Origin of the sequence: Peptacetobacter sp. AB845 (genome assembly GCF_047528295.1) — a bacterium.
Classification (GTDB): Bacteria; Bacillota; Clostridia; order Peptostreptococcales; family Peptostreptococcaceae; genus Peptacetobacter.
The window spans coordinates 2479873-2537543 of record NZ_CP180001.1 but is presented as its reverse complement, the minus strand read 5'-3'; the positions used below and the strand labels follow the sequence as shown (position 1 = coordinate 2537543).

The 57671-nt window shown below is 30.3% G+C and carries 55 protein-coding genes and 2 other annotated features (2 of these 57 only partly in view); of the genes, 52 read left to right on the top strand and 3 right to left on the bottom strand.

Annotated elements, in window-relative coordinates; translation table 11 throughout:
• The 21 genes from ACK2WO_RS11905 to rbr form a co-directional block, all read left to right on the top strand.
• Window positions 1-612, top strand: the 3' portion of a protein-coding gene (locus ACK2WO_RS11905) for a methyltransferase domain-containing protein (protein WP_329982809.1). 261 nt of this gene lie to the left of the window's left edge; 612 of the gene's 873 nt are visible here — the last part of the coding sequence; its start codon lies off the left edge, out of view; the stop codon is at window positions 610-612.
• A 166-nt stretch (window positions 613-778) separates the two neighbouring features.
• Window positions 779-2023 carry a GTPase HflX gene (hflX, locus tag ACK2WO_RS11900; RefSeq protein ID WP_414697996.1) on the top strand — a complete coding sequence of 415 codons (1245 nt, stop codon included), beginning with the start codon at window positions 779-781 and terminating at the stop codon, window positions 2021-2023.
• 253 nt (window positions 2024-2276) lie between these two features.
• The gene (locus tag ACK2WO_RS11895; RefSeq protein ID WP_201416767.1) at window positions 2277-2762 is read left to right on the top strand and encodes a nucleotidyltransferase domain-containing protein; all 486 of its coding nucleotides are present in this window, start codon (window positions 2277-2279) and stop codon (window positions 2760-2762) included.
• A 164-nt stretch (window positions 2763-2926) separates the two neighbouring features.
• On the top strand, window positions 2927-4237 hold the full coding sequence (gene hflX / locus ACK2WO_RS11890; protein WP_414697995.1) for a GTPase HflX: 1311 nt from the start codon (window positions 2927-2929) through the stop codon (window positions 4235-4237).
• 78 nt (window positions 4238-4315) lie between these two features.
• Window positions 4316-5335, top strand: a complete 1020-nt coding sequence (locus ACK2WO_RS11885) for a HEAT repeat domain-containing protein (protein ID WP_414697994.1) — start codon at window positions 4316-4318, stop codon at window positions 5333-5335.
• Between the two features lie 62 nt (window positions 5336-5397).
• A complete protein-coding gene (locus tag ACK2WO_RS11880) occupies window positions 5398-5817 on the top strand; it encodes an NUDIX domain-containing protein (protein ID WP_414697993.1) in 420 nt (139 codons plus the stop codon).
• Window positions 5818-5971: 154 nt separating this feature from the next.
• On the top strand, window positions 5972-6400 hold the full coding sequence (locus ACK2WO_RS11875; protein ID WP_201416770.1) for a PPC domain-containing DNA-binding protein: 429 nt from the start codon (window positions 5972-5974) through the stop codon (window positions 6398-6400).
• A gap of 20 nt (window positions 6401-6420) precedes the next feature.
• A complete protein-coding gene (locus ACK2WO_RS11870) occupies window positions 6421-7068 on the top strand; it encodes a YigZ family protein (RefSeq protein WP_414697992.1) in 648 nt (215 codons plus the stop codon).
• Between the two features lie 11 nt (window positions 7069-7079).
• Window positions 7080-7835 carry an NAD(+) synthase gene (gene nadE / locus ACK2WO_RS11865; protein ID WP_414697991.1) on the top strand — a complete coding sequence of 252 codons (756 nt, stop codon included), beginning with the start codon at window positions 7080-7082 and terminating at the stop codon, window positions 7833-7835.
• Between the two features lie 63 nt (window positions 7836-7898).
• Entirely contained in the window at window positions 7899-8621 is a 723-nt protein-coding gene (locus ACK2WO_RS11860) for a YebC/PmpR family DNA-binding transcriptional regulator (RefSeq protein ID WP_178411200.1), read from the top strand.
• A gap of 315 nt (window positions 8622-8936) precedes the next feature.
• Window positions 8937-9788 (top strand): BglG family transcription antiterminator LicT, encoded by an 852-nt coding sequence (gene licT, locus ACK2WO_RS11855; RefSeq protein ID WP_414697990.1) that lies wholly within the window; start codon window positions 8937-8939, stop codon window positions 9786-9788.
• Window positions 9789-9889: 101 nt separating this feature from the next.
• Complete coding sequence (locus tag ACK2WO_RS11850) at window positions 9890-11776, top strand: beta-glucoside-specific PTS transporter subunit IIABC (protein ID WP_414697989.1); 1887 nt, start codon at window positions 9890-9892, stop codon at window positions 11774-11776.
• Between the two features lie 15 nt (window positions 11777-11791).
• The gene (locus ACK2WO_RS11845; RefSeq protein WP_414697988.1) at window positions 11792-13255 is read left to right on the top strand and encodes a glycoside hydrolase family 1 protein; all 1464 of its coding nucleotides are present in this window, start codon (window positions 11792-11794) and stop codon (window positions 13253-13255) included.
• A gap of 138 nt (window positions 13256-13393) precedes the next feature.
• The gene (locus tag ACK2WO_RS11840) at window positions 13394-13945 is read left to right on the top strand and encodes a DUF3592 domain-containing protein (protein ID WP_414697987.1); all 552 of its coding nucleotides are present in this window, start codon (window positions 13394-13396) and stop codon (window positions 13943-13945) included.
• Window positions 13946-14009: 64 nt separating this feature from the next.
• The gene (locus ACK2WO_RS11835; protein ID WP_414697986.1) at window positions 14010-15791 is read left to right on the top strand and encodes an Hsp70 family protein; all 1782 of its coding nucleotides are present in this window, start codon (window positions 14010-14012) and stop codon (window positions 15789-15791) included.
• Window positions 15788-17113 (top strand): J domain-containing protein, encoded by a 1326-nt coding sequence (locus ACK2WO_RS11830; RefSeq protein WP_414697985.1) that lies wholly within the window; start codon window positions 15788-15790, stop codon window positions 17111-17113. Before ACK2WO_RS11835 ends, ACK2WO_RS11830 begins: the two co-directional genes overlap by 4 nt.
• 152 nt (window positions 17114-17265) lie before the next feature.
• Window positions 17266-17568 carry a hypothetical protein gene (locus tag ACK2WO_RS11825; protein WP_178412159.1) on the top strand — a complete coding sequence of 101 codons (303 nt, stop codon included), beginning with the start codon at window positions 17266-17268 and terminating at the stop codon, window positions 17566-17568.
• 324 nt (window positions 17569-17892) lie between these two features.
• A complete protein-coding gene (locus tag ACK2WO_RS11820) occupies window positions 17893-18666 on the top strand; it encodes a hypothetical protein (protein WP_414697984.1) in 774 nt (257 codons plus the stop codon).
• Between the two features lie 21 nt (window positions 18667-18687).
• Window positions 18688-19155, top strand: a complete 468-nt coding sequence (locus tag ACK2WO_RS11815; RefSeq protein WP_414697983.1) for an HAD family hydrolase — start codon at window positions 18688-18690, stop codon at window positions 19153-19155.
• Between the two features lie 241 nt (window positions 19156-19396).
• Window positions 19397-19807 (top strand): universal stress protein, encoded by a 411-nt coding sequence (locus ACK2WO_RS11810; protein WP_414697982.1) that lies wholly within the window; start codon window positions 19397-19399, stop codon window positions 19805-19807.
• Between the two features lie 101 nt (window positions 19808-19908).
• Window positions 19909-20448 (top strand): rubrerythrin, encoded by a 540-nt coding sequence (gene rbr / locus ACK2WO_RS11805; protein ID WP_006440736.1) that lies wholly within the window; start codon window positions 19909-19911, stop codon window positions 20446-20448.
• Between the two features lie 53 nt (window positions 20449-20501).
• Here the strand turns inward: rbr and ACK2WO_RS11800 are convergent, their stop codons facing one another.
• Window positions 20502-21617 (bottom strand): DEAD/DEAH box helicase, encoded by a 1116-nt coding sequence (locus ACK2WO_RS11800; RefSeq protein WP_414697981.1) that lies wholly within the window; start codon window positions 21615-21617, stop codon window positions 20502-20504.
• 568 nt (window positions 21618-22185) lie between these two features.
• Here ACK2WO_RS11800 and nifV point away from each other — a divergent pair.
• From nifV to proC, 12 genes are all read left to right on the top strand, one after another.
• The gene (gene nifV / locus ACK2WO_RS11795; protein ID WP_414697980.1) at window positions 22186-23343 is read left to right on the top strand and encodes a homocitrate synthase; all 1158 of its coding nucleotides are present in this window, start codon (window positions 22186-22188) and stop codon (window positions 23341-23343) included.
• A gap of 121 nt (window positions 23344-23464) precedes the next feature.
• Window positions 23465-25390 (top strand): aconitate hydratase, encoded by a 1926-nt coding sequence (locus tag ACK2WO_RS11790; protein ID WP_414697979.1) that lies wholly within the window; start codon window positions 23465-23467, stop codon window positions 25388-25390.
• A gap of 28 nt (window positions 25391-25418) precedes the next feature.
• Window positions 25419-26411: an isocitrate/isopropylmalate dehydrogenase family protein gene (locus tag ACK2WO_RS11785; protein WP_414697978.1), complete on the top strand. Its 993-nt coding sequence runs from the start codon at window positions 25419-25421 to the stop codon at window positions 26409-26411.
• A 237-nt stretch (window positions 26412-26648) separates the two neighbouring features.
• Entirely contained in the window at window positions 26649-27170 is a 522-nt protein-coding gene (locus ACK2WO_RS11780) for a nitroreductase family protein (RefSeq protein WP_414697977.1), read from the top strand.
• 285 nt (window positions 27171-27455) lie between these two features.
• Window positions 27456-28313 (top strand): hypothetical protein, encoded by an 858-nt coding sequence (locus tag ACK2WO_RS11775; protein WP_414697976.1) that lies wholly within the window; start codon window positions 27456-27458, stop codon window positions 28311-28313.
• A 23-nt stretch (window positions 28314-28336) separates the two neighbouring features.
• Window positions 28337-29575, top strand: a complete 1239-nt coding sequence (locus ACK2WO_RS11770; RefSeq protein WP_414697975.1) for a glycosyltransferase family 4 protein — start codon at window positions 28337-28339, stop codon at window positions 29573-29575.
• Window positions 29576-29675: 100 nt separating this feature from the next.
• Window positions 29676-30530 (top strand): protein-ADP-ribose hydrolase, encoded by an 855-nt coding sequence (locus ACK2WO_RS11765; RefSeq protein ID WP_414697974.1) that lies wholly within the window; start codon window positions 29676-29678, stop codon window positions 30528-30530.
• A 180-nt stretch (window positions 30531-30710) separates the two neighbouring features.
• The gene (locus ACK2WO_RS11760; RefSeq protein WP_414697973.1) at window positions 30711-31469 is read left to right on the top strand and encodes a DUF6873 family GME fold protein; all 759 of its coding nucleotides are present in this window, start codon (window positions 30711-30713) and stop codon (window positions 31467-31469) included.
• Between the two features lie 144 nt (window positions 31470-31613).
• Entirely contained in the window at window positions 31614-32216 is a 603-nt protein-coding gene (locus ACK2WO_RS11755; protein WP_414697972.1) for a DUF445 domain-containing protein, read from the top strand.
• Between the two features lie 69 nt (window positions 32217-32285).
• Window positions 32286-32507 (top strand) — a binding site (T-box leader).
• 95 nt (window positions 32508-32602) lie between these two features.
• The gene (gene thrS / locus ACK2WO_RS11750; RefSeq protein WP_414697971.1) at window positions 32603-34519 is read left to right on the top strand and encodes a threonine--tRNA ligase; all 1917 of its coding nucleotides are present in this window, start codon (window positions 32603-32605) and stop codon (window positions 34517-34519) included.
• A gap of 728 nt (window positions 34520-35247) precedes the next feature.
• On the top strand, window positions 35248-35436 hold the full coding sequence (locus ACK2WO_RS11745; RefSeq protein ID WP_414697970.1) for a hypothetical protein: 189 nt from the start codon (window positions 35248-35250) through the stop codon (window positions 35434-35436).
• Between the two features lie 20 nt (window positions 35437-35456).
• Complete coding sequence (gene proC, locus ACK2WO_RS11740) at window positions 35457-36254, top strand: pyrroline-5-carboxylate reductase (RefSeq protein WP_414697969.1); 798 nt, start codon at window positions 35457-35459, stop codon at window positions 36252-36254.
• A gap of 128 nt (window positions 36255-36382) precedes the next feature.
• Here the strand turns inward: proC and ACK2WO_RS11735 are convergent, their stop codons facing one another.
• Window positions 36383-36943 (bottom strand): manganese efflux pump MntP family protein, encoded by a 561-nt coding sequence (locus ACK2WO_RS11735; RefSeq protein ID WP_414697968.1) that lies wholly within the window; start codon window positions 36941-36943, stop codon window positions 36383-36385.
• A 390-nt stretch (window positions 36944-37333) separates the two neighbouring features.
• Here ACK2WO_RS11735 and ACK2WO_RS11730 point away from each other — a divergent pair, with 390 nt between their 5' ends.
• The 12 genes from ACK2WO_RS11730 (at window position 37334) to ACK2WO_RS11675 (ending at window position 50369) form a co-directional block, all read left to right on the top strand.
• Window positions 37334-38203, top strand: a complete 870-nt coding sequence (locus ACK2WO_RS11730) for a methionyl aminopeptidase (protein ID WP_414697967.1) — start codon at window positions 37334-37336, stop codon at window positions 38201-38203.
• A gap of 303 nt (window positions 38204-38506) precedes the next feature.
• On the top strand, window positions 38507-39016 hold the full coding sequence (infC, locus tag ACK2WO_RS11725) for a translation initiation factor IF-3 (RefSeq protein ID WP_178411856.1): 510 nt from the start codon (window positions 38507-38509) through the stop codon (window positions 39014-39016).
• A 28-nt stretch (window positions 39017-39044) separates the two neighbouring features.
• Window positions 39045-39242 carry a 50S ribosomal protein L35 gene (gene rpmI, locus ACK2WO_RS11720; RefSeq protein ID WP_006440755.1) on the top strand — a complete coding sequence of 66 codons (198 nt, stop codon included), beginning with the start codon at window positions 39045-39047 and terminating at the stop codon, window positions 39240-39242.
• 67 nt (window positions 39243-39309) lie between these two features.
• Window positions 39310-39666: a 50S ribosomal protein L20 gene (gene rplT / locus ACK2WO_RS11715; RefSeq protein WP_006440756.1), complete on the top strand. Its 357-nt coding sequence runs from the start codon at window positions 39310-39312 to the stop codon at window positions 39664-39666.
• A gap of 276 nt (window positions 39667-39942) precedes the next feature.
• Window positions 39943-41310, top strand: a complete 1368-nt coding sequence (locus ACK2WO_RS11710) for a TrkH family potassium uptake protein (protein ID WP_414698755.1) — start codon at window positions 39943-39945, stop codon at window positions 41308-41310.
• A gap of 35 nt (window positions 41311-41345) precedes the next feature.
• Entirely contained in the window at window positions 41346-42017 is a 672-nt protein-coding gene (locus ACK2WO_RS11705) for a potassium channel family protein (RefSeq protein ID WP_414698754.1), read from the top strand.
• Between the two features lie 3 nt (window positions 42018-42020).
• The gene (locus tag ACK2WO_RS11700; protein ID WP_414697966.1) at window positions 42021-42815 is read left to right on the top strand and encodes a TrmH family RNA methyltransferase; all 795 of its coding nucleotides are present in this window, start codon (window positions 42021-42023) and stop codon (window positions 42813-42815) included.
• Window positions 42816-42874: 59 nt separating this feature from the next.
• Window positions 42875-43111 (top strand) — a binding site (T-box leader).
• A gap of 94 nt (window positions 43112-43205) precedes the next feature.
• Window positions 43206-44225 carry a phenylalanine--tRNA ligase subunit alpha gene (gene pheS, locus ACK2WO_RS11695; protein ID WP_414697965.1) on the top strand — a complete coding sequence of 340 codons (1020 nt, stop codon included), beginning with the start codon at window positions 43206-43208 and terminating at the stop codon, window positions 44223-44225.
• Window positions 44226-44252: 27 nt separating this feature from the next.
• The gene (gene pheT / locus ACK2WO_RS11690) at window positions 44253-46646 is read left to right on the top strand and encodes a phenylalanine--tRNA ligase subunit beta (protein WP_414697964.1); all 2394 of its coding nucleotides are present in this window, start codon (window positions 44253-44255) and stop codon (window positions 46644-46646) included.
• 30 nt (window positions 46647-46676) lie between these two features.
• Window positions 46677-47288 (top strand): cell division protein ZapA, encoded by a 612-nt coding sequence (gene zapA / locus ACK2WO_RS11685; protein WP_414697963.1) that lies wholly within the window; start codon window positions 46677-46679, stop codon window positions 47286-47288.
• Between the two features lie 167 nt (window positions 47289-47455).
• A complete protein-coding gene (locus ACK2WO_RS11680; protein ID WP_414697962.1) occupies window positions 47456-49885 on the top strand; it encodes a DUF3656 domain-containing U32 family peptidase in 2430 nt (809 codons plus the stop codon).
• 1 nt (window position 49886) lies between these two features.
• On the top strand, window positions 49887-50369 hold the full coding sequence (locus ACK2WO_RS11675; RefSeq protein WP_414697961.1) for an NUDIX hydrolase: 483 nt from the start codon (window positions 49887-49889) through the stop codon (window positions 50367-50369).
• A gap of 125 nt (window positions 50370-50494) precedes the next feature.
• On the opposite strand, the gene ACK2WO_RS11670 is transcribed toward ACK2WO_RS11675, so the two are convergent.
• The gene (locus ACK2WO_RS11670; protein WP_414697960.1) at window positions 50495-51367 is read right to left on the bottom strand and encodes a S1 RNA-binding domain-containing protein; all 873 of its coding nucleotides are present in this window, start codon (window positions 51365-51367) and stop codon (window positions 50495-50497) included.
• Between the two features lie 209 nt (window positions 51368-51576).
• Here ACK2WO_RS11670 and ACK2WO_RS11665 point away from each other — a divergent pair, with 209 nt between their 5' ends.
• From ACK2WO_RS11665 to potA, 7 genes are all read left to right on the top strand, one after another.
• Window positions 51577-52311 (top strand): GntR family transcriptional regulator, encoded by a 735-nt coding sequence (locus ACK2WO_RS11665; RefSeq protein ID WP_414697959.1) that lies wholly within the window; start codon window positions 51577-51579, stop codon window positions 52309-52311.
• A 110-nt stretch (window positions 52312-52421) separates the two neighbouring features.
• Complete coding sequence (nagA, locus tag ACK2WO_RS11660; RefSeq protein ID WP_414697958.1) at window positions 52422-53555, top strand: N-acetylglucosamine-6-phosphate deacetylase; 1134 nt, start codon at window positions 52422-52424, stop codon at window positions 53553-53555.
• A gap of 138 nt (window positions 53556-53693) precedes the next feature.
• Entirely contained in the window at window positions 53694-54440 is a 747-nt protein-coding gene (gene nagB, locus ACK2WO_RS11655; RefSeq protein ID WP_414697957.1) for a glucosamine-6-phosphate deaminase, read from the top strand.
• A 235-nt stretch (window positions 54441-54675) separates the two neighbouring features.
• On the top strand, window positions 54676-55062 hold the full coding sequence (gene cdd, locus ACK2WO_RS11650) for a cytidine deaminase (protein ID WP_414697956.1): 387 nt from the start codon (window positions 54676-54678) through the stop codon (window positions 55060-55062).
• A gap of 111 nt (window positions 55063-55173) precedes the next feature.
• Complete coding sequence (locus ACK2WO_RS11645) at window positions 55174-55857, top strand: YczE/YyaS/YitT family protein (protein WP_414697955.1); 684 nt, start codon at window positions 55174-55176, stop codon at window positions 55855-55857.
• Window positions 55858-56320: 463 nt separating this feature from the next.
• Window positions 56321-56860 (top strand): helix-turn-helix domain-containing protein, encoded by a 540-nt coding sequence (locus ACK2WO_RS11640; protein WP_040410633.1) that lies wholly within the window; start codon window positions 56321-56323, stop codon window positions 56858-56860.
• A gap of 91 nt (window positions 56861-56951) precedes the next feature.
• Window positions 56952-57671: the 5' portion of a spermidine/putrescine ABC transporter ATP-binding protein gene (gene potA, locus ACK2WO_RS11635; protein WP_006440773.1), read on the top strand. 351 nt of this gene lie beyond the right edge of the window; the window shows 720 of its 1071 coding nt (coding positions 1-720); it begins with the start codon at window positions 56952-56954; its stop codon lies beyond the right edge, outside the window.

The window sequence follows — 57671 nt, the reverse complement described above, 5'->3', positions numbered from 1 at the left end:
GAGATAATAGATATAGTGGATAAATATACGTCAAAAAAGAATGTTAATTTTGTACTAGATGTTGGTTGCGGAGAAGGGTATTATTTAAATCAACTATATTCAGATGAAAAAATAAATAGTAAGTGTAAATTATTTGGAATAGATATATCAAGAGAAGGAATTTCACTTGCTACAAGATACGAAAATAGCATACTATGGAGTGTCTCAGACTTATCAAATCTACCATTTGAAAATGGTAAATTTGATATAATAATAGATATACTTTCACCATCGAATTATAGTGAATTTACTAGAGTTTTAAACAAAGGTGGAGTTGTAATAAAAGTAATTCCAGATGAACACTATTTAAAAGAGATAAGGTCTGAAATAAAAGGTAAAATAAAAAAAGATACTTATTCTAATAAAAATGTTATAAATTCATTTAAAGATAACTTGGAAATCATCTATGATAAAAGAATCACTTATAAAACAAATATATATAATTTAGAAGATTTTATAAAAATGACACCATTAACATCTGGTTTGAGCAAAGAACAAATAAATGAATTAAATAAATGTGATATAGAAAAAATAACGGTTGATTTAAAAATTGTAGTCGGCAAAGTAAAGTAGATAAAGGTTAGGAGGTAATAAGATGAATATACGTGGATGTATACATTCAATAAGATTAAGAGGGTAAGTCACGGATTGTGGCTATTATCTTAATATAATTAAAAGTCATAATCCCGTGATATTTAAATATTAAAGTTTAAATATAAAATTATAGGAGATTATGAAAATGAGAAAAAGAGTAATAATTGTAGGAATTAATATAAATAACAAAAATAATTTTGAGGAATCTATAATAGAACTTAAGAATTTATGTATAGCCTGTGATATGGAAGTAGTTGGAAAAGTGGAGCAAAATTTAAAGAAGATAAATCCAACATTCTATATGGGTAGTGGTAAAATTGAAGAATTACAAGATTTAATCGAAAAAACGAACGCTGAAATAATAGTATTTAATAACGAACTATCTGCATCACAGATAAAAAATATTGAAGAAGAAGTAAAATGTAATGTCATAGATAGGACAGCTTTAATACTAGATATATTTGCAAATAGAGCAAAAACAAGAGAAGCTAAGTTGCAAGTAGAGGTTGCAAGACTTCAGTATGAACTTCCAAGGTTAATTGGTGCAAATGAAAACCTAGGTCGTCAAAGTGGTGGAGTTGGTACTAAAAATAGGGGAGCAGGAGAAACTAAGTTAGAACTAGACCGTAGACGTATAGAAGATAGAATAGCTAGTTTAAACAAGGAATTAGAAATACTGAAGTATCAAAGAAATACTCAAAAAAATAAAAGAAAAAAATCCAACATACCTAATGTAGCACTAGTAGGATATACTAATGCAGGTAAATCATCAGTTATGAATGTATTAGTTGAAAATTTTATCAATAAAGAAGATAAAAAAGTATTTGAAAAAAACATGCTATTTGCAACATTGGAGACTTATGTTAGAAATATTAAACTGCATAATAACAAATCTTTTTTACTGTATGATACAGTTGGATTTGTAGGCGATTTGCCTCATAACTTAGTTAAAGCTTTTAGATCGACACTGGAAGAGGTTTGCGATGCAGACTTATTAGTTCATATTATAGATATATCTAATCCTAATTATAAAAATCAGATAGATGTTACTAATGAAACATTAAGCCAAATAGGAGCTGATAATATTCCTATGATTTATGTATATAATAAGATTGATTTAATTGATTTAGATAAATTAGATAATAATAAAATATTAATTTCAGCTAAAAGAGATATAGGAATAGATAGATTAATAGAATCTATTTGTGAAAAAGTATTTGAAGATTATATAAGATTTAAGTTAAAAATTCCATATTCAGAAGGAAAGACGATATCTAATATAATGGAGAATGCAACTATCTTAGACTCTGAATATATAGAGGATGGAGTAATACTCAATATTGAATGTGGTGAAAAAGAGTATGTTCAATATAAACAATACATAATTTAGCATTAACTTAGATATATGATATAAAGTATATTACTATAGTTGAGAATTAATTAAATTATAAAATTAATATATTACGAACAATTTATAATAAGCTATAGAATTAACCACATCTTAGAATTCAATGTATTGAAAAGTCTAAGGTGTGGTTATTTTTATGATATACTTATCACGAAGAAAGCTAACATAGCCTAAAAAATAAAAGGATAAAATTACACAACTAATTGAAAAATTAGACCAAAGGAGGAGGTAAATAATGTCTAAAAAAGAAATTGTAACAAAAGAAGATTTATTAAACATTATAGATTTATTAGAGAGCACTAAAATTACATATTGGATTGATGGAGGATGGGGAGTTGATTTATTATTTGGAAAACAAACTAGAAACCATAGAGATATAGATATTAATTTTGATGCAAAATATACAGATGAATTAATAGAATTTCTTTTAAATAAAGGATATAAAATAGATACAGATTGGCTTCCAGTTAGAATGGAGTTATATAGTAATGAATATGGATATTTAGACATACATCCATTTATTTTAAATGAAGATGGAACATCAAAACAAGCTGATTTAGAAGGTGGATGGTATGAATTTGAAAAAGATTATTTTGGAAGTGTAAACTTTGAAAATAAAACAATTCCATGTATATCTTTAAAAGGACAACTTATTTTTCACTCAGGATATGAACTTAGAGAAAAAGATATACATGATATAGATATTCTTAAAAGTTTATAATAAATATTATATAAAGTTTAATAATATTATAGTTATAAGAGGACTATAAATATAGTAGTGATAATTTTTTTAGGATATAATATAATTAAATTTAATTATGGACTTAAAGAATAAATAAAATTTTAATGAAAATAATATAAATAAATATAATTAAGGAGGAAATTATGACGACTGAATTAGATATAAATTTACACGAACAGGTAGTTGAAAGAGCGCTTCTTGTAGGTATGAATATAACTACTGTATCAAAAAGAATAGATGATATAGATATAAACGACTCTATGGAGGAGTTAAAAGAATTAGCAAAGGCAGCAGGTGCAGAAGTTGTAGGGTCTGTAGTACAGAATAGACCTGCTGTAGATGCTGCATATTATATAGGAAAGGGTAAGGTTGAGGAAATAAAAGGATACTGCGAAGGTCTTGATGCAACTTTGATAATATTCAATGATGAATTATCTGGTGCTCAGTCTAGAAATATAGAAGACCTTACTGGAATAAAAACTATAGACAGAACAACTCTAATCCTTGATATATTTGCACAGAGAGCAAAAAGTAAAGAAGGTAAACTTCAGGTAGAATTAGCTCAGTTAAAATATAGACTACCAAGACTTTACGGAATGGGTGGAGCAATGAGTAGAACTGGTGCAGGTATAGGTACAAGAGGACCAGGGGAACAGAAACTTGAAATAGACAAAAGACACATATTAAATAGAGCTGCTGATATAAGAGCAGAATTAAAACTAGTTAAGAAAAATAGGGAAACTCAGAGAAATCAGAGAAAAAAATCTAATATACCTATAGTGGCATTAGTAGGATATACAAATGCTGGTAAATCAACTCTATTAAATGAATTGATAAAAACTCACAAGGACTATGAAAGTGAAAAAGAAGTATTTGTAAAAGATATGCTTTTCGCAACACTAGATGTAACTTTAAGAAAAGCAGTACTTCCAAATAAAAGAGACTTTTTAGTAGTTGATACTGTTGGGTTTGTAAGTAAGCTACCACATGATTTAGTAGATGCATTTAAATCTACACTAGAAGAAGTTAATTATGCAGATTTAATTCTACATGTAATCGATGCTACAAATGATAGCTACGAAATTCAGAAAAAGACTACAGAAAAAGTATTAAAAGAACTTGGAGCAGACGATAAAAAGACTATATTAGTATATAACAAGGTAGATAAACTAGAACTTGATATATATCCAAAGAATCAGGATGATGTTGTATATATATCTGCAAAACAGGGAATAAATATGGACAAACTGCTTAATATGATAGAAAAAGCGGTAATGGAAAATACTTATGATGTAGAGCTTTTAATTCCTTATGACAGAGGGGATATATTCAGCAGATGTAAGGATAAATACAATATAGATGAGTTTGAATATCTTGCAGAGGGAACTCAGTTTAGAGTTGCTCTTGATGAGGAAGACTTTGGAAAATATAAAGAATATATAGTTGAAAAATAATATATAGAAAAATGATATATTAAGTTATCTTATTATAGTTTTTTAGTATTAAAAATTATTTGAGATTGGGATGATAAGATGGAGATAAAATGGGAAAATATTGATGAGCTTGAGGATTATCAAATAACCTATCTTTTGTATAAAGAATCTTTAAATGTAAATCAAATAGCAAAAGTTAGAAATATGTCTCCTCAGGAGATTGCTGATCATCTAATAAAGGTTCAAATTGAAAAAAGAGAAGAGGAAAGAAAAAAGGACTCACTTGAGATATATCTTACATTCAATAAAGAAGAAAGACTAGAATTTTTGGAGGGAATGGATTCAGATGAAATTATGTACTTTACTCGAAAAATGCTCAGACTTATTCCTATTGAAAAAGATATAAGAAATATAATGATTCTTGCTTGGACGGCTGGAGAATTAGCTGATGATGAATTTTTAGAGTTTTTAGAAGAACTAATTAATCACGAAAATGACGATGTTAGAAAGGTAGCAAATTCAGCTATAAAAAAAATAAAAAATAAATCAAAAGAAGCTGATAAAAATAAAAAAGAAAAAAAACTTGAAGAAAATATTCCAATTAATCTAAATGAAAAAAATTTTGATAACAATAATGAAAAAAAAGATGAATTACAAATTTTTTTAGGCTTAGATAAAAATAAAAGACTTGATTTTTTAGATAGATTAAAACCGGAAAAAATGATATACTTTAAGAGAAAGGTGTACAAACGTATTCTTACAGAATACAACACAGATGATTTAATTGTTCTGATTTGGACAACTGGAGAATTAAAGGATGAAAATTTTTTAAATATCCTACATAATCTCACTGAACATAGAAATTCCGATGTCAGAAGAATTACCTATTCTGCAATCAGAAAGATTGGTTCACCAAAGAGTCGAGAAGTTTTAGAACTAGGGCTTTTAGATTCTAATCCACAGACTAGACAGTACTGTGCGAAAGCTCTTTTAAAAGTTGGTAATGAACACAGTCTAAATATATTGAGAAATCTATATAGAGCAAGACAAGGTGTCGAAAAAGATTATGTACTTCGTGCATACAGAGAAGCGATAATCGAGTTAGAAAAGTCAGTTTAAGTTCTGACAATTATATTTTTCAAATCATACGCAGGTGCGTATATTTATAGGAGGGATTCGATATGATAGTAAGACGTTGTGCAGGTGGTGTGGTATTCCACGCAAATCAGGTGTTATTAGTAAAAAATGACAGAGGCGAATGGACTCTTCCAAAAGGAAAAATATCTGGAGTTTACATGGCTCAGGAGAGCGCTATAGCAAGAGTAAAAGATGAAACTGGTATAGATGCTAAATTACTAGATATAGCTGGAGATACTATATATGAGTTCTTCTCAAGAAGTAGACAGCAGAGAGTTTGTAATGCTATAAACTGGTTTATAATGGACGCTCCTAATACAGAATGCAAAATAAGTTCTGAATTTATAGAAGGCGGATTCTACAAAGTTAAAGATGCTCTTGAAATGTTAAATCATAACAAAGAAAAATCTTTAGTTGAAATCTCATACAAAAAATATAAAGAAGCTAAAAAAATAGCAGACTAATCATATCTAACCGAAAGGCTGATATCAACTTTGAAGCGAAAAACTACCATGCAGTTGCGTGGTAGTTTTTTTGTGCTCTTTTACATTCACATATTCTTAAAACTAATATATAATAAAATATAGTAGTTAAAGATAAAAAAGGAGATGTTTTCAAATGGAATATAGAAGATCAGGAAACACAATAGCAGTTCGTATAGACTATGATGAAGAGGTAATGGAAAAGTTGACAGAACTTTGCAAAAGAGAAAATATTACTTCAGCATCAGTTTCAGGGATAGGTGCGACAAAATTAGCAGAACTTGGACTTTATAATATTGAAACAAAAGAATATAAAAAAACAACATATACAGGTCTTTATGAAGTTGGTTCATTTATAGGAAATATAACTCAGAAGGACGGAGAACCATATCTTCATATACATATAACTATAGGCGACCCAGAAAAAAATGAAGTACACTGTGGACATTTAAATAAAGCTGTCATAGGTGCTACTAGTGAAATATTTATAACTGTATTTGATGAAAAAATAGGTCGTCAGCTTGATGAAAAAACAGGAATAAATATTTTTGAATTTGAAAAATAAAAACTTGAAAGGGGATTCTTATGAATTCGTATAGAACTATCTACGAATATGGATGCGATGAATTCACAGAAGAGAGATCGAGATTTATAGGATATGCAAAGCCTATAAATAGTGAGGAAGAGGCTATTGAATTTGTCGACGAAATAAAGAAAAAGCATAAAGATGCAACTCATAATGTATGGGCTTATACAGTAGGACCTACTATGAATATTCAGAGATACAGCGATGACGGAGAACCACAGGGAACAGCTGGAATACCAGCACTTGAGGTTATTAAAAAAGAAGATTTAAGAGATGTTGTAGTTGTAATAACTAGATATTTTGGTGGAATCAAGCTAGGAGCAGGAGGACTTGTAAGAGCATATACAAGAGGAGCAAAAATTGGTTTAGAAGCAGGAAAAATAATTGATAGAATATGGTATCAAGAAGTTAAAATAAAAGTAGACTACAATCAGATAGGTAGAGTTCAGAATGAAATGATGAACTTAGGATATTTTGTAAAAGATACTATATATCTTGAAGATGTAGAATTTATAATATATTCTAAACCTGAAGATACACAAAAGCTTACAGATAGAATAACTGATATAACAAATGGTACAGCAAATATTTCATTTGGTGAGGAATTCTATTTAAGTGAAAATAATGGAGAAATAATACTTGATTAATGGGGGAAAAAATGAGTACTAGAGCAGAACAGATTGAAAAAACAGTAGAATGGTTACAGGACAAAGTAAAAGAAGCACATGCTAGAGGATTAATAGTTGGTGTATCTGGTGGTATAGACTCTGCAGTTGTGGCATACCTTATAAAAAAAGCATGCCCAGATAACTCTATGGGTGTAATAATGAGTATAAAATCAAACCCAGCAGATAGAGTAGATGCTATGAAGGTTATAGATGGATGTGGAATAGAGCATATAGACCTTGAATTAGCAGAACCTCACAAATTAATATTAGATACAGTTACTGATAATCTAAAAGCAAAAGGTCTATTTAAAGAAGATTATCTAAGAATGACTGATGCAAATCTTAGAGCTAGAATAAGAATGAGCACAATATACGCAATAGCAAATGATTTAGGATATTTAGTTGTAGGAACAGATAATGCAGCAGAACTTCACACTGGATACTTCACAAAACATGGAGATGGTGGGGTTGATATACTTCCACTTGCAAATTTAACAAAAGCAGAAGTATTTGAATGGGCTAAAGAACTAGGTATACATGAGGATCTAATAAACAAAGCTCCATCAGCAGGTTTATGGGAAGGACAGACTGATGAAAATGAAATGGGAACTACTTATAATTATATAGATGCTGTTTTAGAAGGTAGAAGAGATGATGTGCCAGCAGAACATCTTGAAATAATAGATAGATTACACAGAAATAGTGAACATAAAAGACATACTGCTGCAAAACCACCTAAATTCTAATTTACTATTGCAAGAATTTATGATAGAATTTTAAGGTGAGTAAATAACGTAAGGAGTGGAATTATGGGACGTATAGGAAACATAATAAATAGAAAAGGAAAACAGGATGCTCAGAGAGCAAAAGTATTTACAAAACATGCTAGAGCAATAGCAGTTGCTGCTAAAGATGGTGGAGGAGATCCAGAATACAATGCAGCTTTAAAAACAGCTATAGAAAAAGCTAAAGCTGACAACATGCCTAATGATAATATAGATAGAGCTATAGCAAAAGGTACAGGTGCTGGAAACTCTGAAAGCTACGAAACAATAGTATACGAAGGATATGGACCAGGTGGGGTTGCAGTAATAGTTAATGCACTTACTGACAACAAAAATAGAACTGCTGGTAATATAAGATACTACTTCGATAAAAATGGTGGTAACTTAGGTACTTCAGGATGCGTATCTTTCATGTTCGACAGAAAAGGACAGATACTAGTTGCAGCTGAAGACGGTGTAAGTGAAGAAGAATTAATGGATGCAGCTTTAGAAGCTGGAGCAGAAGACTTCATAGTTGAAGAAGATGGATTCGAAGTAATAACTGAACCTAACGACTTCGCAGCAGTTAGAGATGCTTTAAAAGAAGCTGGATATGAATTTATATCAGCTGACGTTAAAATGATACCTCAGACAACTACTGCATTAACAGAAGATGGTCAGTGCAATGCTATGGAAAAATTAATAGATATGCTTGAAGATGACGATGATGTTCAGGATATCTACCACAACTGGGAAATAACTGAATAAAAAAATGAAGATTATAAAGAGATGTTACAGAAACTCCTGTATACATCTCTTTTTTATTTTAAATGAAAAAAATGAATTATAGTAATAAAAAAAGAATATAATAATAAAATGAAAACGATTGACAAAATAAAAAACTTATATTATAATAAAAAAAGATTTAGTAGGATGGTAATTGTTAAATCAAGCTAGACCTATTTACATATATAGAAAATAATATTCTTTTTATCTCAAAAAGAAAAGCTAATTTTTCTACATATGTAAGTAGGTCTTTTTTGTTAAAAAAAAAGCAAAATCTTATCGAAAGGAGAGATTTAGATGATTATAGATAGAGTTTTAAATAATAATGTAGTTATTATAAAAGACGAGGATGGAATAGAACAGGTTGTCTGCGGAAAAGGAATAGCTTTTAAGAAAAAAAGTGGAGATTTTGTAGACGAAAAAGAAGTAAATAAAGTTTTTATTTTGAAAGATAAAGTTAAGAATAAAAGATTCCAGGAGATAGTATCTGATATACCTCTTCCTTATTTAGAGGTTGCAGATGAAATAATAGATATGATTAAGTTGGAATCTGGTAAAAAAATAAGTGATACAATATATATTTCTCTAAGCGACCATATTCACATGGCCGTAAATAGATTTTTAGATGGTATCACAATGAAAAATTATATGATTTGGGATATAAAGAGATTTTATCCACAGGAGTTTCAGCTTGCATTAAAGGCATTAGATATAATTAATGAAAAATTACATGTATCTTTACCAGAAGATGAAGCAGGTTTTATAACACTTCATATAGTCAATGCAGGTATGGAAAATGACGATATGCATCAGACTATTGAAATTACAAAGATAATGCAAGAAATATCTAATATAGTTAAATACCATTTTTCAGTAGAATTTGATACAGACTCTGTGTATTATTACAGATTTATAACACATTTAAAATTCTTTGCACAGAGATTGCTTTCAGACAAAATAATAAAAGACACAGATGAGGATGATTTATTAGATATTGTAAAAGTAAAATACGCATCTTCTTATGCATGTGTCGAAAGAATTACAGAGTTTATATCACGCAAATACAAATATGAATTATCAAAGGAAGAACAGTTATACCTTACAATTCATATAGAGCGTGTTATATATAAAAGTCAAAATGAAGAGTAAAAAATAAATTCAAACAGGTAACTTTATTTTGACAAAGGATGGTAACATTAAGTTGGCTAAACCTTCAGATAAGTTTTTATACTTAAGACGGAGGAGAAAAAATGAAAAACTACACAAAACTAGCAGCAGACATAATAGAAAATGTCGGCGGAAAAGAAAACATTGAGAGTTTAACACATTGTGTTACTCGTTTAAGATTCAAATTAAAGGATGAATCTAAGGCAAATGATGAAGTACTAAAAAATATGGACGGGGTTGTTACAGTTGTAAAATCAAAATCTATTGATCAGTACATGGTTGTAATAGGTGAACACGTAACAGATGTATACAACGAAGTTTTAAAACAGCTTGGAATGAGCCCAGATGCTATTGTTGATAATAGCAAATCAGAAAAAAAGAAACAGAGCTTATTAAACAGAGCTCTAAATGTTATATCTGGTGGGATTGGACCAGTTCTAAATCTTCTATGTGCTTGTGGGATTATAAAAGGTTTAACAGTTGTACTAACTATATTAGGTGTTAGTCCTGAATCTGGACCATATATGCTATTAAATGCAGCAGGAGATTGTTTCTTCTACTTCCTACCATTAATGTTAGGATACAACTTAGCTAAAAAATTCGAAATAGACCCATTCTTTGGATTAATATTAGCAGCAGCTATGTGTTATCCAACTATACAGAATGTAGATTTAAATTTCTGGGGGCATAATATAAACACTACTTATGCATCAACATTTATGCCAATTCTATTTGGTCTATTATTTGCAGCACCTTTATATAAATTTATAGATAAACATATGCCTAAAATGATAAAAGGGTTTATGACTCCTTTACTAACATTATTAATAAGTTTCCCAATAACTTTCATAATAATAGGGCCAGCAGCTAATTTAATAGGTACAGGATTAAATGTAACTCTTACTTCTATATGTGAATTCTCTCCATTACTAGCAGGAATAATAATGGGTGGATTATGGCAGGTATTTGTTATGTTTGGAATACATGGTGTTTTAACAGTTGTAGCTTTTATGGATTTAGTTGCAGGAAATCCAAGTCAGATGTTAGCACTTTCATACCCAGCAACATTTGCTACAGTAGGTACAGTATTAGCAGTTTATCTAAAAACTAAAAATATTAAATTAAAAGAAGTATCATTACCAGCATTTATATCTGCTATCTTTGGTGTAACTGAGCCAGCTACATATGCAGTAACACTGCCAAGAAAGAAAGTATTCGTAGCTAACTGTATAGGTGGTGCAGTAGGTGGTATAATCGTAGCTTTAATGGGAATAAAAATGTACTCTTACGCAGGTATGGGTGTTATAGGTTTATTAGGATTTATAAGTCCAACTGATGCAAATATAATCGGAATAGTTATGATGGTAATAATACCTCTTATAGTTTCATTAGTATTAACAATGGCAATATACAAAGATTCAGATTATGATTATTTAGAAGGAAATAACTCTGGTAACACAGATACAAATAAAACAGAAAAAACAAACGAAAAAAATGAAGAAAAAATAGTAAATGTTAGAGAAACAATATTAATGCCTATAGATGGAACTATAAAACCATTAGCTGAATCAGAAGACGATGCATTTGCTAGTGAAGCACTTGGAAAAGGATGTGTAATAGTTCCAGATAATGGAGAAGTTTGCTCTCCAGTTAATGGTGAGGTAAAAACTATTTTCCCAACTAAACATGCAATAGGAATATTAAGTGATGATGGATGCGAAATATTAATACATATAGGTATAAATACAGTATCACTAGAAGGAAAATATTTTGAATCTCATGTAAAAGCAGGAGATAAGGTAGAAGCAGGACAGCTATTAGTTTCTTTTGAAAAAGAAAATATAGAAAAAGAAGGATATTCTTGCGAAATACCTGTAATAATAACTAATACATTTGATTATTTAGACGTTTTAGAAATAGATAATGAGCATCATAAAAAAGGCGATGCTATGCTAAAAATAGTGAAATAAGGAGCGTGAATTAAAATGGCATTTCCAAAAAATTTCTTATGGGGTGGCGCAGTAGCTGCTAATCAGTGTGAAGGAGCATGGAATGTAGGCGGTAAAGGAATGACAGTTTCTGATGCTGTTACAGCAGGAACTGTATCTGAGCCTAGATACACAACATATATATCAAAAGATGGTAAACCTGGTAAGGCTTCAATGTTTGAACAGTTACCTGAAGGAGCACGCAGAACAGTATTTGAAGGTTATTACTATCCTTCTCATGAGGGAATAGATTTCTATAATAGATACAAAGAAGATATAGCTTTATTTGCAGAAATGGGATTCAAAGTATTCCGTATGTCTATATCTTGGTCTAGAATATTCCCAAAAGGAATAGAAGAAGAACCAAATAGAGAAGGATTAGATTTCTATAGAAGAGTATTTGAAGAATTAAAGAAATACGATATAGAGCCATTAGTAACTTTATTCCACTACGACATGCCTTTATACTTAGAGGAAGAATTAGGTGGATGGAGCAATAGAGAATTAATCGATTTATTTGAAAAATATACGAAAGTATTATTTAAAGAATATAAAGGATTAGTAAAATATTGGCTAACATTTAATGAAATAAACAGTCCAATATTAATGCGTACATTCATACCAAATTATCCAGATTCTAAAGTTCGTGAAGCTATGCAGACTTTACACAATCAGTTTGTAGCTAGTGCAAGAGCTGTTAGAGCAGCACATGAAGTAGATTCAGATATGGTAGTTGGAGCTATGTTAGGTGGAGTTTGTAACTACCCACTTACATGTAATCCAGAAGATGTAATATCTTGTCAGAAACACTGGCAGGAAGATTGCTACTACTGCTTAGATACAATGGCAAGAGGAGCATATCCATACTATGCACAGAGACTTTGGAAAGAATATGATTTTAAACTAGAAACCAAAGAACAGGACTTCATAGATTTAAAAGAAGGTACAGTTGATATGATTACTTTCTCTTATTATTCATCAGGATGTGTTACAGAAGATGAAAATGCTGAAAAAGCAAAAGGTAACTTCACAACTGGAGCTAAAAATCCTTATTTAAAATATAGTGAATGGGGATGGAGTATAGACGGACAGGGACTTAGATATTTCTTAAATGAAGTATATGGACGCTATCAGTTACCACTTATGGTAGTAGAAAATGGTCTTGGAGCTATAGATAAATTAGAAGAAGATGGAAGCATACACGATCAATATCGTATCGAGTACACAAAAGAGCATATAAAAGCAATGAGCGATGCTATTGAAGATGGTGTAGATTTAATAGGATACACATACTGGGGATGTATAGATTTAATAAGTGCATCTACTGGTGAAATGAAAAAGAGATATGGATTTATCTATGTAGATAAAAACAATGACGGAAGCGGAACATTAAAACGTTATAAAAAAGATTCTTTCCATTGGTATAAAAAAGTTATAGAGTCTAATGGAGAAGAATTATAAAAAATAATAAAAAGCTGCATGGTTTAAACTATGCAGCTTTTTTAATGAATTAAATATTTTAAAAATTCTAAAAAAACGTTTACCTAAATAAAAATAAATGAGATAATAAAAAAAAGAGATAAGTTCGGGGGAATTAATATGCTTAAGATAGGATTGCTTATAATAGGTCTAGGAATTTTTATAATAGCTATGTCTGGTAGTAAATACAGCAAAAATGAAGATGATTCTAAAAAAGTTGGAATTGCTATTACAATATTTGGGATAGCATTTCTTGCAACAGGACTAGGTAGTTCTGGAAGGGCAAGTTTTGCACTTATAGGAATAACATTTGGTGGATTTATGGTATATGTAGGCATAGAAGAAATAAAAACTATATTAAAATGCAATCAAGAGGTAGATGCAAAACTAGAAGGATTCTTAGAGAAAAAGGGCAGAAGTAGCATTTATTTTCTTATAATGAGCTTTAATTATAATGGTAGAAAATACAAGATAAAATCGGAAAATTCAATGTATGAGGGTGCTATGAAATCATATCAAGACACAGAAACTCATACTGTTTATATAAATCCAAGTGATCCAAGTCAGATGAGATATAATAGAAAGCCTTCTATATACATGTACACAGGATTTATATTAGGATGTTTATTTTTAATAGCGAGTATAAAAATTTTATTAATAGGTAGAATCTAGAATATAAAATAAAATTTTATAAATTAAGTAAAAATAAAATTTCAAGAAAAGGAGAGTTGATATTATGGCTGTGATAGGTATAGATTTAGGAACTACAAATAGTATAGCTGTTGTTTTTAGAAATGGAGAAGTAGAGATGATACCTAATTCATTTGGCGAATATCTTACTCCTAGTGTAGTTACAATAGAAAATAATGAACTTATAGTTGGAAAAATAGCAAGACAAAAGCTTGTTACTAGTCCAGAAAATACAACATCTCTGTTTAAAAGAGATATGGGAAATGACAAGAAAATAAAACTAGGTAAAAAAATGTATTTACCTCAAGAATTATCTGCATTGCTTTTAAAACAGCTTATAAATGATGCAGAAAAATATTTAAATGAAAAAGTAGAAGAAGTTGTTATAAGTGTACCTGCATACTTCAATGCAAAACAGAGAAGAGCTACAAAACTAGCAGGAGAAATAATAGGGGTTAAGGTTGATAGGCTTATAAACGAGCCATCAGCAGCTGCAATTGCATGTCATGAAGAAGAGTTTGAAACATTTATAATATTTGACTTTGGTGGAGGAACACTTGATGTTTCTGTTGTGGATTGCTTTGAAAATGTAGTTAGTATATGCTCAATAGCTGGAAATAATAGACTAGGTGGAATTGATTTTGATAGGGCAATTGCGATGTATTTCTGTCAACAAAATAAAATAGACTATAATTCTCTTATAAGAGCTGAAAAAGAAAGTCTATTTTTAGCATCAGAAAGAACTAAAATATCTCTACAAAATAAGGATGAAGCTGGTATGAGTATGTCTATAAGAGGAAAATCATACTCTACAAAAATTAGCAATGAAGTATTGGCATTAATTTCTAAGCCTATTTTAGACGAAATTAGAGAAGTTATAAGAAGGGCTGTAAAAGATAGTGGCTTTGAACCTTCTGAAATAGACAAGATGATAATGGTTGGTGGATCTAGCTATATGCCTGTAGTTAGAGATTATTTAGAAAAACTTTTAAAGATACCTGTATCATCAGCAGATGATATAGATTGTATGGTAGCAAAGGGCTTAGGAAAATATTTAGGAATTAAACAAAGATGTAGCGAGGTAAAGGACTTAGTTGTTACAGATATTTGTCCGTTTTCATTGAGTACACCTATAGTAAATGAGTCTGATAAAGGAAATCCTCTAGCAAAAGTTATAATACCTAAAAATACAGTACTTCCATCAAGCAAGACTGTAACACTTCAAGCGTATAAAAGAGGACAAAAGAATATATTAATATCAGTGTATCAAGGCGAAGAAATGTATGAAAGTGATAATATATTACTTGGGCGCACAGATATAAAAATTCCTAGAAACTTCAAGGAAAATGAACAGTTTAATATAACATATTCTTATGATATAAACAGTATATTATATGTAGAAATTGAAATAATATCTACTGGAGAAAAGAAAGTATTTATAGTAGGAGAAGATAAAAAATTAGAATCAATAAAAGAAAATAAACAGCTAAAGGCTATAAAAGAAATATCTATAAAATTAAACAGTAGCCCAGAGTATGATGCATGTAAAGAGAGAACAAAAAGGATATTTAAGGAATTATCTCCTGAGTATAAAGATATTTTACGGGAAAGAATGGAATCTTTAGATATTATGTATAATGACTGTGTAAATAATATACAGAAAAAAAGAGCAATTGTAGAAGAAATGGACAGAATACTGGATATATTTGATAGTTTTTCTAGATTTGATGAATCTGATATATTTTCTGATTTAGAAAATGAAGAAAAAAATAGTATATTGAAGGATGATATTAAGGTAGTTGATGGTACAGGAGGGAGAGTATCATGATAGAAAGTATTTGGGATATTTTGGGCATAGAGCCGACGAGTGATAGAAAGAAAATAAAAAAAGCCTATGCTGAAAAGACAAAGATATACCATCCTGAGGATTATCCAGAAGAATTTAAAATAGTCCAGGAGGCGTATCAATGGGCTATGAAATATGCAAGTAAATCCGTAGTAAATAATTCTATAGAATCTGAAAAAGTTGAACATTTATTTGATAATAATGTAGAAATTACTTCCAAGGATATAGAGCAGAATTATAGTACTGTAGAAAATATTTCGACTAAATCTCAAAATGAAAAAACACAGATAGAAGTAGATTATTCAGACTTAGAAGAAGAAAATTTAGAATTTAAAAATAAGAAAATAGAAGAAGTAGAAAAAATAGAGGAAAAAAATTCTGATAGCAAAACATTTACAGGCGGAGAAATTTTTAATGAATTATATGATGAAAGAACTAGGGATGATGAAATTGATCAAATGAACTATTTTCTAAATTATATAGAAAAGAAAATCCCTAAAAAGATAAATATGGAAATGTTTAGGCTAATTTTATCTAATTCGTATGTAAAATCGTATTTAGAACAACCAGATTTTAAAATTAGATTTGAAGAAATAATGGTAAATAAATCTTATGCGGATACTTTATATACAGAAAAGAAAATGTCTGAGATAGCAAGAAAATACAATTTATACAAGGTTGCTAGAGCTATAGATAAGGCGACTAAGCAGCGTTATATACTTGGAATGAGAACGCCTGTATTTATTTTAGGAGTTTTAGTAGTTATATCAGGATTATTCTTAAAAATAGAAAGTAAAAAGGCTGAAAAAGCGGAACAAATATCTAAAACTATTTCTCAAAGTATAGAAAAAAGTGGAGAAACTGTACATAAGATAAGAGAATCTATGCTAAATACATCTTTAATAATAAATAGAGATTTTATAAATGGATATGATGTAAAAGTTGAAAAGGATAATGGATATTACATTATATTAAATTCTGATGAAAAGCCTGTTATTGATAAGGTGAATAAGATAGAATTTACTATGTCTAATTTAATATTATTAAATAAAAGTGGAGTGTATAGCATATTAGATACTAAAAACGGAAATATAGTAAATACAGATTATAAGGATTTAAAAGTGGCAGATATTATTGAAGATGGAGAAAAAAGATACGGTATTTTGGGAATGGATCAAAATAAAAATTGGTACATAGTTGATGATAAAGGAAATAGTATAAAAAAGGTAAGTGGAGAGGAAACCATTGGAAAATTAAAAGTTGAGCTAAAAGATGGAAAAGCTAGCTTTACTAATGAAGAATAACAGAAGAATTTTAAGAGATAACTATAAATTGAAAAAAACTATAGTTATCTCTTTTTTTATAGAAAAATGTTTATCTAATATACTTGGGGGTATAAGGTAAATATACTCAAAATAGAGTATAATGGTAGGATTTCTTAAATAGGAGGGAAAAAATGATTCAGTTAATACTAGTTGTATTTGTTGTGATGCTTATTTATTCATTTATGAGATCTAAAAAAGAGATGGAAAGACAACAAGCTCAGAGAGATGAGATAAATGCTAAAAAAAATACTGCTATTGATAGATTAGGCTTAAATGAAAAAGCTTCAGCAAAAGATAAAGAGGATAGAGTATTTATACTTGCGGAAAATAATGAAGTATATGTATTCAATCCAAAAGATGATTCTATTGATAAAATAGAGGGTATAAAGAAAATAAGTTCTAAGAGAAGATATGCAACAGCTAAAGCTGGTTGAGCCACTTGTACTCAGCTGCAGGATGCAGTTTTAAAGATAGAATTAGAAGATGGAGAATATCTATCAGAATTTGATGTTTATGAGGTTAGGGCTGTTGAAAAATTTGAAGAATTAGTTTCAGAAGAATTAGGACTAATATAAAAGATTTAAAATGCAGGATAGCATTTAATAATATATAAAAATATCAAAAAAACTTATAAAAACCTTATTGTCAAACACATGTGATTTACATTCATATGTGTTTCTTTTTTTGAGATTGTTGTAATATTTTTTGAATGTTATAATAAAATAATGATAAAAAATTTATAGAAAGAGGCGTTATATATGAAAATAGCTTTAGATGAAGTGGAATCACTTTTAAATATGATAGAAAAAATAGAGTTGCATGAAAGTAGAAAATTATTAAGAGTAGGTGCTGGAATAAAAATACTTTATCGTGGGTACAAAGAAGGAAGCAATGATAGAACATTTTTAGATGATGCTAGAGTGGACTTATTTTTAATATATGAGGAAGATGGAGAGGAATATTTAACTAAGCTAACTCAAAAAGTTGGCTACAGCACAATAAATTATACAAATAGTGCATTTAAAGTAGATGATTTATACGATGCGACAATAACAATCGACGATACTGAAAAATGGCGGTTAAATAAACAAATTAAAGACTTTATTGAAGATTTTAAGGCCAATAATTTATTTAGCAAAGTTAGATATTTTACTGATAAAAATAGTGTAAATATGCTTGTAGAAGATATTTCTAAATTAAAAGAAATGACAATATTTAGTAGATACACTGGAAATGATATGACTAAAATAGAATATATGACTAATTTTATGTATTATATAGAAAAAGAGTTTAATGGTGTAAAAACTAGCGATATAGATAAATATAAAATGGAAGAATTTGAAAATATGGACTTCATAGGTTGGCTTATAAAATCTGGTGAAATGGGAGATTACTTAGAGTGGAGAAGTGAAAAAAGTGATCTAGGTGGATGTATAATTCAGGTTGATGAAGGTAAAGTTAATCCTAAAGTATTTGAAAAAATGTTAAAAAATGAAAATATAAGAGAGCTAAATATAAAATTTAGACGGTAGAAGTTTAAATAGGGGGAAATTATGATAAAAGTTGAAATTCCAGGAAGAGTAGAGTATGAAATAGAAAATGCTGTATTTGACTATAATGGAACAGTAGCTGTAAATGGTGATATGAGTGAAAATACTATGGAAAATTTAAAAAAACTTAGTGAATTTGTGAATATATACATTCTTACAGCAGATACATATGGTACTGTTAAGAAAAAATGTGAAAATCTTCCTGTATCGGTTGAAGTATTTCCAACTCATGATGCAGCAGACTATAAAGAAAAGATAGTAAATTCTCTTTTGGGACAGAGTATATGTTTTGGAAATGGATACAACGATATAAAAATGTTTGATGTAGCGGATTTATCTGTATGTGTGATAGAAGGAGAAGGATGTTCAGGAAAATTAATATCACATAGTGATATAATAGTTAACTCTATTGATGATGCATTTGGATTAGTATTTAATACAGATAGAATAAAAGCAACTTTAAGAGGTTAAATGATTAAAGTGAAATATATTGGGTATTAATATAATATACAAATAATTAACTTCAATATAATTAAGTTTTAGCGATAAAAAATGTATAGATAATTTGGAAACTAAACAAATATTAAAAAATATTTTTAAAAATTATTGATTATATTGCAAAAAAAGTTTTTTAGTGTTATCATAATATTAATAAAAGAATTTTTAGCAAATTTAGAAAACTTATTCTAGATTTTTGAAAGGAAGATGTGTTATGGCTAAAAAGAAAGTATTAGTACCAATAGACGGAACTGAAAGAAGTATGCATTCTCTAGAGTTTATAAAAGGAATATTTGACAAAGATTCTGTAGAAATCGAGATAATGAATGTCAAGGAGCTAGTATTTATAGATGGCATATCACTATCTGAAGAAATTAAAAATTCTGAAGCACTAGGTAGAAAAATTCTAGACAAGGCAGAAGAAATCATGGAAGGATACGATGTTAGTGTTTACTTCACATTTGGATATCCTGGTGATGAAATAATTAGAAAAGCAAAAGAAGACGATATAGACATAATTGTTATGACTAAATCAACTAAGAAGGGACTAACTAGAATGATAGGATCTGTTACAGCAAGTGTTGTAAAACAGGCTAAATGTATAGTTATGATAGTTCCAGAATAGGATATGAGAATATTAAATTAAGTGTAATATAGTAAATTTAACCCCATATTTTTAATATGGGGTTTCTATAAATTTAAAATAAAAAATAAGGGGGTTTTACAATGGAATTAAAAGGAAGTAGAACTGAACAGAACTTATTAACTGCATTTGCAGGGGAATCACAGGCAAGAAACAAATATGATTATTTTGCATCAAAAGCAAAAAAAGAAGGTTACAATGAAATAGGTGCAATATTTGCTGAAACTGCAGGCAATGAAAAAGAACATGCAAAAATATGGTTTAAATTATTAAATGGAATAAATTCAACTGAAGAAAACTTAAAAGCAGCTGCTGCAGGTGAAAACTATGAATGGACTGATATGTACGCAGGATTCGCTAAAGTAGCTAAAGAAGAAGGATTCGATCATATAGCATACTTATTTGAAGAAGTAGCTAAAATAGAAAAAGAACATGAAGAAAGATATCTTACTCTATTAAAGAATTGCGAAGAAGAAAAAATATTTGAAAAAGACGCAGAAGTAACAGCTTGGGTATGTACTAACTGTGGACATATACACTTTGGTAAAAAAGCTCCAGAACTATGTCCAGTATGTGAACATCCAAAAGGATACTTCAAAGTTAAAGATGAATCTTACAAATAAAAACTAATATAAAAAGCTGTTGCGATTTGCAACAGCTTTTTATATGAAATAAATTATTTTTCTGTATCGTCAAATCTTACTTTTATTTTAAATCCTAGTTTATTTTCCACATCTTCAAGTACTTTTGTATTTTTATCTGTTACAAATGCACAAGTATCTCCATTTTCTCCAGCACGTCCAGTTCTTCCTATTCTGTGGATGTAGTCCTCTGCAGTTTCTGGGAAGTCGTAGTTATATATATGTGTAACCCCAGTTATATCAAGTCCTCTAGATGCAACATCTGTTGCTATTAGATATTGAGTTTTCATATTTCTGAAGTTCTTCATAATTCTTTCTCTCTTTGCCTGAGAAATATCGCTATGTATTTTTTCGCAGTTATATCCTCTAGCACCCATATCTTCCTCTAGTTTATCAGCTCTTCTCTTAGTTCTACAGAAGATAATAGCCATAAAAGGATTGTCTTCATCTAAAACCTTGCATAAACTGTCGAATTTTCTTCTATCTGTAGTTTTTACAATAGATTGGTTTATTTTTTCTAATGTTACTTCCTGACTTTTTATTTCGATAAAAGCAGGGTCGTTTGTATATCTATAGGCAAGTTTTTTAACTTGTGAATCCATTGTAGCAGAGAAGAAAAGAGACTGTCTTTTCTTATTTGTTTCTTTAAGAATAGCATCTATTTCATTTTTAAATCCCATAAGAAGCATCTGATCTGCTTCATCTAATATAAATACATCTAGATTTTTTAAGCTTATTGTTTTTCTATCTAAATGATCTAAAAGTCTACCAGGAGTAGCTATTACTAAGTGTATGTTTCCTTTTAGTTTATTTACCTGAGATTTTATATCCTTTCCTCCATAAGCAGATAAGATGTTTAGTCCTAGTGGTTCTGCTAGTTTTTCAGCTTCATTAGAAATTTGAAGTGCGAGCTCTCTTGTAGGAGTTAGGATAAGTGCAGAAACGTCCTTTTTATTTTTATTTATTTTTTCAAGTGTAGGAATTAAGAAAGCAAGTGTTTTACCTGTTCCAGTCTGTGACTGAGCTATTACATCTCTACCTTCCTTTATAATACCTATACACTCTTCTTGAACTGGGGTAGGTTTTGTTATTCCAGATTTTTTTAAAATATCTATAATTTCTTCTTTTATGTTTAAATCTTTAAAATCCATAATCTATTTCCTTTCAAATTAATATTATTTATTGAACCTATCACAACTAAAGTCATGAGTATTTTTGTCTAGTTTTATAAAATTTTAATAAATTAAAAATTACTTACTAAGCATTATAAATTATTATAACACGAAATCTAATTATTTAATGGAAATGTATCAAAAAATGAATAATTGAGAGAAAATTATTTGATTGAATGTGAAATTAATGTTTGAATTAGGCATTAAATCTATGTAAATTATTTTAAAAAAAGTGAATAATTTTAAAAAAATTATAATAAATTGCAATATAGAATTATAAAATAGTCAAAAAAAGACATAAAAAATGATTTTTTTAGAAAAAAATGCAAGAATTTAAAAATAAAATTCAAAAAGGTGTTGATTTATTTTTGTTAAAGTACTATTATATACCCAAGAGATAAATGCAAGATTATAAAAATAAATTGCATAATTCAAAAAAGTTGTAAATTAGTGTAAAGTCTAAATAATATATTTTAAAACACTAAAAAGGGAATTTGTTAGGGAAAATAAAAAAGGAATTTAGTTTTAAATTTAGGAGGTATTTAAAATGTGTGTAGTTGATAAATTAAAAAATAGAGAGATAAAGATAGTAGATACAACACTTAGAGACGGTGAACAGACAGCAGGAGTTGTTTTTGCAAACAATGAAAAGATAACAATAGCACAGATGCTTAGTGATTTAGGCGTTGACCAGTTAGAAGTAGGAATACCTGCAATGGGTGGCGATGAAAAAGATGCAATTAAAAAAATTTGCAAGAGAAATTTAAAATCAAGCATAATGGCTTGGAACAGAGCAGTTATTGGCGATATTGAACAGTCTATTGATTGTGGTGTTGATGCTGTGGCAATCTCTATTTCAGTATCAGACATACACATTCAGAACAAACTTAGAACTTCAAGAGAATGGGTTATAGAAAATATGGTGAAATCTGTTGAATACGCTAAGAAAAACGGACTTTACGTATCTATAAATGGTGAAGATGCTTCTAGAGCAGATGATGATTTCTTAATACAGTTTATAGAAGCTGGTAAACGGGCTGGAGCAGATAGATTTAGATTCTGCGATACAGTTGGAGTTATGGACCCATTCACAATAAGAAATAAAATAGAAAAAATTCATAAAGCAACTAATTTTGATATAGAAATGCATACTCACAATGATTTCGGTATGGCTACAGCAAATGCAATAGCAGGTGCTATAGGAGGAGCAAATCATATAGGTGTTACAGTAAATGGACTTGGAGAAAGAGCTGGAAATGCTGCATTAGAAGAAGTACTAATGGCACTAAAACATGTTTTTAAATATGGTATGGACATAGATACTAAAAAATTCAAAGAGTTATCAGAATATGTATCAAATGCATCAGGAAGAGAATTACCAGCTTGGAAGGCAATAGTTGGAAGCAATATGTTCAAACATGAATCTGGAATACATGCAGATGGAGCCTTAAAAGATCCTAAAAACTATGAAGCTTTCGAACCAGAAGAAGTCGGACTACAGAGACAGATAGTTATAGGAAAACATTCAGGAAAAGCAGCTATAATAAATAAATTCCTTGAATACGATATAGAATTATCTCCAGAAATGGCTTCAAAAGTATTAGAAGAAATAAGATCAGTATCAGTTAGAATGAAGAGATCTTTATTCGACAAGGAAATAGTTGGAATATACTACGATTTATTAGCTGATGAAGAAAATGCTTAATAATAAGAAAATACTTAAAATAAAAATATAAAAGTTTTAATAAATAATAATAAATTGTCTAAAAAATAAGGTAGAAGATATAAATTAGACTAATTATGAATTAGATTAAGAGGGTGAGAAAATGGGAGAGAATCTCGTATATAAAATATTAAAAAAACATCTAGTAGATGGAGAAATTAAAGCAGGAAATACTATAAGTATTAAAATAGATAACACACTTACACAGGATTCAACAGGAACAATGGCATATCTTCAGCTTGAAGCAATGGGAATAAAGAAAGTTAAAACAGAAAAAAGTGTAGCATTTATAGACCATAATATGCTTCAGCAGGGATTTGAAAATGCAGATGACCATAGATATATACAGACCGCAGCAGATAAATACGGGATATATTTCTCAAGACCTGGAAATGGAATATGTCATCAGGTATATCTTGAAAGATTTTCTAAACCGGGAAATACTTTGCTAGGCTCAGATAGCCATACTCCAACAGCAGGTGGCGTTGGAATGATAGCTATAGGTGCTGGAGGTCTAGATGTAGCTCTTGCAATGGCAGGAAAAGCATATAGTATAAAAGCACCAGAAGTAGTAAAAGTAAACTTAATAGGGAAATTAAATAATATGGTAGCTTCAAAAGATATCATATTAGAAGTATTAAGACGTGAAACTGTAAAAGGTGGAGTTGGAAAAGTATATGAATACGGTGGAGAAGGACTGAAATATCTTTCTGTACCGCAGAGAGCTACAATAACAAATATGGGTGCAGAGCTTGGTGCTACAACATCTATATTCCCAAGTGATGAAAAAACTTTAGAATTTTTTAAAGCACAAGGAAGAGAAGATGAATGGATAGAATTAAAACCAGATGCAGATGCTATATACAATAGAGTAATAGACATAAACTTAGATGAATTAGTTCCAATGGCGGCAAAACCTCACAGCCCAGATAATGTAGATACAATAAAAAATATAGGAAATATAAAAATAAATCAGGTAGCTATAGGAAGTTGTACAAACTCTTCTTATGAAGATTTAATGAAAGTAGCTCAGATACTAAAAGGAAAGAAAGTTCATAAGGATGTAAGTTTAGTAATTGCACCAGGTTCAAGACAGGTTATGGAAATGATTTCAAGAAATGGAGCTTTAGCGGATATTATATCATCTGGAGCTAGAATACTTGAAAATTCATGTGGCCCATGTATAGGTATGGGACAGTCTCCAGGAACAGATGCAGTATCTTTAAGAACATTCAATAGAAACTTCTACGGAAGAAGTGGAACACTATCAGCTAAGGTATATTTAGTTAGCCCTGAAACAGCAGCTGTGAGTGCAATAACAGGTGTACTTACAGATCCTATGGAAATGCCTGTTGAATTTGAAAATTTATCTGTTGATGAATTTATAACTGATGATAGCATGATAATCAAACCAGCAGAGGATGGAGATAAAGTGGAAGTGGAAAGAGGGCCAAATATAAAACCATTCCCACTAAATACAGAGCTTGCTGAATCTGTATCTGGTAAGGCAGTTCTAAAAGTAGGAGATAATATAACTACAGACCACATAATGCCATCAAATGCAAAATTACTACCATATAGAAGTAATATTCCGTATCTTTCTGGATTCTGCTTCAGCACAATAGATGAAGATTTTCCAAAGAGAGCTGAGGAAAACGGCGGTGGATTTATAGTAGGTGGAGATAACTACGGACAGGGATCTAGTAGAGAACACGCAGCACTTGCACCACTTTATCTAGGAATAAAAGGTGTAATAGTTAAGAGTTTTGCTAGAATACATAAAGCAAATCTTATAAACAGTGGAATAATACCGATGGTATTTGAAAATCCAGACGATTACGACAGAATAGACCAGATGGATGAACTTTTAATAGAAGATGCTATAAATAAAGTAGAAAGTGGAAAAATAACAGTTAAGAATGTTACTAAAGGATTTGAATTTGATGTAATAGTTGAATTATCAGATTCAGATGTAGAAGTAATAAAAGCTGGTGGAAAATTAAATTACACAAAAAAGACAGCTAACTAAAATATATTATGATTGGGAAGTGAAGCTAATGTATAAAATAACACTTATACCTGGGGATGGAATAGGACCTGAGGGAACTGCAGCTATGAAAAAAGTAGTAGCAAAAGCAGGTGTAGAAATAGAATGGGAAGAAGTAAAAGCTGGTATGGAGGTAATAGATGAATACAATACTCCACTACCAGACTATGTAATAGATAGTATAAAGAAAAATAAAATTGCTATAAAAGGACCTATAACAACTCCTGTTGGAAAAGGATTCAGAAGTGTAAATGTTGCACTTAGAAAAACTTTAGACCTTTATGCAAATGTAAGACCTGTAAAAAGTTTTAAAGGAATAAAAAATAGATATGAAGACGTGGATTTAGTTATAGTAAGAGAAAATACAGAAGGTTGCTATACAGGAATAGAGCACAAAATAGGTGACTATGGTGCAGAAACAATAAAAATAATAACAAGACCAGCATGTGAAAGAATAGTAGACTTTGCTGTAGATTATGCTAAGAAAAACAACAGAAAAAAAATAACTGGTGTACATAAAGCAAATATAATGAAATTGACAGATGGATTATTCTTAGACGTATATAGAGAAAAAGTAGAGGGATTAGATATTGAAGCAGATGATTTAATAGTAGATGCAGCTGCTATGAATTTAGTATTAAATCCAGAAAAATACGACGTAATGGTTATGCCAAACCTTTATGGAGATATACTTTCAGACTTATGTTCAGGACTTGTTGGAGGACTTGGACTAATACCGAGTGCCAATATAGGTAAAGACTATGCTGTATTTGAGGCTGTACATGGAAGTGCACCTCAGATAGCAGGCCAGAACATAGCTAATCCAACAGCTATAATACAATCTGCAGTTATGATGCTTAGATACATAGGCGAAAATGATGCGGCAGATAGAATCACAAATGCTTTAGAAAAAGTATTTGAAGATGGAAAAATACTAACTGTTGATTTAGGCGGAGATGCAAGCACTGACAAATTCGCCGATGAAATTTGCAAATATCTTTAATAAACTAAATTCCCTATATTAAAGGAGTTGCTACAATTATTGTAGTAGCTTCTTTTTTGTCTTTATAATTACAACAATATTGAGTATAGCTATACAAAAGGTGGGAACCCCAGAGTAAAAAATAATTGTTATTTTTTTAATTAAAGCTATTTTTTATAAATATATATAAAAAATCTTTAATTAAAGTATAATGTAATTATAGGAATTAAATATTTCAAAAATGAAGGGGGTATTTTTGTGATAGATTTTGTTAAAACAAGAAGAAGTTGTAGAAAGTATTCTGACCTTCCAGTGCCAGAAGATAAACTTAAAAAAGTTCTAAAAGCCGGACTTTTAGCTCCATCAGGAAGATCTAAAAGACCATGGGAATTTGTAGTAACTACAGATTCAAAAAAATTAGAGCTTTTATCTAACTGTAGAACACGGGGTGGAGGATTCTTCCTAAAGGATGCACCAGTAGCGATTGTTATAGCTGCTGATCCAGAATTGACTGATGTTTGGACTGAAGACTGCTCAATAGCAGCATCATATATGCAGCTTGAAGCTCATAGCCTAGGTCTTGCAACTTGTTGGGTACAGGTTAGAGAAAGAGCACACGATGAAAATCAGACAGCTGAAGATTATATAAAAAATGTTATGGAAATACCAGAAAACTACAAAGTGCAGTGCATATTAGGTCTTGGATATTCAAATGAGGATAAAGAATCATACACAGATAAAGATGTAGTTTGGGAGAAAGTTCATTTAGAAAAATTCTAACAATAGAAATTTTAAAATTGAAAATAGTTATTAAAAAAGAGTCTAATAAGGGCTCTTTTTTATTGTAATTTTATGCAAAATTTTTACAAAATATAGCTTTATTGTAGTAGAATAGAAAAGTAAAGCTTTATATAGAAAAAAACTAATAATAAGAAAATTACAATAGAAAAAACAAATACTATCATAAAAAATATAGTGTTATACTGATTTGTATAGAAAATATAATTTAACATATTGATAAAAGAAATAATTATAAATATATAAATCCAAAAAGGAGGATTGTTTATGAGGCTAAAAATAAAAAACTGTAGCCTTTTATGTAATCAAGGAACAGCATCTTATAATGAAGATGCGGCTGGTATAACACCTTTTGGAATATGGGTACTTGATGGAGCAACAGGACTTAATGGTAAGAATATAGTGTCTGATGAGAGTGATGCTAGATGGTACTCTCAGTGGTGGAATAACTTTTTACATGAAAATATATACAGAAGTGATTCGTTAAAAGAAATTATGTTGGATGGAATAAGAAGTATAAAAGAAGAGTATAAAGAGCTTGTAGAAGGTAAAGATGTAAAAAAATTAGATTTACCGTCTAGCTCTATAGCGATAGTAAAATTCAGAGATGATATGATAGAGTATTTTCTTTTAGGCGATTGTTCTTTTTTCTATAATGATGGAGAAAGAAAAATTATAAAAGATAGAAGTATATGTCACCTTGATGATAAAGTATACGATGAAATGATGAGAATACCTAATTTAGATAAGCTATCATTTAATGAAATAAAAGCTAGGGTTATGAATACCATAATAGAAAATAGAATGAAAAAAAATACTAAAGATGGATATTGGATTTTAGATTTTAGTGAGGAAGCAATTGAAAATTCTATACATGGATATCTTCAGGTAGAGGATGAAATGAAGATAATGCTTGCTAGTGACGGATTTACATGTGCATCAGATAGATATGGGATTCTGAAAGAGGATGAATTAATATATATAGCTGAAAAAATGGGAATAGAGTATATTTTCAATCAGGTGAGAGAATTTGAGGAAGACGACTATAAGGCAATAAAAATGCCTAGATTTAAGGTTATGGACGACTCAACAGCTGTATATGTAGAGCTTTATAATAAAAAATAGTTTATAGAAGGAAAGGATTAGAAATGAGGATATTACACATAACTACCCAAAAACCTAATAGCACAGGAAGCGGAATATATATGTGTGGAATGATAAAGGGATTTGAAAAATTAGGATATGAGCAATCCGTTATAGCTGGAATTGATGTGGATGACAGCATAAAAGAATTGGAAGGACATTTTGGAGATACAAAATTCTATCCAGTTATATATAATACAGATGAGTTAGATTTTAATGTAGTTGGAATGAGTGACTCTATGCCATATAAGAGTACTAGATATAGAGATATGGATTCTGAAATGGTAGAAAAGTTAAAAAAAGCATTTGAAAAGCAGATAAATAAGGCGTTAGAAGAGTTTAAGCCTAATATTATAATCTGCCATCATTTATATCTGCTTACTGCATTTGTAAGAGAAATTGTAAAAGATAAGAATATAAAAATAGCTGCGGTATGTCATGGAACTTGCCTAAGACAGTTAAAAACAATACCTCTTGAAAGAGAGTATATAAAAGAAAATATAAGAAATTTAGATATGTTATTTGCACTTCATGAAGAACAGAGAAGAGATATAATGTCTGTATTCAATGTTGGAGAGGACAAGGTAAAGGTAATTGGAAGTGGATATAACGATAAAATATTTAAGGATAAAAATTACAACATAGAAAAAGATTATATAGAATTAGTATTTGCAGGAAAAATATGCAAATCAAAAGGACTTATACCATTTATAGATTGTTTAGATAGACTAGATTATAATGATGATTTTATCAAAGTTAGACTTGCGGGTACAGGAAGCGATAAAGAATCTTATGATGAAATTGTAGAAAAGGCAAATAATAGTAGATTTGATATAAAATTCCTTGGAAAATTAAATCAAAATGATTTAAGTGAGGAATTCAACAAAGCAGATATATTTGTTTTACCTTCATTCTATGAAGGACTACCTGTTGTTGTATTGGAAGCTATGGCATGCGGTACAGATGTAGTAGTAACTGATATACCGGGGGTTAAAGAGTGGATTGGAGAAAAAATAAATACATCTGGAAAAATAAAATACGTTGAACTTCCAAAAATGAAAGCTGTAGGTGTTCCTGCAGACGATGCAATAGAGCCATTTGAGGAAAGATTATCTGAAGCTTTAGATCAGATGATAAAAGAAAATTTAGATACTACAAATCACAAAAGGTTTATAGATATGTCAGAAAAAACTTGGGATGGACTTGCAAAAAGAATGGAAGAAATGATAATAAAAACAAATTAGTATAACGTTTACAAATAAAATTTTAAGTTTGACCAATATGTGTTACAATTAAGTTAAATAAAAAAGAAAACTGACTTAAAACAGATTGGAGTGATGAGTTATGAAATGGAAAGACTATGCTGAGGATATAAAACTGTTTGAAGAATTAGATAAAACAGTTAAGCCACTTACAGAGGAGCAGAAAAATAAGAATATAAAAACTTTAACTACTTATTTTGCATCTGATGTACCAGCAAAAGTGTATAGCTCAAAAGTTGAATTAGAACCTATAGAAAAATTAAAAGCATTATTAGCTGCTTATCCGGTTAAAAAAATTACTCCGGAAATACTAGCTATGCTTGAAAATATTCTTCTTATAGAAAATGATATAGAAAATGCAGTTGATGCAAATTCAATAGAAGAAAAAGAAGATAGAATAGCCGTTTGGAAAGGCGATATAACAAAAATAAAGGCTGATGCAATTGTAAATGATGCAAACAGTTCATTATTAGGAAATAGACAACCATTCCATAAAGGAGTAGATAGTAAAATTCATGCAGCAGCAGGGCCAAGACTTAGAGAAGACTGCAATACAATAATAGAAAAACAAGGACATATCGAATACGCGGGAGATGCTAAGATAACAAGAGCATACTGCCTACCTTCAAAATATGTTGTTCATACTGTAGGACCTGTTGTTTTAGGTGGAAACCCTAGTAAAGAGCATGAAAAACAGTTACTTCACTGTTATAAATCAGTTTTAAATACTGTAAAAGATATAGAAGATATAAAAACAATAGTATTCTGTGGTGTATCTACAGGATCTTCAGGTTATCCAAAAAAAGAAGCAGCACAACTTGCTGTAGATAGAGTTAGAATTTGGTTAAAAGAAAATCCTGAAAAAGACATAAAAGTTATATTTAATGTATATGACGATGAAGAAATGGAAAAATACTTAAAAGCTTTAGAAAGATAGTTTTCTTAAATTTTAAAAGTTATATCAAAGTGATATTATTTAAAGTTTTAGGATGCTAACTTTAAAGCCTTGTGATATTAACTTAAAATAATATTAAATAAAAACTAAAATATAATAGAATTAGATTAAACTTAGGGCAGTATGATTTTCGTACTGCCTTTTATTTTGAGGTGGTATATTATGAAATTTGTAGAAAGTCCATTTTGTTTTAATGGAAAATTAAAGACTTGCATAGTAGATGGAAGAATTACAGATGAATTAGAAAAAAATTTGTTAGATAGAGATATTAGAATAATGAAAACTCCAAAATGTGAAGATGTGTACAAAGCGATATCTCATCATCCAGATATACAATTTTTCAATTGTGGAAGGGGAAAAATAATAGTTTGTCCAAATCTTTATGAGGAGTATGTTGATATTTTAAGTGATTTTAATATAGATATTATAAAAGGTGAAAAAATTATTAGTAAAAAATATCCAAATGATATAGCGTATAATGTCTGTGTTGTAGGAAAATATGCAATACATAATTTCAATTATACTGATGAGGTAGTTTTAAAAGAGATTGATGATTGTGGGTATGAAAAAATAAATATAAAACAGGGGTATGCAAAGTGCTCTATATGTGTTGTTGACGATAAATCTATAATAACTTCGGATAGGGGAATTTTTGAGGAAATAAATAATAGTAGTGCGGATATAGATTGTCTACTTATACAAGAAGGAAATATAGATTTGTTTGACATGAATTATGGATTTATAGGGGGATGTAGTGGATTATTGTCTAAAAATGAGATAGGATTCTTAGGGGATATAGAAAAGCATCCTAATTTTGAAGAGATTAGAGATTTTTTAGCTAAAAGAGGAAAAAAAGTTGTATCTTTATCAAATAAAAAACTTATAGATTTGGGTTCAATAATTCCTATTTTGTTAGAATAGTAGATTTAAAATAAAATATAGATTAAAATAATTAAAGTGTTGAATAAAATAAACATAAAGGTATATAATTATATTCTGATATATATGTAGGAAATATTTATAGAAATTTAAATAAAAAATTTTAAAGAGGAAAGGAAGTCAGTTATGCATATCTTTTTAAGAATATTATTTATGGCGATTATAGGGGGAGTTATAGGGTATATTACAAACGTTGTTGCAATAAAAATGCTGTTTAAACCTTATGAGCCGATAAAAATACCACTTACTAACATAGAGATAATGGGGCTTATTCCAAAAAGAAGAGCTGAAATAGCAAAAAATGTAGCAGAAACAGTTAAAAGAGAATTACTTAGCGAAGATGATATATTCAATGGAATAATAAAGGATGAAGATAAAGAAGAAATAGCAAGTTATATAAATTCTAAAATAGGGAATATAATATCAGAAAAGGCGATATTTTTACCATCATCTTTAGTATCAAAAATCAACGGATATATATCAGATATAGTTGATAAAGAGGTTGGAAATGCGATAGATGAGCTTGGTAGTACTTTTGTAGAAAAGGCAAAAAATAGAGTAGATATAGAAAAAATTATAGAAGATAGAATAAATGAATTCGATATAGAATATATAGAAGAAATGACTGTTAGAATAGCTAAAAAAGAGTTAAAACATATAGAAGTTTTAGGTCTAATATTAGGATTTTTAATAGGTATAGTTCAGGGATTAATAACACTGATTATATAATATTTCAGAAAATTAAAAGCTTTATATTGAAATATGCAAAATGATGTGGTAGAATGAAATCAGAATTTTATATTAGCGATGAAAAGACCGAGTAGGATAAAGGTCGTCTTACAGAGAATTTGGGCCACCGGCTGAGAGCCTAAAAGAAATGAGTTATCTGAAAACTAGCTTGGAGCTGGATTTAGTAGCGAAAGTGAAAGTATCCGGGTGATTACCTTATAATCTTCAAGAGGGTGTTTTATATTTATAAATACCAACTTGGGTGGAACCGCGAGTATACTCGTCCCAGTTTTATGGGACGAGTTTTTTTATTTTCTATAAATTGCAAAATATAAAATCAATAAGTAAATTATTATTAATTAATATAAAGGGGAGGACAAAAGGAAATGATAAAAGTATCTTTAAAAAACGATGTAAGAGAATTTGAATCTGGCGTATCAGTTTTAGACGTTGCTAAATCAATAAGCGAAGGTCTTGCAAGAAGTATAGTTGCAGCTGAAGTAGACGGGGAAGTAGTTGGATTAGATACAGTATTAGACAAAGACTGTGCAGTTAATCTTTTAAAATTTGAAGATAAAGAAGGTAGAGAAGTATTTAGACATACTTCATCTCATATACTAGCTCAGGCTATAAAAAGATTATATCCAGAAGCTAAATTAGCTATAGGACCTGCTATAGATAATGGATTCTACTATGATATAGACTTAGAACATAGTTTAGTTCCAGAAGATCTTGAAGCTTTAGAAAAAGAAATGAAAAAAATAGCTAAAGAAGATTTAAAAATAGAAAGATTTGAACTTCCAAGAGAAGAAGCTATAAAATTAATGCAGGAAAAAGGTGAAGACTACAAAGTAGAATTAATAGAAGATTTACCTGAAGATGCAGTAATATCATTCTACAAACAGGGTGATTTCACAGATTTATGTGCTGGACCACACCTTCTTTCAACTAAGAAAGTAAAAGCAGTTAAACTTACAAGTGTAGCTGGTGCTTATTGGCGTGGAGACGAAAATAGAAAAATGCTTCAGAGAATATACGGTGTATCTTTCGAAAAAAATAAAGATCTTGAAGAACATTTACATATGTTAGAAGAAGCTAAGAAAAGAGACCACAGAAAATTAGGTAAAGAATTAGGATTATTCATGATACCTGAAGAAGGACCTGGATTCCCTCTAATGTTACCAAAAGGTATGGCTCTTAAAAATTCTTTATTAGAATACTGGAGAGAAGTACATAGAGCAGCTGAATACGTTGAAATAGAAACTCCAATAATATTAAATAGAAAATTATGGGAAACTTCAGGACATTGGTATCACTACAAAGAAAATATGTATACTGTAAAAATAGATGAAGAAGATTTCGCTATAAAACCAATGAACTGTCCAGGAGGAATGTTATACTACAAGAGCGAAATGCACTCTTACAGAGATTTCCCAATGAGAGTTGCTGAACTTGGTAGAGTTCATAGACACGAATTATCTGGAGCACTTCACGGATTAATGAGAGTTAGAGCATTCACTCAGGATGACGCTCATATATTCATGTTACCAGAACAGATAAGAGATGAAATAAAAGGTGTAATATCTTTAATAGATGGTATATATAAAACATTTGGATTTGAATATCACTTAGAATTATCTACTAGACCAGAAGATTCTATGGGTTCTGATGAAGAATGGGAAGCAGCAGAAAATGGTTTAAGAGGAGCTCTTGAAGAATTAAATCTTCCATTCGTTATAAATGAAGGAGATGGAGCATTCTACGGACCTAAGATAGACTTCCACTTAACTGACTGCATAGGAAGAACTTGGCAGTGTGGTACTATACAGCTAGATATGCAGCTTCCAAGACAGTTCGATGCTACTTACATAGGACAGGATGGAGAAAAACATAGACCAGTTATGATACACAGGGTTGCATTCGGAAGTATAGAAAGATTCATAGGAATACTTATAGAACAGTATGCTGGTAAATTCCCAGTTTGGTTAGCTCCAACTCAGGTTAAAATAATACCTATATCTGACAAATATGCTGATTATGCTGAAAAAGTTAGAAAAGAATTATTCAACAATGGATTAAGAGTTGAAGTTGACGGTAGAGTTGAAAAAGTTGGATTCAAGATAAGAGAAGCTCAGCTAGAAAAAGTTCCTTACATGATAATAGTAGGTGAAAAAGAAGAAGCTGAAAACAATGTTTCTGTAAGATCTAGAGATGAAGGTGAATTAGGTAATGTTGAATTAGCTAAATTCATAGAAGATGTACAGGCTAAAGTAAAATCAAGAGAAAATATAGTAATGGAATAAATTATTAAAGAGGCTGTTGCAATTAATGCAATGGCCTCTTTAAGTTAGTAATCACAATTATTTGCTCTCCAGTCCTCAGCGCCCTAATTATTATTTGAAAATATTTAAATGTATGGGGCGCTTGCGGAATTGTAGATGCAAATTAATTTGTGGTTACTAACTTAAATACCGATTGTAAAAACTTGCAACAGCAATCATTTATAACAGATATACTATTATAAAAAATAAAAGAAAGTGTTACAAAATTTTTCATGACACCATTATTTTATATGTTAGAAAGTCTGAAAATTATGAAATTAATACGAAATATTATTAGATGTAATATAAATATAATGACTGTTTAAATTTCTAATGATATACTATAGTAAATAGCAATGAAAATTTAATATTTTATGAAAAAAATTAAATAATATTAAAAAACTCTATATTATAGAATAGTTATTAAAATCTTAAAGGCGGTAATATATATGAATGTATATAAAGTTATTTTTTATTATATTGGAATAGTATTAGTTTGTATTGTGTTTGTTAGGATGTTTTACGAGTTAGTAACAAAAAAATATAGGATGAGATTGAATTCAGATTATGTAAATAAGAATCCTAAGATACAATATTTTCAAATAATCTTTTGGATTTTAGGTGTTATTTTTTCGGGAATATGTGTTTTTACAATTGGAGTAGCTGGGTTAAAAGATTTACCCTTTGTGTAAAAAAATGAATACCCACATGTGATAGGTAGAGTAGTAGAAGTTGACAAGACATCTCACGGAGATTATTCTGTTATTATTGAAGATGAAATAACAAAGGAAAAAGTTGATATAGGTTTTGTTCATAAGATATTAATAAAAGGTGAAAAAGTAGAGGTATATTATTTGCCACATTTAAAGTTTGGCAGTGTATATAAAATGCAAAAGTAATGTTTTGAGGAGGGAATTGTATGAAGTTTGGATTTTTAGGTGTAGGAAATATGGCAGCAGCTATTATGAAAGGTATGTGCTTAGGTAATTCTTTTGATAATGCTGATGTTCTAGGATATAATAGAACAGCTGCTAAGGTAGAAAAGCTATCTGAAGAGTATGGTTTAACTACTTGTTATTCTGTTAAGGAGCTTATGGAAAAATCTGATGTTGTAGTTTTATCAGTAAAACCACAGGTTTTACCAGATGTTATGCCGGAAGTTAAAAATCTTTTAAGAGAAGGACAGTTAGTTATATCAATAGCAGCAGGTAAGGAAATAAGCTATTTACAGGAAAATTTAGGTGAAGATGCTCATGTAGTTAGAGTTATGCCAAATGTAAATGCACAGGCATTAATGTCTACAAGTTGTTTTACTTGCAGTGAAAATGTTACTGATGAAGAAAAAGAAGTTGTTAAGACAATGTTTGGGGAAATAGGAAGTATAGTAGAAATAGAAGAAAGCCTATTTGCAGTATTTACAGCAGTTGGATGTGCATCTCCAGCATTTACTTACATATATATAGATGCTTTAGCAAGAGCTGGTGTTAAATGGGGACTTCCAAAAGATGTAGCACTAGAAATAGCAGCAAGTTCAGTTCTTGGTTCAGCTAAGATGGTTATGGAATCTGATAAACATCCATTTGGATTAATGGACGAGGTTTGTTCACCTGGTGGAACAACAATAGAAGGGGTTTGTCAGCTTCAGGACAATAACTTTATGAGCACAGTTGAAAAAGCAGTTAGTGCTGTTATAGAAAAAGATATGTCTTTAAAATAAAAAATATAAATCAAAATAAAAAATGAAAAATTATAATATAAAAAATGGGCTATTGAAAATAATACAATAGTCCATTTTTTATATTTACGATTCTTTTGTAATTAGTGTAAAAGTATAAAGGTGATTTTCTAAAAAATTCCTAAATGTTGTAGAAGTATTTTTGTTCCAAGGAGTACAAGAACTACACCACCTGCAAATTCAGCTTTAGATTTAAATCTTATCCCAAATAGAGTACCTATTCTTATTCCAAATGCAGATATGATAAATGTCGTAATTCCGATTAATATAGCAGCATAGACTATGTTCACACCTAAGAATGCAAATGTGATTCCGACAGCCATTGCATCTATGCTAGTAGCTATAGCTAAAACTACCATAGTCTTAAAATCAAAAGAAGAGCTTTCGACGTCGCAGCTTTCCTTTCTAGATTCTTTAATCATATTAGCTCCTATAAGTGCAAGAAGAACAAATGCAACCCAGTGGTCTATAGACATGATTTTTTCTTTAAAGCTACTAGCTAGAATATATCCTATTACAGGCATAAGTGCCTGAAATCCACCAAAGTATGTACCTGTTAGAAGGGATTTTTTTACATCTCTTTCTCTAAGTGTAAGCCCTTTACAAATTGCAACTGCAAAAGCATCCATTGAAAGTGCCACAGCAGTTATGAATAATTCAATTAAACTCATAATTTCCTCCAAATAAATTAATAATGTAAAAAATGATAATTAAAAGGGAAAAATAAATGATTTACTTTCAAATGAAAATAAAAAAAGACCTATCTACAGCCTAAGCTGCAGATAAGTCTCGTCATTCAAAATAAAGCCAGACAGTCAAACTGCCAGTATGTTGACTAAATTACAATCCTAAAAGGATTGCCAACTACTCCCTTATTGCTAAAAATTATCATATAAATATCATATATTATTATAAAAGAAATTATTTAAGTTTGTCAATTAGTAGTAATTAATAAAATTATTTTTCAAATATAAATAAACCTTCACATATTAAAAATAAGTGTTAAAATATAAATGTAGATTTAAAATAATTAAAAATAAGCGGAAAAGGAAGGATAGCATATGACTACTAATAGAAATGATAAATGCTGGTGTGGAAGCGGATTAAAATATAAAAAATGCCATATGGATTTTGATGAAAAATACAATGAAATGGCAGCAAAAGGGCATATAATGCCACCAAAATCTTTAATAAAAAATAAAGAACAGATAGAAGCAATAAAAGAAAGTGGAAAAATAAACACAGGAGTACTTGATGAAGTTGCAAAACATATAAAAGCAGGAATGAGTACAGCTGACATAGATAAAATAGTTTACGATTATACGATAGCTCATGATGCAACTCCAGCGCCTCTAGGATATGGTGGATTCCCTAAGAGTGTTTGTACTTCTATAAATAGTGAAGTATGCCATGGTATACCAGATGAAAATATAATCTTAAAAGAAGGAGATATTGTCAATGTAGACGTATCTACTATAAAAGATGGATATTTCTCAGATGCATCAAGAATGTTCAAAATAGGAAAAGTTAGTGAAGCTGCTGATAAAATAACTGATGTAGCAAAGGAATGTTTAGAAGCAGGAATAAAAGCAGTTAAACCTTGGGGACATCTTGGAGATATAGGTGCTGCAGTACAGGAAGTAGCAGAAAAAAATGGATATTCAGTAGTAAGAGCATTTGGTGGACATGGAATAGGATTAGAATTCCATGAAGATCCATTTGTAGCACATGTTGGTAAAAAAGGTCAGGGAATGGTATTAGTTCCAGGAATGATATTTACAATAGAGCCAATGATAAATGAAGGAGAATACGATGTATATGTGGATGATGTAAATGAATGGACAGTATATACAGCAGACGATTCTCTATCAGCTCAGTGGGAACATCAGATACTAGTAACTGAAGACGGAATAGAAATAATAACACAGTAGTTTGATTTATAGAAATATTGATAACATTTTTGTAGAAAATTAGTATTAAAAATTTATTCTCAAAAATAAATTTAAATTTTTTCAAAAAAAGACTTGCATTAAGTTGATGAAAGTAATATAATAAACAAGTAAGTTAAAAAAAGCAAGTAGAAATCCGTTTCTCACCTTACGACGAGAGTTAGTAAGTGTTAATATGAGTTAGAAAAAGCTTTAGGTAAAAGCTTTAATTAGTAATGAGAACTTATATGGCGGATGATAATTTATCATTCGCCTTTTTTAATATAATGATGGAGGTGGACTACCATTAGTAAGGAAGTCGCAATAAACGAACAGATAAGAGAAAAGGAAGTAAGAGTTATCTCTGCAGATGGAGAACAGCTTGGAGTTATGCCTATAAAAGAAGCTCAGGGATTAGCAAACAGCAAAAGCTTAGATTTAGTTATGATTTCGCCAAATGCTAAACCACCTGTTTGTAAAGTAATGGATTATGGAAAATACAGATACGAACAGGCAAGAAAAGAAAAAGAAGCAAAGAAAAAACAGAAAACTGTTAATGTTAAAGAAGTAAGATTAAGACCAGGTATAGAACAGAATGACCTTAACACTAAAGCTAAACAGGCTATGAAATTCTTATCAAAAGGAGATAAGGTTAAAGTAGAACTTAGATTTAGAGGTAGAGAATTAGGTCACAAAGACCTTGGTAAAGATGTAATGCTTAAATTCATAGAAGCAGTGAAAGAGTTTGGAGAACCAGCGAAAGCCCCTACATTTGAAGGGAACAACATGGTTGTAATAATAGATCCAAAAAAATAGATAAATATTCGAGAGGAGGAACTTTGTCATGCCAAAAATGAAAACTCATAGAGGTGCAGCAAAAAGATTAAAAAGAACAGGAAATGGAAAATTAAAAAGAGCTAAAGCTTACAAAAGCCATATATTAACTAAAAAATCTGCAAAAACTAAAATGAACTTAAGACAGTCAACTTTAGTTTCTGAAGGTGATGCTAGAAGAATAGCTCAGTTATTACCATACAAATAAGAATCGTAATAAAAGAAACGGAAAATATAAGAAGATTTTAAATAATAAATAATGGAGGATAAGAATAATGGCAAGAGTAAAAAAAGGTATGAATGCCCGTAAAAAACATAAAAAAGTTTTAAAACTTGCAAAAGGATTCAGAGGATCTAGAAGCAAATTATTTAGACCAGCTAATGCATTCGTTATGAAAGCATTAAGAAATGCATACATAGGTAGAAAATTAAAGAAAAGAGATTACAGAAAACTTTGGATACAGAGAATAAATGCAGCTGCTAGAATGAACGGAATATCTTACTCAAGATTAATGAACGGTTTAAAATTAGCAGGTGTTGAAGTTAACAGAAAAATGTTATCTGAAATGGCTATAGCTGATCCAGCTGGATTCGCTAAACTTGTAGAAGTTGCTAAAGCTAAATTAGCTTAATTAACATTATACTACGTAAATACAGACTGTTTTGCATAAGCAAGACAGTCTTTTTTTATGGTTCAAACTTAACAATTGATTGTATCTGATAAGGTTGTTTTTAATTCCAAATTAGAATATAATATATTAATGATATTTAAAATAATTAATTAGAGCTTAAAATAAAAATGTAAAATAAACATAAAAAAATAAAAGGTGTTAATATACACATTATGTAAAGTTATATAGAAATATGTAATTTTATAATGTTAGGAGGTACGAGGAAAATTGAAAACAATGCTCAAAAGAGTTGCTTCTTACGGGAGTGGAATGCAACCAACTCAGGTAATGGTTATCGGGTTTGCAACGGTTATATTAGCAGGAGCTATAATGCTAAATTTACCGATAGCTACACAAAACGGAGAGAGTATAGGATTTTTAAATGCATTATTTACAGCTACATCAGCTGTATGTGTTACGGGATTGGTAGTAGTTGATACAGCTACCTATTGGAGCTTTTTTGGTCAGCTGACGATAATAATGCTTATACAAATAGGTGGACTAGGATTCATGACTGTTACAACAATGTTTGCACTTATTACGGGTAAAAGAATAAATCTAAAGGAAAGGCTACTAATACAGGAGGCATTAAATCAAAGAGATTTATCAGGTATAGTAAGACTTACTAGATATGTTCTTATGATGACATTTGCAATAGAGGGTATAGGAGCTATTATACTATCGACTACATTTATACCGATGTTTGGTTTTGTAAAAGGAACATGGTATTCAATTTTCCATGCGATTTCAGCATTCTGCAATGCTGGATTTGACCTTATGGGAGCTACAGCTGGTCAATTTACATCTATAGTATGTTTTAATAATAATTATGTAGTAATGATTACAATTTCGTTTTTAATAATATTTGGTGGTCTGGGATTCCCTGTTCTACTAAATATAATAAGAGAAAAGAGATATTCAAAATTCAACCTACATACTAAAGTAGTTATTTTTACAACAGGAGCACTTATAATTGTAGGTACAATTACAATTTTAGCAATAGAGTTTGATAGACCAAGTACTCTTGGAGATATGCCTATAATGCAGAAAGTTGTAAATGCATATTTCCAATCTGTTACATCTAGAACAGCAGGATTTGCTAGTATAGACCTTACTAAGCTAAGAGAAAGTACTCTATTTGCTATGATAATTTTAATGTTTATAGGTGCAGCACCGGCATCTACTGGTGGTGGTATAAAAGTTACAACACTTGCTACACTTTTATTATCAGTTAAGAGTCTTATATTAGGAAAATCAGATATAGAAATATATGAAAGAAGAATAAGCTCATCTACTGTTAGAAAAGCTATGGTAATATTTGTAGTAGGAATAAGCTTTGTTGTAATAGGAACATTCTTATTATCAGCAACACAGGAACACTTTACTTTAACAGCAGCTGCATTTGAGGTTGCATCTGCATTTGCTACAGTTGGACTTAGTATAGGAGGAAGCCCTACACTTACACCAATAGGTAAGCTACTTATAATAATGTATATGTTCGCTGGACGTGTTGGATCTCTTACAATATTTATGGCATTTATGTCAGGTAGTTCTAAAAAGGTTCAGCCGGTTAGATATCCTGAAGGAAGCTTAATCGTAGGATAAAATTTTTAGGGTTATTAGGAGAGGAGAAAATGAGTATGAAACAATATATAGTAATAGGATGCGGTAGATTTGGAGCTTCAGTTGCATCTACAATGCATTTATTAGGCCATCAGGTTATGGCAATAGATAAAAATGAGGATATAATACAGAATCTTTCTGATAAAGTAACACATGCAGCAATTGTCGATGTTACAGATGAGCGGGCACTTAGATCACTTGGTCTAAGTAACTTCGATGTTGCAATAGTTGCAATAGGTTCAGATATAAGGGCATCTATAATGGCTACACTTATAGCTAAAGAAATGGGTGTAGAAGAAATAATCTGTAAAGCTAAGGATGAATTACAGGCTAAAGTTCTTTATAAAATAGGTGCAGATAGAGTTGTATTCCCAGAGAGAGATATGGGAGTTAGGGTTGCACACAACTTAGTATCAAATAATATACTAGACCATATAGAATTAGATCCAGAGTACTCTATTGTTGAAATAGTTGTTCCTAAAAAATGGATGGGCAAATCTCTTATAGAGCTAGAGCTTAGAAGTAGATACGAAATAACAGTTCTTGCTATAAAGAGCGGAAAAGAAATAAATGTAACTCCTTCTCCAGAAGAAAAACTTGAGGGTGGAAATATACTTGTAATAATAGGTAAAAACTCAAGCATTAGAGATATAATAAATCAAAATATTGAAACTGTGGGGAGAAGATAATTTATGGTAGAAATAACTAGTAAGGACAATGAAAAAATAAAAAATACCAAACTTCTTCTAAAATCAAAAAACAGAAATAAAGAGAGCAAATTTATAATAGAAGGATATAGAATATTAACGTTAGCTTTTGAGCAAAAGGATATTATAGATTATGTCTTTATAAATGAGGATTTTGAAAATAAAGAAGAACACAGAGAATTTTTAAAAAAATTAGAAGATGCAAATATAAAAGTATATAAGACAACTAATAAGAATTTTAAAGATATGGTAGATACTGAAAACACTCAGGGTATACTAGCAGTTGTTTCTTATCAGAAAAAGACTCTTGAAAAGAATCTAACTGATGATGATAAATACGTTATAGTATTAGATAGAATTCAGGACCCTGGTAATATGGGAACAATAATAAGAACAGCAGATGCAGCAGGTGCAGATGCGATAATAACTTTAAAAGGATGTGTCGATATATACAACCCAAAGGTAATAAGATCTACAATGGGTTCTATATTTAGCATGAATATAATTCCTGCTGAAAGAGATGAGATGTTATCTACATTAAAATCTAAAGGTATAAAGATTGTATCAAGTTGGCTTGATACAGAAAACTGGTACGATACTGTAGATTATGGGGATAAAGTTGCACTTGTAATAGGAAATGAGGCTAATGGAATTGATGATGTTATAGCCGAAAATTCTGATTTACTTGTAAAGATACCTATATATGGAAGTGCAGAATCTTTAAATGCGGCGATAAGTTCAGCAATTCTAATGTATGAAATCAAAAAATCACTTGTCTAAAAGACAAACAATATGTTATAATCATAGGGAATTGTAAAAACAATTACAAAAATTAAAAATAATTGACATTGATAGAGAAAAGTACTGTGAACCATTTCAGTAAAGAGATAGATTGTCGTTGGCTGTGAGCAATCTTCTGAAATATCATGGGAAGTTCACTCTGGAGTTTCCATACTGAAGTCGATTTGATGTGTAAGTTTGGACGTATAGGATGCGTTAAATCTTTTGAGGTGGTCTAATATAATTTATTAGACTACTAGGGTGGTACCGCGGAATTATAGTCTTTCGTCCCTAGCTGGGATTGAAAGACTTTTTTTATGAAAAAAATAAGAAAATAAATTTTCGCAAAGAAAAATAAGAAAAACTATTTATGAAAGGGTGATTTTAAAGATGCAGGAAAAACTTCTTGAATTACAGAAAAATGCATTAGCTGAAATAGCACAGGCTGACAGTATAGAAAAAGCTGAAAGTCTTAGAGTTAAATACCTTGGTAAAAAGGGAGAACTTACAATAATATTAAAAGGAATGGGAAAATTATCTGCTGAAGAAAGACCAGTTGTTGGTAAAGTAGGTAATGAAGTTAGAACAGCAATAGAAGAAGGAATAAACAACGCTAAAACTGAGCTTAAAAAAGCAGAACAGGCTAAAAAATTAGCAGAAGAAGTAATAGATGTTACAATGCCTTCAAAAGAATTTAAAGTAGGTAAAAAACATCCTATAACTAAAATAATAGATGAAGTAACTGATATATTCATAGGAATGGGATTCTCAATAGCAGAAGGTCCAGAAGTTGAAACAGTTAGAAATAACTTCGATGCATTAAATGCTCCAAAAGACCATCCATCAAGAGATATGTCAGATACATTCTACATAAATGATGATTTATTATTAAGAACACAGACTTCTCCAGTTCAGATAAGAACTATGGAAAAAGAAGATTTACCAATAAAAATAATAGCTCCTGGAAGATGCTTCAGATCAGACTCTCCAGATGCTACACATTCTCCAATGTTCCATCAGATAGAGCTTCTAGTTGTTGGAAAAGACATAACTATGACAGAATTCAAAGGAACTTTAAACACATTCGTTCAGAAATTATTCGGAAGTGAAACAAATACAAAATTCAGACCTCACAACTTCCCATTCACTGAACCAAGTGCGGAAATAGACGTAACTTGCTTCAAATGTGGTGGTAAAGGTTGCCCAGTTTGTAAAGGAGAAGGTTGGATAGAAATATTAGGTGCAGGTATGGTACATCCTAATGTACTTAGAAACTGTGGAATAGATCCAGAAGTTTACAGTGGATTCGCAGCAGGTATGGGTGTTGAAAGACTTGCAATGCTTAAATACGGTATAGACGACATAAGATTATTATTCGAAAATGATGTTAGATTCTTAGATCAGTTCTAATTTGATGAAATAGGGAGGAAAAATTAAATGTTAGTATCAGTAAAATGGTTAAGAGATTACGTAGATATAGATATGGACGTAAAAGAATTTGCCGATATGATGACAATGACAGGGACTAAAATGGAAACTGTTGAATACTTCGGTGAAGATATAGAAAATGTTGTAGTTGGGAAAATATTAGAAATAAACCCACATCCAAATGCAGATAAATTAATAGTAACAAAAGTTGATGCTGGAGAAAAAGTTCTTCAGATAGTAACAGGAGCAAAAAATGTAAAAGTTGGAGACTATATACCTCTAGCAATACATGGAGCTAAACTTCCTGGTGGAATAAAAATAAAAACAGGAAAATTAAGAGGCGAAGTATCAGAAGGTATGATGTGTTCTGCAGCTGAACTTGGAATAGATGAAAAATACGTTGAAGAATACAAAAAGAACGGAATATTCCTTCTTGATTATGAAGATAGTTATGAAACAGGTAAAGATGTTAAAGAAGTTCTTAGCATAAATGATGCTGTTATAGACTTCGAATTAACATCAAATAGACCAGACTGCAGATGTGTAATAGGTATAGCTAGAGAAGCAGCTGTAACAGTTGGTAAAAAAGTTAAATACCCAGAAGTATCTGTTAAAGAAGAAGCTGATGAAGCAATAGATTTCGATGTGCAGATAGAAAACCCAGAATTATGTAGAAGATATGCAGCTAGAATAGTTAAAGATGTTAAAATAGCTCCATCTCCATACTGGATGCAGAGAAGATTAATAGAAGCTGGTGTAAGACCTATAAACAACATAGTAGATATAACTAACTATGTAATGTTAGAAATGGGACAGCCAATGCATGCATTCGATTTAAGTGATATAGGAACTGGAAAAATAGTTGTTAGAAATGCTGAAGAAGGAGAAAAATTCGTTACTTTAGACGAACAGGAAAGAACTCTTGATAAAGATATGTTAGTTATAACTAATGGAGAAAAATCTTTAGCTTTAGCAGGTGTAATGGGTGGATTAAACTCAGAAATAAAAGACACTACAACTGAATTATTATTTGAAAGTGCAAACTTCCAGTCTGAAAATGTAAGAGCTACTTCTAAAAAATTAGGACTTAGAACTGAATCTTCTTCAAGATTTGAAAAAGGTATAGATCCAAACTTAGCAGAACTTGCTGTAAACAGAGCAGCTCAGTTAGTTGAAATGTTAGGTGCTGGTAAAGTATTAAAAGGTATAGAAGATAACTATCCTTCGAAAACAGAACAGAAAATACTTACAGTAAATCCTAAGAGAATAACAGCTAGATTAGGAATAGACCTTCCAATAGCTCAGTTCATAGAAATATTAGAATCATTAGAATTCGACTGTGACTTAAAATCTGCTGAAGAATTAGAAATAAGAGTACCTTCATTCAGATTAGATATGGAACAGGAAGCAGATGTTCTTGAAGAAATAGCAAGAATATACGGATTCGAAAATATACCAGCTAAACAGTTAGAAGGTAACTACACAGCAGGTGTAAAAACTGAAAGACAGAAATTCAACGATATATTAAAATCTACAGCTCTATCAGCAGGATTATACGAAGTACTTAGCTACTCATTTGTAAGTCCATCAGGTGTAGATAAAATAAAATTACCAGCGGATTCTCCAAAGAGAAACTTTGTAAAACTTTTAAATCCACTTGGAGAAGAAACTTCTGTAATGAGAACTACAATGATACCAAATATGCTTGATATAGTATATACTAATATGTCAAGAAAGAACCCAGAATTTGCAGCATTTGAATGTGGACATGTATTCGTACCAAGTGAAGAAGGACTTCCTTCAGAATTAAACCACATGTGTATGGCAATGTACGGAAAAGAAGTAGATTTCTTCGTTCTAAAAGGTGCAGTTGAAAAAGTTCTTGAAAGAGCAGGAATGAAAGAATATGAAATAATACCAGAAAAAGAAAACACTACATTCCATCCAGGTAGATGTGCTAAAATAGTATGTAATGGAGCATTAGTAGGTTACTTAGGGGAAGTACATCCAGAAGTACTAGAAAACTACGGATTAACTCAGAGAGTATACGTTGCTGAAATAGATACTGATGTAGTATTCGAAAATTCAGATAGAACAATAGTATTCAAATCTCTTCCAAAATATCCATCTACATCAAGAGATATAGCACTTACTGTAAAAGATGAAGTATATGTAAAAGATATAGAAGATATAATAAAAGCTAATGGAGAAGGATTAGTTGAAAGTTATAGATTATTCGATGTATATAAAGGATCTCAGATAGAAACAGGATATAAATCTGTAGCATACAGCATAACTTATAGAAGTGCTGAAAAAACACTTACTGATGATGACATAGCACCAGTTCACGAAAATATATTAAAAGAATTAAGCGAAAAATTAGGTGCTGAATTAAGAGCTTAATGAAAAGTAATCATTAGGGGGTGAAAACCGATGAATAGAGTTACTGTAAAAATACAGGGGTCTGAATATCAGATGACAGGAGATAAACCTGTTGAAAAAATGAAACAGATAGCTGATTATGTAGATAGTGAAATGAGTACAATAGCTGAAGTAAACTCAAGACTTAGCATATCAGCAATATCAATACTTACAGCTCTAAATATAGCGGATCTTCTATTTGAATGCTCTGAAGAAAATGAATCATTAATAAATGAGTTAGAAGAATTAAAAGCTAATACAGTAGTTGGAGTAGATTCTGAAACTGTTAAAGAACTAGAAACAAAAGTAAATGAAAAAGAGCAGGAAATAGAAGAATTAAAAGCAGGGGTTGAAGCTAAAAACTCAGAACTTGAAGAACTACAGAAAAGAATGTCAGAACTTATGGAAATAGTAGAGGAAAAGAAAAAAGAAATTTTAGAACTACAGAATCCAGAAGTGTGCCAGGAAATGAATGTAGATGAAAGAATAAAAGAGCTAGAAGAAAAATTAGATGATGCTAATAAAAAAGTAGAAACTGCGGAACAGATAGCTTCTGAGTTCCAAAATACTGCTTATGAACTTCAGCTTGAAAACACTGAGTTAAAAAATAAATTAGACAAATAATGTAAATATATTGCAAAAAGAGTCGCTTGATACATATAATATATGGAGCGGCTCTTTTTTTATGCCGATTTTTAAGAAAAAATAATTGTTTTTAAAAAGAGATTAATATTAGATAATTGTTGAAATGTTGAAATAAAAAATTTGATTTCAATGAGAAGGAGGAAAATATGAATAAAATAGAACTTCTTGCTCCAGTTGGAAGCTTTGAAGCGTTAAAAGCAGCTGTTCAAAATGGTGCAGATGCAGTTTATTTAGGTGGAAAAGACTTTAGTGCTAGAGCATCTGCAAATAATTTTGATAGAGAAGAACTGCAGGAAGCGGTTAAATACTGCCATACAAGAGGAGTTAAACTGTTTATAACTGTAAATACATTGATAAAACAGAATGAGGTAGAGGACTTTATAGAGTATATAAAATTTTTATACGATATAGATATAGATGCTGTAATTGTACAGGATATAGGAATGGCAATGCTTATAAAAAGAGAACTTCCAGATTTTGAAATACACGCAAGCACTCAGATGGCAGCACATTCACTAGAAGATGTAGAGTATTTAAAAAGTATAGGATTTGATAGGGTTGTACTTGCTAGAGAGCTAAGTGCACCAGAAATAAAAGAAATTTGCTCAAAGGTTAAGGTTGATATAGAGGTATTCGTACATGGTGCATTATGTGTGTGCTACTCAGGACAGTGCTTAATGAGTAGTATGATAGGAAATAGATCTGGAAATAGAGGTAGATGTGCACAGCCTTGTAGACAGAAATACGAATTAATAGATGTAGAAACAGGTGAAACTGTAAACACAAATGGAGAATATTTATTAAGTCCTAGGGATTTAAACACTATTGAAGAAATTGGAGAAGTAATAGATGCAGGTGTATTATCTTTAAAAATAGAAGGAAGAATGAAAAGACCTGAGTATGTTGCAACAGTTGTATCTGCATATAGACACGCAGCGGATAACTATATAGCGACAGGAAAAACTGGTGTAACTACTGAAGATATGAACGAACTATACACAATATTTAATAGAAAATTCACGAGAGGATATATACTTGGCGAAAAAGGTATAGACATAATGAACTCTGAAAAACCAAACAACAGAGGTTTATACATCGGTAAGGTAGTAGATTTTAATAAGAAAAGAAAAAGATTAAAGATAAAATTAGAAAATACTCTTAAAAAAGGTGATGGAATAAACCTTGGTGGAGGAACTATCGGTAGAATAATAAAGGGAAATGAGATAAGTGAAATAGGATTAGCTGGAGAAACTATCGAGTTAGACTTTGTAGGAGAGGCTAGAAAAAATCAAGATGTATTCAAAACATCTGACAACTCACTAATAGAAAGAGTAAAATCTACTTTTGAAAGTGATAAAGAACTAGTCAAAACACCTGTTTATATGAGATTTAAGGCTTATATAGGAGAAAAACCAGTGCTTGAAATATCTGACACAGAAGGAAATTCGGTGCTAGTTGAGGGTGAAAAAGAGGCAGAAAAAGCTATGAAGGTGGCACTATCTGAAGAAAAGGCAAAATCTCAGCTTGAAAAACTTGGAAATACTCCTTATGAGTTAGAAAATATAGAACTAGATATAGGCGATGAGGTTAGTATTCCTGTAAGTATGATAAATAAAATGAGAAGGGAAGCTATAGAAAAATTATCTGATGCAAGAGAAGTTGTAAAAGGAAGAAGCCTAAAAGACAAAGAAATAGACTACTCTATAGAAGATAAAAGACCAGAGTATCTAGAAGAAGAGCCTAGAATAAGAGTTAAGGTTAAAAATTTAGAACAGTTAAAAGCGGTTGTGGATTTAGAAATAGATACAATATACTATGAAAATTTATATGATTTTGCTGAAGCTAAAAAAATAGCTACAGAAAATAATAAGAAAATAGTATACTCTGCACCTAGAATAATGAGAAATCCTGACTACAAGGTATTTGATAAGATAATAGATGAAATAACTGAAGAGGATTCTGTACTTGCAGCGAGTTGGGGAGAAATAAAATTCTTCACAGAAAACTGTGGATGTGGAATTAGAGCAGATTGGTCATTAAACGCATTCAACGGAGAGAGTATGAATTGGCTTAGAAATAGCGGAATGGAAAGTATATGTATATCTCAGGAAATGAATGTAAGTGAAATAAAAGAATCTATAAAACACACAGACGCTGAAATAGAAACAGTTGTATACGGATATGCCCCAATGATGATAAGTGAATACTGTCCAATGGGTGTACTTGTAAGAAACTGTAAAAAAGACAAAAGATGTGCAGAATGTAGAAAAGATAAATATATGTTAGAAGATCAGAAAGGAAGCCAGTTTAGACTCTCTCAGAGCGAATTCTGTAGAACTACAATATACAATTCTGAACCTACAATAATGCTTGAAAATCTTGAAGATGTTGCAGAAACTGGTGTCGACTTCTTTAGATTAGACTTTTCACTAGAAACACCAGAAGAAGTTAGAGAAATAGCTAAAGCATATATAGAAACAACAGAAAATGACTTTGAATTAAGTGATACTGCAGAAAAAGTACTAAACAAGAATAGAAATTACACAACTGCTCACTTCTACAAAGGAGTTGAGTAATATGAATATGACAGTACTTACAACAATTTGCTATATTGAAAAAGATGGCAAAACACTTATGCTTTATAGGAATAAAAAGAAAAACGATGTACATGAAGGAAAGTACGTTGGGATTGGTGGAAAATTTGAATTTGGAGAAACTCCAGAAGAATGTATAATCAGAGAGATTAAAGAAGAAACTGGATTAACTGTAAATTCTTTAAGATACCATGGACTTATTTCTTTCCCGAAGTTTGCAAATGACGACAACTGGTATATGTTTATATTTAGTTGTAGAGATTTTGAAGGAGAGGTTCCAGAGGATAGATTGGATGATTGTCCAGAAGGAAGACTTCTTTGGGTCGATAACGATAAAGTTATGGACTTAAATATGTGGGATGGAGATAGAGTATTTTTAGAGTGGGTAGCTACTAAGAAGGTGTTTAATGCAAAAATTGAATACAAAGATGGAGAATTGAAGAAATATAATGTAGATTTCTATTAAATAATTATAAAAAAGGCATATACTACTAAAATTGGTATATGCCTTTTGGTATGTATACCCCCCAGCTTTACTGGGGGGTCTTTTTATCATATGTGATATTATGTAATTTTATCTTAAAGATTATATTATTTTAAATATGTTCCGTTTTCGTCCTGGTATACTATACCTTTTCTCATAAGTACACCTAAAGCTCTTTTGAAGTTCTTTTTACTTGAATTGAATAATATTTTTATATCTTTTGGATCAGATTTATCATTAAATCTCATATATCCGTCATTTCCTTCAAGATAGCTTAATATCTTGTATTCAACTGAATCCATTTCAGATTTTCTATCTGCTCTTGGAGTAAGTCCTAGTTTTCCGTCTTCGTATATTTTTATAACTTTTAGGTTTTCCATAATCTGACCGACATCTAAATCTGTGAAATATTCGTTGTTTAGTATAACTGCTGCGTATTTGTTATCTACACAAAGCATAGCAGTTCCATTAGTCTGGAATCCGTACACTATACCAGTCACAGTATCTCCTAAATTGTACTCATGGTCTGTAATTAGATGATTGTCTATATCAGTAGTTGCAGCTATTCTTCCGCTCTTGTCTACATATATATAGAATAAATATTTTTCATCTCTAAACATTGGATGAGTTTTTTCTCTAAATGGTACAAGTACATCTTTTGGAAGCCCAACATCTATAAATGTACCTATATCAGTATTGTCTACAACCTTAAGATATGCTATATCCCCCACGCAAGCTAAAGGTTTCTTTGTAGTTGCAGCAAATCTTCCTTTAGAATCTTTAAATATGAAGACTTCCACTTCTTTTCCGACCTCGATTTCAGTTCCGTCCTCAATAAATTTATTGTGAAGTAGCACATCATCAGTTGAGTCACCTGTCTGACCATCTAAGAAATAGCCAAAATCAGCTTTTCTCTTAACTTCAAGCTTATTTAATTCTCCTATTTTTACCAAAATTTTCACTCCTAACGTTTTAATCATTAAATCTATTATAATACATAAATACTATTAAATGGAAAGTTATTTTGATTTGAGTAACGGAAATTTTAAAAATTTAATTAAAAAATTTTATTGCAAAAATAAATTTTCTCAGCGAAACTCAATAAAATTTATTTTTTTGTTAAAAGCATTGAATTAAATATACTATAGGTATATAATTGGTATATACCAAAGTAAAAGGTGGAATCGATATGAAAAAAGTAGATAAAAAAAGCTCGGTATCTCTACATATTCAATTAAAGTCGATAATAAAAGAGATGATAGAATCTGGAGAATTGAAAGAGGGAGACGTACTTCTTCCAGAAAGGGAAATTTGTAAAGAACAAGAGATAAGTAGAATGACAGTAAATAAAGCAATAAATGCTCTTGTATCTGAAGGAGTTCTTTACAGAAAACAGGGTAAAGGAACTTTTGTATCTCAGAAAAAGAAAAAGTATCAGTTCAACAATGTAAAAGGATTTACAGAAGTAATGAAAAGTAGAGGGATTGATATAAGAACAGATATAGTAAAGTTTGAAATACTAAATCCAGATGAGATTATAATGGAAAAGTTGGGAATAACCGACAAAAGAGAAAACGTATACAAAATAAAAAGAATTAGATATATTGAAAATGACCCATTTGGATATGAGATTGCCTACATTCCTGAAAAGGTATGTGGAGGTATGACAAAGGGGATGCTAGATGATAATTCTCTTTATAAAATATTAGAGAATGAATATGGATATAAGGTAGCTAGGGTAGAACAGATTATAGATCCAATACAAGTAGATGCAAAAGTAAGTGAAAAGTTGCATTGTGAAAAAGGACGGTTAGCCCTTAGTATACAGAGAACATCTTATACTGAAGATGATAAGATTATAGAATATACAGTAACTATAATAAGAAGTGATAAATATCAGTATGAGATAAATATAGGAATGTAATAAATATCATAAAAGTATAATATACATACAATAAAATTATGTATTAAAAAATCAAGAATGTAATTTTAATAGAATAAATTAAAAAATTATTGATTAGGAGGGGTATTAAAATGAAATGCCTTACAAACGGTAGAATTATATTAAAAGACAGAGTTATAGAAGGAAAAAATATAGTATTTGATACTAAAATACAGAGCATAACTTCTGAAATACCTGCAAATTGTGAAGTTATAGATGCTAAAGGAAAGTACATATCTCCAGGTTTAATAGATATACACATCCACGGAAATATGGGAGAAGACACTATGAATGGTACAGACCATGCGATAGAAACTATTTCAAAATCTGTTGCACGTCATGGTGTTACAGGATTTTTACCTACTACAATGACAATGGGAAAATCTGATATATACACAGCTTTAGAAACAATAAGAAGAGCAAAAGCTAGAAAAATGGAAGGTTCTCAGGTAATTGGATCTCATGTTGAAGGACCATTTATAAATGAAGCATTCAAAGGTGCTCAGAATGCTAAATTCATAGCAATACCTGAATTCTCATTTATAAAAGATTACTCAGATGTTATAAAAGTTATAACAATAGCTCCAGAAAAAGACGAAAACTTTGAATTTATAAAGGCTGTAAGAAGAAGTACAGATATATTAATATCTATGGGACACAGTAAAGCTACTTTTGATGAAGCAAATGCAGCTATAGATGAAGGTGTTGGAAGTGTGACTCATTTATTCAACGCTCAGACAGGATTAAACCATAGAGAACCAGGAATAGTTGGTGCAGCTCTTACTAGAGATGTATTCACTGAAATAATAGCAGATACAATACATGTAAACAAAGGATTATTCCAGTTTGTAATACATAACAAAGGTAAAAATAAATTAATACTTATAACAGACTCAATGGAAGCTGGAGGTCTTGAAGACGGAGAATACTCATTAGGTGGACAGAAAGTTATAGTTAAAGACAATGCTGCTAGATTGGAAAGTGGTTCTTTAGCAGGAAGTGTTTCTGCACTTAACTCTATGGTAAGAAACTTCTACAACAACACAGATTTAACAGTAGTAGAAGCTATAAACCTTGCTTCTTTAAACCCAGCAACAGCAATACATGTAGCTGATAAAAAAGGTAGCATAGAAATAGGTAAAGATGCAGACTTTGCATTATTCGATGATGATTTCAACTGTAGCATGACTATATGTACAGGAGATATAGTATTTGAAGAAAAATAATAGTAAAAGACTATTAATATATAAGTAGAATATTTAAAAAAATATTATAAAATACAAAAAAATAAATTATAATTATATTTAAGATGTAAAAAGCCGTAAAAACGGTAGAGATAAATAATTTTATTGGAGGATTTTGAAATGAAAATATTAGTATGTAAAGATTATGCTCAGATGAGTGAAAAAGCAGCTAGAATATTTGCAGCTCAGCTTATATTAAAACCTAACACAGTATTAGGATTAGCAACAGGAAGTACTCCAGAAGGAATGTACGCAGCTTTAGTTGAAAAATACAACGAAGGAAAAATAGATTTTGCAGATGTAACAAGCTTTAACTTAGATGAATACTATCAGTTACCAGCTGAAAATGACCAGAGTTATGACTACTTCATGAAAAAACATCTTTTCAATCATGTAAACATAGAAAACTACAATCTTCCAAATGGAATGGTAGAAGATGTAGAAGCTGAATGTAAAGCATACGAAGAAAGAATAGAAGCAGCAGGTGGAGTAGATATACAGGTTCTAGGAATAGGAAAAAATGGACATATAGGATTCAATGAACCAGATTCAGTATTTATAAAAAATACTCACTTAGTTGAACTTACTCCATCTACAATAGAAGCAAACTCAAGATTCTTTGCTTCAGAAGAAGAAGTACCTAAAAAAGCAGTAAGTATGGGTATAGGAACTATATTAAAAGCTAAAAAAATAGTTCTTTTAGCTTCAGGAGAAGGAAAAGCAGAAGCTATAGCTAAAACTGTTTACGGAGATATAGATCCAATGGTTCCAGCTTCAGCATTACAGTTACACAACGATGTAATAATAATATTAGACGAAGCTGCAGCTTCTCAGTTAAAACCAGAAGATTATACAATAGTAAAATAGTATAATCTATAAGTAATAGCTGACAAAAATATAAATATATATTTTAATAATATAAAAGGGGTACCTACTGGTATCTCTTTTCCTATATATAAAACGACTAACTGAAAACACAGTAGTCGTTTTTTTGTTTTAGATTATAAATTTAATAAAAAATATTTTAACTAATATTTTAGGTATAAATAAGTTAAATGTTGTATAATATAAAAAAATTAGTTTTAGAAAAGAGGTATTTAATATGAAAATAGTAGATAAAGCATTTGAAGCTATACAGAACGCTTATGCACCATATTCAAAATATAAAGTAGGAGCATGTGTTGAAACAACAGACGGAAAATATTTCTTAGGAGCAAATGTGGAAAATGCATCTTATGGGCTTACTAACTGTGCAGAGAGAAGTGCTATATTTGCAGCGTATTCTAATGGATATAGAAAAAAACATATAAAAGCAATAGCTATTGTATCTAATGGAGAAAAACTTGTTACTCCTTGTGGTGCCTGTAGACAGGTACTTTCTGAGCTTATAGAAAAAGATGCTGAAATAATATTATCTAACGGAGAAAAAACACTTATAACAAATATAGATGATTTAATGCCTCTAGCTTTCGGATCAGATAATTTATAAGAATCAATAAATAATATTAAAATATTGTATAAAACTTAACAAAAAAATCGTAAATGCTTGAAATTTCAACAAAAACTGTGTATCATATAGTCAAAGGATGAAATTTGTAAAATGGACGGTGTATATGCTATGTTTAAGACAATAGGAACAAAAATTGCTAAGTTGGTAATCGGGCTTTTTATATGTTCAATTGGTATAGTTATGACAATAAATGCAAATCTAGGTATGCAACCTTGGGATGTACTTCATCAAGGACTTTCTAATAAACTTGGTATAACTATAGGAACAGCGACTATAATGGTTGCAGCGCTTACAATGATAGCTGACTTTGTATTGGGAGACAATATAGGTTGGGGAACAGTTGCAAATATGGTTCTAGTTGGGTTGTTTATGGATATGATAATATACTCAGGATATATACCAACAGCTAACAGTTTTATGTCTGGCTTATCTCTTCTTATAGGAGGGTTAATAATACTATCTTTTGGTATGGTGCTTTATATGGATAGTGGACTTGGAAGCGGACCTAGAGATGGACTTATGGTTTGTCTACAGAAAAAAACAGGTAAATCAGCAAATGTAGTCAAAGTTACAATGGATATAACTGCTCTTGCTGTAGGAATAGTGCTTGGAGGAAAAGTAGGTATAGGAACAATAATAAGTGCATTTGGTCTTGGATTAGCTATAAAGGTAGTATTTAAAGCTTGTAGATTTGACGGAACAAAAGTAGAGAATAGATACATAATAGATGATATAAGATATATAAAACAATTATCAGAGCATATGACAAAATAGAATAACTAATTTGAAAAAATTAAAGTTATTGAACCTCTTTATATAAAAGGAGGTTCTTTTTTTATTTAAATTTAATATATATTTAATCAATTATACAAACCTTAAATGTGTTGATATTTGAAAGTAAAAAAAGTTTTATATGATGATAATCATCTGAATGAGAATGGAGTTTTAAGAATATGTAAAATTAATAGCATTAGTAATGTGAAAAAATATGTGCAATTTTTAAAAAATAAATATACTAATACTAAACTTTGAAAATATTAATATTGACTAATGGTTTTGGCATAGTATTGAATACATTGAAAAAAGCCGATTATAAAAAATAAAACAAATTGTAACAAAAAATAAAATAAGCCTTGAAAAAAATAAACTTTTTGTTTATAATATCTAATTGTTGTAGTTTAGAAACGATAAACTTAGAGTTTAGTAAAAATTTATATATAGACAGAGGTAAATGAAAATGGAAATAGGTAAAAAGATTAAAAGACTTAGAATAGAAAAGCAGCTCACCCAAGAAGAGTTAGCTAACAGATGCGAACTTTCAAAGGGATTTATATCTCAGCTAGAAAATGATTTAACGTCGCCATCTATAGCTACTTTAATAGATATATTAGAAATACTTGGGACAAACTTAAAGGAATTCTTTAATGATACAGAGAGCGAAAAGATAGTATTTGTTAAAGACGATATGTTTGAAACAGAGGACGAAGAATTAAAATACGAATTTAAATGGTTAGTTCCAAACTCACAGAAAAATGAGATGGAGCCGGTAATAGTTACTATACAGCCTGGAGGTCAGTACAAAGAAGAAAAACCTCACGAAGGAGAGGAATTTGGATATGTACTTGCAGGTTCGGTATTTCTTCACTTAGGTGAGAAAAAACTTAAAGTTAGAAAAGGAGAGAGTTTCTACTTTAAGCCTAGAGCAAAACACTTCTTATCTAATGAAGGTAAGACAGTGGCCAAAGTACTTTGGGTAAGTACACCACCTACTTTCTAAATTTGAGAAAGTAGTGCAATTATAATTTTTAATAAGTATTATTTTGTGATTAATATGTTTGATTTAATTTTGAGGAGAGAGGTGTTATACTTTGACAGAAAACATAATAGAACTAAGAGGGATACATAAAGTATACGGTGGAGATAACGTAGTATTAGATAAATTTAATCTTGATATAAAGAAAAACGAGTTTTTAACATTATTAGGGCCATCAGGATGTGGTAAAACAACATTATTAAAAATAATAGCTGGTTTTGAACAGGCTGATGCAGGTAGTGTAATATTCGAAGGTAAGGAAATAAATGACCTACCTCCAAATGAAAGACATGTAAACACTGTTTTCCAGAAATATTCACTATTCCCACACATGAATGTTTATGAAAACGTAGCATTTGGATTAAAGATAAAGAAAGTTCCAAAAGATGAAATAGATAAAAAGGTTAAAGAAGTTTTAAAACTTGTTGCACTTGAAGGATTTGAAAATAGAGCAATAGATTCTTTATCAGGTGGACAGCAGCAGAGAATAGCAATAGCAAGAGCTGTTGTAAACGAGCCTAAAGTTCTTCTTCTTGATGAACCTCTAGGAGCACTTGACTTAAAATTAAGACAGGAAATGCAGGTAGAACTTAAAAGAATACAGAAAAAATTAGGTATAACATTTATATTTGTAACACATGACCAGGAAGAAGCACTTAGTATGTCTGATACTATAGTAGTTTTAAATAAAGGTAAAATACAGCAGATGGGCAACCCAGTAGATATATACAATGAACCTAAAAATGCATTTGTTGCTAAGTTTATAGGAGAAAGT

Bases quoted from the DNA above. Each gene is read 5' to 3' on its own strand.
- hflX (WP_414697996.1), top strand. From the start codon at position 779: ATGAGAAAAAGAGTAATAATTGTAGGAATTAATATAAATAACAAAAAT.
- ACK2WO_RS11895 (WP_201416767.1), top strand. From the start codon at position 2,277: ATGTCTAAAAAAGAAATTGTAACAAAAGAAGATTTATTAAACATTATA.
- hflX (WP_414697995.1), top strand. From the start codon at position 2,927: ATGACGACTGAATTAGATATAAATTTACACGAACAGGTAGTTGAAAGA.
- ACK2WO_RS11885 (WP_414697994.1), top strand. From the start codon at position 4,316: ATGGAGATAAAATGGGAAAATATTGATGAGCTTGAGGATTATCAAATA.
- ACK2WO_RS11880 (WP_414697993.1), top strand. From the start codon at position 5,398: ATGATAGTAAGACGTTGTGCAGGTGGTGTGGTATTCCACGCAAATCAG.
- ACK2WO_RS11875 (WP_201416770.1), top strand. From the start codon at position 5,972: ATGGAATATAGAAGATCAGGAAACACAATAGCAGTTCGTATAGACTAT.
- ACK2WO_RS11870 (WP_414697992.1), top strand. From the start codon at position 6,421: ATGAATTCGTATAGAACTATCTACGAATATGGATGCGATGAATTCACA.
- nadE (WP_414697991.1), top strand. From the start codon at position 7,080: ATGAGTACTAGAGCAGAACAGATTGAAAAAACAGTAGAATGGTTACAG.
- ACK2WO_RS11860 (WP_178411200.1), top strand. From the start codon at position 7,899: ATGGGACGTATAGGAAACATAATAAATAGAAAAGGAAAACAGGATGCT.
- licT (WP_414697990.1), top strand. From the start codon at position 8,937: ATGATTATAGATAGAGTTTTAAATAATAATGTAGTTATTATAAAAGAC.
- ACK2WO_RS11850 (WP_414697989.1), top strand. From the start codon at position 9,890: ATGAAAAACTACACAAAACTAGCAGCAGACATAATAGAAAATGTCGGC.
- ACK2WO_RS11845 (WP_414697988.1), top strand. From the start codon at position 11,792: ATGGCATTTCCAAAAAATTTCTTATGGGGTGGCGCAGTAGCTGCTAAT.
- ACK2WO_RS11840 (WP_414697987.1), top strand. From the start codon at position 13,394: ATGCTTAAGATAGGATTGCTTATAATAGGTCTAGGAATTTTTATAATA.
- ACK2WO_RS11835 (WP_414697986.1), top strand. From the start codon at position 14,010: ATGGCTGTGATAGGTATAGATTTAGGAACTACAAATAGTATAGCTGTT.
- ACK2WO_RS11830 (WP_414697985.1), top strand. From the start codon at position 15,788: ATGATAGAAAGTATTTGGGATATTTTGGGCATAGAGCCGACGAGTGAT.
- ACK2WO_RS11825 (WP_178412159.1), top strand. From the start codon at position 17,266: ATGATTCAGTTAATACTAGTTGTATTTGTTGTGATGCTTATTTATTCA.
- ACK2WO_RS11820 (WP_414697984.1), top strand. From the start codon at position 17,893: ATGAAAATAGCTTTAGATGAAGTGGAATCACTTTTAAATATGATAGAA.
- ACK2WO_RS11815 (WP_414697983.1), top strand. From the start codon at position 18,688: ATGATAAAAGTTGAAATTCCAGGAAGAGTAGAGTATGAAATAGAAAAT.
- ACK2WO_RS11810 (WP_414697982.1), top strand. From the start codon at position 19,397: ATGGCTAAAAAGAAAGTATTAGTACCAATAGACGGAACTGAAAGAAGT.
- rbr (WP_006440736.1), top strand. From the start codon at position 19,909: ATGGAATTAAAAGGAAGTAGAACTGAACAGAACTTATTAACTGCATTT.
- ACK2WO_RS11800 (WP_414697981.1), bottom strand. From the start codon at position 21,617: ATGGATTTTAAAGATTTAAACATAAAAGAAGAAATTATAGATATTTTA.
- nifV (WP_414697980.1), top strand. From the start codon at position 22,186: ATGTGTGTAGTTGATAAATTAAAAAATAGAGAGATAAAGATAGTAGAT.
- ACK2WO_RS11790 (WP_414697979.1), top strand. From the start codon at position 23,465: ATGGGAGAGAATCTCGTATATAAAATATTAAAAAAACATCTAGTAGAT.
- ACK2WO_RS11785 (WP_414697978.1), top strand. From the start codon at position 25,419: ATGTATAAAATAACACTTATACCTGGGGATGGAATAGGACCTGAGGGA.
- ACK2WO_RS11775 (WP_414697976.1), top strand. From the start codon at position 27,456: ATGAGGCTAAAAATAAAAAACTGTAGCCTTTTATGTAATCAAGGAACA.
- ACK2WO_RS11770 (WP_414697975.1), top strand. From the start codon at position 28,337: ATGAGGATATTACACATAACTACCCAAAAACCTAATAGCACAGGAAGC.
- ACK2WO_RS11765 (WP_414697974.1), top strand. From the start codon at position 29,676: ATGAAATGGAAAGACTATGCTGAGGATATAAAACTGTTTGAAGAATTA.
- ACK2WO_RS11760 (WP_414697973.1), top strand. From the start codon at position 30,711: ATGAAATTTGTAGAAAGTCCATTTTGTTTTAATGGAAAATTAAAGACT.
- ACK2WO_RS11755 (WP_414697972.1), top strand. From the start codon at position 31,614: ATGCATATCTTTTTAAGAATATTATTTATGGCGATTATAGGGGGAGTT.
- thrS (WP_414697971.1), top strand. From the start codon at position 32,603: ATGATAAAAGTATCTTTAAAAAACGATGTAAGAGAATTTGAATCTGGC.
- proC (WP_414697969.1), top strand. From the start codon at position 35,457: ATGAAGTTTGGATTTTTAGGTGTAGGAAATATGGCAGCAGCTATTATG.
- ACK2WO_RS11735 (WP_414697968.1), bottom strand. From the start codon at position 36,943: ATGAGTTTAATTGAATTATTCATAACTGCTGTGGCACTTTCAATGGAT.
- ACK2WO_RS11730 (WP_414697967.1), top strand. From the start codon at position 37,334: ATGACTACTAATAGAAATGATAAATGCTGGTGTGGAAGCGGATTAAAA.
- rpmI (WP_006440755.1), top strand. From the start codon at position 39,045: ATGCCAAAAATGAAAACTCATAGAGGTGCAGCAAAAAGATTAAAAAGA.
- rplT (WP_006440756.1), top strand. From the start codon at position 39,310: ATGGCAAGAGTAAAAAAAGGTATGAATGCCCGTAAAAAACATAAAAAA.
- ACK2WO_RS11710 (WP_414698755.1), top strand. From the start codon at position 39,943: ATGCTCAAAAGAGTTGCTTCTTACGGGAGTGGAATGCAACCAACTCAG.
- ACK2WO_RS11705 (WP_414698754.1), top strand. From the start codon at position 41,346: ATGAAACAATATATAGTAATAGGATGCGGTAGATTTGGAGCTTCAGTT.
- ACK2WO_RS11700 (WP_414697966.1), top strand. From the start codon at position 42,021: ATGGTAGAAATAACTAGTAAGGACAATGAAAAAATAAAAAATACCAAA.
- pheS (WP_414697965.1), top strand. From the start codon at position 43,206: ATGCAGGAAAAACTTCTTGAATTACAGAAAAATGCATTAGCTGAAATA.
- pheT (WP_414697964.1), top strand. From the start codon at position 44,253: ATGTTAGTATCAGTAAAATGGTTAAGAGATTACGTAGATATAGATATG.
- zapA (WP_414697963.1), top strand. From the start codon at position 46,677: ATGAATAGAGTTACTGTAAAAATACAGGGGTCTGAATATCAGATGACA.
- ACK2WO_RS11680 (WP_414697962.1), top strand. From the start codon at position 47,456: ATGAATAAAATAGAACTTCTTGCTCCAGTTGGAAGCTTTGAAGCGTTA.
- ACK2WO_RS11675 (WP_414697961.1), top strand. From the start codon at position 49,887: ATGAATATGACAGTACTTACAACAATTTGCTATATTGAAAAAGATGGC.
- ACK2WO_RS11670 (WP_414697960.1), bottom strand. From the start codon at position 51,367: ATGATTAAAACGTTAGGAGTGAAAATTTTGGTAAAAATAGGAGAATTA.
- ACK2WO_RS11665 (WP_414697959.1), top strand. From the start codon at position 51,577: ATGAAAAAAGTAGATAAAAAAAGCTCGGTATCTCTACATATTCAATTA.
- nagA (WP_414697958.1), top strand. From the start codon at position 52,422: ATGAAATGCCTTACAAACGGTAGAATTATATTAAAAGACAGAGTTATA.
- nagB (WP_414697957.1), top strand. From the start codon at position 53,694: ATGAAAATATTAGTATGTAAAGATTATGCTCAGATGAGTGAAAAAGCA.
- cdd (WP_414697956.1), top strand. From the start codon at position 54,676: ATGAAAATAGTAGATAAAGCATTTGAAGCTATACAGAACGCTTATGCA.
- ACK2WO_RS11645 (WP_414697955.1), top strand. From the start codon at position 55,174: ATGGACGGTGTATATGCTATGTTTAAGACAATAGGAACAAAAATTGCT.
- ACK2WO_RS11640 (WP_040410633.1), top strand. From the start codon at position 56,321: ATGGAAATAGGTAAAAAGATTAAAAGACTTAGAATAGAAAAGCAGCTC.